Here is a 57,329-nt window from a genome sequence, read left to right on the forward strand (position 1 = left end):
AACCACGCTCTTGTGAATCCCCTCACGATTCAAATCAGCTTAAAACCGCTCTAGCACGATGAGCGTGCTGCCTTCCCAGGTTGGACTTGCGTTAGCCTCAGGCGACCGCAGCCTCGACCACCTCATCCGGCTCGCGCAGCACGTAGCCGCGGCCCCACACGGTCTCGATGTAATTTTCGCCGTCGGTCGCCAGGCTGAGCTTCTTGCGCAACTTGCAGATAAAGACGTCGATGATCTTGAGTTCGGGCTCGTCCATCCCGCCATAAAGGTGGTTGAGGAACATTTCCTTGGTCAGCGTCGTGCCCTTGCGGAGCGACAGCAGTTCCAGCATCGCATATTCCTTGCCGGTCAGGTGAACGCGGGAGCCTTCGACTTCGACGGTCTTGGCGTCCAGATTTACCGCCAGCTTGCCGGTCTTGATTACCGACTGAGAATGGCCCTTTGAGCGGCGGACGACGGCGTGGATGCGCGCGGTGAGTTCCTCGCGGTGGAACGGCTTGGTGACGTAATCGTCGGCGCCAAAGCCGAAGCTCCTGACCTTGCTGTCCATCTCGTTGATGCCCGACAGGATCAGCACCGGGGTCTGGATACGCGCGACGCGCAGTTTCTTCAGCACATCGTACCCGTGCATGTCGGGCAGGTTCAGGTCGAGCAGGATGATGTCATAGTCGTAGAGCTTTCCCAGGTCCAAGCCCTCTTCGCCCAGGTCGGTGGTGTAGACGTTGAAACCCTCGGTCGTCAGCATGAGCTCGATCGCCTTGGCAGTCGTCGGCTCGTCCTCGATCAGCAGCACGCGCATCGGCCGTGTTCCCCGTTATTCGGCGTTCGAAGCCCCCTGCGGCCCCGACTTGCCCCGCACAAACCATTAACCTGATCGGTGATGAAGGCAAAAGGTTAATTTGGCATTAATCGGCCTAAATCCACGAGTCGCGGGTGGAGTAGGCGCTTGCCGGCGTCAGGTTTCGGTGTCGCACAGGTGGCGGAAGCGCTCCGTGAGGAAGGCGATCAGCGCCTCGACGCGCGCGGGACGCAGGTTGCTCGGCGGGGTCATCAGGTGGAGCGCCAGCGGCGCGCCGCGCCACTCGGCCATGATCGCCTCCAGCGTGCCGCTCGCCAGGTCGGGCCCGACGATGAAGTCGGGCAGCACGCCGATGCCGAGCCCGGCGCGCAACGCCGGCAGGATCGCGTCGCCGCTGTTCGAACGCAGCGGCCCCTCGGGCCTGACCGTCGCCTCCGTGCCTCCGGGCCCGGAGAAGCGCCACGGCCCGGTGACGTTGGTATAGGCGAAGCACGGATGCTCGCCGAGCTGCGCGGGATGCGTCGGGCGGCCATGCGCCGCGAGATAGGCGGGTGCCGCGACGACGTGCATCGCGATCGCGCCCAGGCGGCGCGCGCGCAGCGAGCTGTCGGGGAGATCGGCGATGCGCAGCGCGACGTCGAAGCCCTCGGCGACGATGTCGACCCTGGCATCGGACAGATGCAGGTCGATCTGGATGCCGGGGTGCGCCGCCAGGAATTCGGCGATCGCGGGCGCGATCCGGGCGAGCCCCAGCGTCGTCGGCGCGGTCAGGCGGATCAGGCCGGCGGGGGCGGTCGCGGCATCGTGCGCGGCTTCCTCGGCGGCGGTCGCCTCGGCGAGGATGCGCGCGGCGTGCGCGGCAAGCGCCTTGCCGTTCTCGGTCAGCGTCAGGCGGCGCGAGGTGCGGTGGAACAGCGCCTGGCCGAGATGCGCCTCAAGCCGGGTGATCGCCTTGGAGACCGTCGCCTTCGACACGCCGATCGCGTCGGCCGCGCCACTGAACGAGCGGTGCTCGACCACGCAGGCGAAGATCGCCCAGGCTTCCAGGTCCGGCAGGCGCATGTCGATCCTTCCTCGCGCGGCGAAGGAAGCTTAACCAGTGAAACGATCGGTTTCCAGCGTTTCCATTTACGGCGTGATCTTCACGCCTATCTTGGCGGCGAGACAGGAGACCCGCGATGATCGAGAAGAGATCGTTCGAAAGCCTCGGCCATGCCGATCACGGCTGGCTCAACGCCCGCCACCATTTTTCCTTCGCCGATTATCAGGATCCCGCCCGCATGGGCTGGGGCGCGATCCGGGTGTGGAACGATGACGAGATCGGCGCGCAGTCCGGCTTCCCGCCGCACCCGCACCGCGACATGGAGATCGTCACCTATGTCCGGACGGGCGCGATCACGCACAAGGATTCGCTCGGCAACGAGGGCCGCACCGGCGCAGGCGACGTGCAGGTGATGAGCGCGGGCAGCGGCGTGCGCCATGCCGAATATAATCTGGAAGGCGAGACGACGACGCTCTTCCAGATCTGGATCGAGCCGGCGCGCACCGGCGGCAGCCCGAGCTGGGGCGCAAAGCCGTTCCCGAAGGACGACCGTTCGGGCCGGTTCGTGACGCTCGCGAGCGGATTCGCCGAGGACCAGACGGGCGCCGGCGGCGCGCTGCCGATCCGCGCCGATGCGCGCGTACTCGCGGCGATGGTGCGCGCGGGCGAGACGATCAGCCACGCGGTCGGCAGCGGGCGGCACGCCTATCTGGTGCCGGCGACGGGTGCGATCGAGATCGACGGCGTCGCGCTGAAGGCGCGCGACGGCGCGGCGCTGTCCGGCGGGCAGACGGTGACGATCACCGCACTCGAGGACGCCGAACTCGTGCTGGTGGACGCGGCGTAAACACCCCTCCCGCGAGCGGGAGGAGAACCAAGCAGGAAGGAATATCCCATGACCAAGGTGCTCGTGCTCTATTACTCGTCCTACGGCCATATCGAGAAGATGGCCGATGCCGTCGCCGAGGGCGCGCGCTCGGCCGGTGCCGAGGTCGACATCCGCCGCGTCGCCGAGACCGCGCCGAAGGAGGTCGTCGAGGCGGCGCATTTCAAGACCGATACCGCGCATGCCGTGATCGAGGGCCCCGATGCGCTCGCAAATTATGATGCGATCATTGTCGGCGCGCCGACCCGTTTCGGGCGCATGCCGAGCCAGATGGCGGCGTTCTGGGACACGACCGGCGGATTGTGGTTCACCGGCAAGCTGATCGGCAAGGTCGGCGCCGCCTTCACCTCGACCGCCAGCCAGCATGGCGGGCAGGAAATGACCTTGTTCTCGATCATCACCAACCTGCTGCACCAGGGGATGACGATCGTCGGACTGGATTACGGCTATGCGGCGCAGATGGGCGTCAAGGAAGTCGTGGGCGGCTCGCCTTATGGCGCGACGACGATCGCCGATGGCGACGGCAGCCGCCAGCCGAGCGAGGCCGACCTGGGCGGTGCGCGCTATCAGGGGAAGCGGGTAGCGGAACTGGCAGCGAAGCTGGCAGCCTGATCGGGGTCATTGCCCTGGGTCCGGTGTCTTGGCCGGCACCGGACCCGTTGGCGTCGCCTCGACCAGGGAGTCGCCGCCCAGCGTGCGGTACAGCGTAACGAGGTTGCCCGCACGCGTCAGTTGCGTCGTGATCAGCGTGCGCTCGGCGGCGTAAAGCGACCGTTGCGCGTCCAGGCTTTCGAGAAAGCTGGTCACGCCGCCGCGATAGCGCAGGTCCGCCAGCCGGAAATTATCCGCCGCGGCGTCGCGAAACGCGCGCGTCGCGGCGAGCTGGTCGGTGATCGTCCCACGCCGGGCCAGCGCATCGGACACTTCGCGAAAGGCGGTCTGGATCGCCCGTTCATAGGTAGCGGTCGCCAGCTCGCGCTGCGCCCTGGTGACGTCGACATTGGCCCGGCCCGCACCGGCGCGGAAGATGGGATAGCCGATGGTGCCGCCGGCCGAATAATTGAACGCCCCGCCACTGAACAGGCCGGTCAGCGCGGAACTGGCCAAGCCGATCAGTCCGGTCAGGCTGATGCGGGGAAACAGCTCGGCCCGGGCCGCGCCGATCTCGGCATTGGCGGCGCGGAGGGAATATTCGGCCTCCACCACGTCCGGCCGGCGCAACAGCACCGACGAATCGAGCCCCGCAGGCAGTTCCGCAAGCGTAGCTCCCGCTTCGTCGATCGATGACGGCAGCAAGGCGGGGTCGACGGGCGCGCCGACCAGCAATTGCAGCGCATTGACGTCCTGCGCCAGCGCGGTGCGCTGCTCGGCGATGTTGATCCGCGCGGTATCAAGCGTCAGTTCGGCCTGGCGCAGATCGGTGCGCGGCGCGATGCCGCCGTCGAGCCGCTTCCTGGTCAGCGTTACCGATCGTTGCGCGCTGGCGGCGGTCTGTTCGGCGACGCGCATCAGGCTGCGGTCGGCGGCATAGGTCAGCCAGGCGTCGGCGATGTCGCCGATCAGCGTCAGCCGCACCGTTCGCGCCGCCGCCTCGGTCGCGAAATACCGGTCCTGCGCGGCGGTCGTCAGCGACCGGATGCGCCCGAACAGGTCGACCTCGAACGAGGTTATGCCGATATCGGCCGAAAAGGCACTGCGTCCGCCGCCGCCCGTCGCCGCGCCCCCCGTGATGCCCCCCGTCGTCGTGCCGCCGGTGCCGCTGTCGCGATAGGTGTAGCCGGCCGACGCGTCGACTTCCGGCAGCAATTCGGCGCGCTGGATGCGGTATTGGCCGCGCGCGACGGCGATGTTGGCGGCGGCGATGCGCAGGTCGCGATTGTTGGCGATCGCCTGGCCGATAATCACCTGCAGCCGCGGGTCGCGGAAGATGTCGCCGTAACGCACCGTCGGCAGCACCGCCTCGCGGGTCCTGAGATATGCGTCACCGACTGGCCAGGAGGGCGGCACCGGCGGCGCGGGGCGCCGGTAAGGCGGCGCCAGCGAGCAGCCGGCAAGCGACGTGAGCGCCAGCATGGCGGGCAGCTTGCGGATCATGCCGGCTCCGGCTCGGGCGGGGTGGGGGACGCGGATTGTTCGTGACGCAGCCGCTTGAGCGCGCCGCGTGCGCCCCGGCGCACCAGCACGAAGAATAACGGAATGTAGAACACTGCCAGGATCGTCGCGGTCAGCATCCCGCCGATCACCGCGGTGCCGATGGCGATGCGGCTGTTGGCGCCCGCGCCGCTGGAGATTGCCAGCGGCAGCACCCCGAAGATGAACGCGAAACTGGTCATCAGGATCGGCCGCAACCGGATCTTCGCCGCCGTCAGCGCCGCGTCGATGATGCGCTTGCCCTTCTTCTCCTCCTGCTCGGCGAACTCGATCATCAGGATCGCGTTCTTGGCCGCCAGGCCCATCGTCGTCAGCAACCCGATCTGGAGATACACGTCGTTCTGCAACCCGCGCAGCGTTACCGCGAAGATCGCGCCGACCAGCCCCAGCGGGATGATCAGCAGCACCGCGACCGGGATGGTCCAGCTTTCGTAAAGCGCCGCCAGGCACAGGAACACGACCAGGATCGACAGGCCGTACAGGATCGGCGCCTGCCCCGACGACAGCCGTTCCTGATAGGAAACGCCGCTCAGCGACACCGATATACCGGGTATCCTGGCGACCAGTTCCTCCATGCGGGTCAGCGCGTCGCCCGAACTCCTGCCGGGCGCCGCCTGGCCGGAGATCTCGTAGGAAGAGATGCCGTTGAAGCGGCTGAGCGAGCTGGGAGCGTTGCCCCAGCTGACCGTCGCGAAGGACGAGAACGGCGCCATCTGCCCGGTCGATCCGCGGACATACCATTTGGCGATATCCTCGGGACTGGCGCGAAAGGGCGCGTCGCCCTGGACATATACGCGCTTGACGCGGCCGCGATCGTTGAAGTCGTTGACGTAGCGGCCGCCCCAGGCGGTCGACAAGGTGGCGTTGACGTCGGCCTGGGTAAGCCCCAGCACCGCCAGCTTCTGTGCATCGATCTCAACCTTCAGCGTGGGCTGGTCGGGCAGGTCGCTTGGCCTGACCGTGGCGAGCAGGGGATCCTCACGTGCGGCGGCCAGGATCTGGTCGCGCGCGCCACGGAACGCATCGCGGCTGAGCCCGCCGGTATTCTGGACCTCGATCGTGAACCCGGCCGACTGGCCCAGCCCGCGCACCGCGGCGGGAACGGTCGCGTAGAATTCGAGGTCGCGCAGCCCGCTCAGCGCCTTGGTCGCGCGGCGGGTGATGGCGTCGGCGGCATTGTCGCTGCCCTTGCGGTCCTTCCAGTCCTTGAGCGCGACGAAGCCGCGGCCGGCATTTTGCCCGCCGCCGCCCCCGCCGCCGCTCGCGCCGGCGACGATCAGCATGGCGGCGGTGTTCTTGCTTTCGGTGCCCAGGAAGTATTTCTCGATCTGGCGCTGGGCGACCTGGGTGCGGTTGATCGTGGCGCCGGCGGGCAGGTTGAACTGGATCTGGGCAAACCCCTGGTCCTCGGTCGGCAGGAACCCGGTCGGCAGGCGGACGAACAGGATCACCAGCAACGCCATCACCGCGGCATAGATCAGCAGGAACAGCCATTTGCGGTCGACCACGCGCTCGACACGATGGGTGTACCGGTCGACCATGCGGTCGAAATTGCGATTGAACCAGTCGCGCGCACCCTGGGTCTTGCGATAGACCCAGGTGCCGTGATTTTCGTCCTGCTTGCGCTTCAGCAGGGTCGCGGTCAGCGCCGGCGTCAGGATCAGCGCGACGATCACCGACAACACCATTGCCGACACGATCGTCAGCGAGAATTGGCGATAGATCACGCCGGTCGATCCGCCGAAGAACGCCATCGGCAGGAACACCGCCGATAGCACCAGCGCGATCGCGATCAGCGCGATCTGGATTTCGCCCATCGACTGGATGGTCGCGTCACGCGGCGACATTTCCGGATTTTGCTCCATCACGCGCTCGACATTCTCGACCACGACGATCGCGTCGTCGACCAGAAGGCCGATCGCCAGCACCAGGCCGAACAGGGTGAGCGTGTTGATCGAGAAGCCGGCGACGGCGAACACCGCGAACGTGCCGAGCAGCACCACCGGCACCGCAATCGTCGGGATCAACGTCGCGCGCCAGCTTTGCAGGAAGACGAACATGACGATCACGACCAGCACGATCGCCTCGATCAGCGTCTTCACCACATCCTCGATCGACAGCTTGATGAACGTCGTCGAATCGTTGGGGAAGCTGTAGGCATAGCCGGTCGGGAACGTCTTCGACTTGTCCTCGATCGCCTTCTTGACCAGCTCGGCAGTGGTCAGCGCGTCCGATCCCGGCGCCAGGCTGACCGCCAGGCCCGCACCGGGATGACCGTTGACCCGGCTGATCACGCCATAGCTCTCCGCGCCCAGCTCGATCCGTGCGACGTCGGACAGGTGGACGGTCGACCCGTCCGGCTGCGTCTTGATCACGATGGCGGCGAATTGCGCCGGGGTCGACAGCCGCGACTGCGCGGTGACGGTGGCATTGAGCATCTGGTCGGGTCCGCTCGGCACGCCACCGATCTCGCCCGCCGCGACCTCGGCATTCTGCGCGGTGATCGCGGTGACCACGTCGCCGGGAACCAGGCTGTAGCTCGCCAGCTTGTCCGGGTTGAGCCAGACGCGCATGCCGTATTGCGATCCGAACACCGTGGTGTCGCCGACCCCCTTGATGCGGCCGATTGTGTCCTGGAGGCTGGACACCATATAGTCCGACACGTCGATATTGGTCTGCTGGTCGGTGGTGTCGTAGATCGCGGCGATCAGCAGGAAGTCGGGATTCGACTTGGTGACGGTCAGCCCCTGTTGCTGCACCTGCTGCGGCAGGCGGCTGATCGCCTGCTGCACCTTGTTCTGGACCTGGACCTGGGCAATGTCGGGGTCGACGCCCTTGTCGAACGTCACGTTGATCGTCACCTGGCCGCGCGACGAGGAATTGGCGCTGAAATACAGCAGCCCGTCAATGCCGGTAAGCTGCTGCTCGATCACCTGGGTGACGCTGGTTTCCAGGGTGTCCGCCGACGCGCCGGGATAGGTCGCGCGGATGTTGACGGTCGGGGGCGCGATGTCGGGGAACTGCTCGATCGGCAGCGAGACGATGCCGCCGACGCCGAGCAGCATGATGATGATCGCGATGACCCATGCAAAGATCGGCCGATCGATGAAGATGCGCGACATCTAGGCGCGCGCGACCGGGACGGGGCGGCCGGAATCGATCACGATCCCCCCTTGCCCGACTTGTCCTTGCCGCCGGCAGGCGCAGGGCGGTCGGGCGCGGATGCGGGTATGGGCTTGACGATCGCATTGGGCTTCAGCCGCCCGATACCCTGGGTGATCACCTTGTCGCCGGGTTTCAGACCCGCGGTGACGACCCAATTGGCGCCGTCCACCCGCGTGGTGGTCACCGCGCGGGTAATCGCCTTGTTGCCGGGCCCGACGATATATACCTGGGCGTTGCCTTTGGGATCGCGCGAGACCGCCTGTTGCGGCACCAGGAACGCACGGGGATCACTGGCCTGGGCGAACATCGCGCGCACGAACATGCCGGGCAGCAGCAGCCCCTGGGGATTGGGAAAGCGCGCGCGCAGCGTCACCGTGCCGGTGGCGGTATCGACCGTCGCCTCCGAGAATTCCACGGTGCCGGCGGCGCCAAAGTCGCTGCCGTCCTCGAGCTTCAGCCGGACGGAGGCGGTCACCGGGACCGCGCCGCCGCCCGCCAGACGGCGCCGCAGCGTCAAGAGGTCGGCAGAACTCTGCTGGATATCGACATAGATCGGATCGAGCCGCGAGATAACCGCCAGCGGCTCGGTCTGGTTGGTGGTGACCAGCGCGCCTTCGGTGAACAGCGACCGGCCGATCCGCCCGGTGATCGGCGCCGGCACGGTCGTGAAGCGCAGGTTGATCCGCGCGGTGTCAAGCTGCGCGCGATTCTGGTCGACGGCGGCGCGTGCCTGGCTCGCGGTGGCTGCGGCATCGGTATAATCCTGCGCCGCGACCGCCTGTTCGTCGGCCAGGGGCTTGTAACGCGCCGCCTTTACCCGCGCGGCTTCGGCGGTGGCGCGCGCCGCCGCCAGATTGGCGGCGGCTTCGTTGGCGGCGGCTCGATAGATGCTGGGATCGACCTGATAGAGTGGCTGGCCCTTCTTGACGAGCGATCCTTCGGTGAAGAACCGCTTGCGGATGATGCCCGCGACCTGCGGCCTGACCTCGGCCGTCTGATAGGCGTTGGTCCGTCCGGCAATCTCGGTGGTCAGCGGCACGCTGGTCGGCTGGACGACGATATAGCCGACCTGTGCCGGCCCAATACTGCCGCGCTTGCCGTCGGCTTGCCCGGCGCCGCCGCCACATCCGCCGGCCATCAGCAACAGGATGGCGGGCACAAGGAAGACGGTCGAGTGCGCATCGCTGCGCCGGCGAAATGTCGGGAGCATGGCGGGCTGATGAAGCCCGGCGAACCCGCTGTCAAACATCGGTTTGTCGCAAAGTCTGCCGGCATTGCGGCCTCGCCGCACCAGCGAGCCCAGGGCCGTCAGCTGCCGGCGATCAATACCGTCAGCTTGTCGGACGTCGCACCCGACAGTTGCAAGCCATAGGTGCCGGCGGCCAGGTCGAAATCGACGATCTTCCTGATGCCGCTGCACGCCGGGCCTTCGCCATGGGCGACCGACGTCAACGGGCGACCGCCGCTGATCACGTCGATCCACGCTCCCCCGCCCAGCGCGATCCGATAGCGGCCGGCGCGCGCGATGGTGAAGCCGGTGGCGATGCCATAGCTGCCCGGCTTCGGCGTCCGCGCCGGTGCCGTAGGAAAGGCGATCGCGGAAACCGGCGTCAGCGGGACGATCGCGGCGCTGCCCACGGGCATCGTGGCGTTGGCCACGGGCAGCGGGTTGCTCCATGCCACCAGATCCGCCGGCGGCGCCGGGGCGACGCAGGTTGCCGGGGTCGGGATGGCAGCGGGGAGGGCGGCGGGCGCGGCTTGCGGCGCGGCGACCAGGAACAGGGCAAAAGGCGCAAGCGAGATCATCGGGATAGGTCTCCTCAATGGCGCCGGTCGTGCGCGCGTCGCGGCGTCAAGGCAAGCGATTAGGGTCAGGCAAGCTCCTTCAGCGGCACCCCGGCATCCGCGATCCGCGCCGCATCGGGCGCGGCGCCCGTCATCACCAGCGCTCGGCCCTGGACATAGTCCTTGGTCGCATTGACGCAATCGAGTGCGATCACCCGGCCATTCCTCATGTAGACGACCGAAAAGCTCCGCGTCCCGGGATCGCCGCGGACCAGCGCCTGGTCGAACCCGATCGACAACCCGACCGTCTGCAGCTTCAGGTCGTACTGGTTCGACCAGAACCATGGCACCGCATGATAGCTGGTCGGCGTGCCGGTGATGTTCCGGACCGCGACGCCGGCCTGGTCGTTGGCGTTCTGTACCGACTCCAGGCGGATCGCTGCGCCCTCGGCAAAGTCGTTGGCGTGGAGCGCGCAATCGCCGATCGCGTAGATGTCGGGGAGCGTCGTGCGGCACATCGCGTCGACCTGCACGCCGTTGCCGCCTACGGCACCCGCTTCGAGCAACGGGCCGACCGCGGGGATGATGCCGATGCCGATGATCGCCATCTCGCACGCCAATACCTCGCCGTCGTGCAGGCGGACGCCCGATACGCGCTCCTGCTCACCGACCAGGCTGTCGACCTGCACGCCCAGCCGGATGTCGACGCCGTGCGCGCGGTGCTCGGCCTCGTAGAAGCGTGACAGCGGTTCGCCGGCGACGCGTGCCAATACGCGGTCGAGCGCCTCCAGCACGACCACCTGCTTGCCGAACTTGGCGAGCACCGCCGCCGCCTCCAGCCCGATATAGCCGCCACCGATCACCACCACGCGCCGGGTCGCGGCGAGTTCGCCGCTCAGCCGGTCGACGTCGGCGCGAGTCCGTACCGTATGTACGCCGGCCAGGTCGTGCCCGGCACAGGACAGCCGCCGCGCATTGCCGCCGGTCGCCCAGATCATCGTGCCATAGGCGATGATGTCGCCGGCATCGTCGGTCACCTGATGCGCGTCGGGATCGACCGCGACGATCCGCCGCCCGGTCAGCATCGTTATCCCGCGATCGGCCCAGAACGTCGCCGGACGGATCATGATGCGCTCGAAAGACCGCTCGCCAGACAGATAATCCTTTGATAGCGGCGGCCGTTCATAAGGGAATTCCGGTTCGTCGCCGACGATCGCGATGGATCCGGCGAACTTTGCCTGGCGGAGCGCGATTGCCGCCTGCGCGCCGCCATGGCCCGCGCCCACGATCAGGACATCGAACTGCATCGGTTTGCCTTCTCCTCGCGGCTTGCTCTAGGCATCGCGCTGCTTGGGGTAAAGGCGCCGGAGGACGGCCAATCGGCTTCGTTCCGCCCGCGAGCCATTGAACTGCGGCGCGTGCCTGCCAAACATGGCGGCATGTCGAGTCTGTCCTGCCCCAATTGTCATCGATTGCTCGCCTCCGATTCCGTCGATTGCCGCGGGTGCGGGCGGCGCGTGGGATTTGAGCCCGGCTGCGGGCATTTCCACGCGCTCGATCCCGACGGCGATTGGTATGGGCCCCATGGAAGGGCGTTGCCCCTCAAGCCCTGCGGCAATGCCTGGCTTGGGGTCTGCAATTGGCTGGTCGCCGACGACGGGCCGATGTGCGCCGGATGCAAGTATAACCGCGTGATCCCCGATCTCACGATTGCCGGCACGCTGCGTCGCTGGACCGCGATCGAGATCGCCAAGAAGCAGACGATCCATGCGCTGATCCGGTTGGGCATACCCCCGCTGACCAGGGCGCAGGACCCGCGCGGGCTGGTGTTCGATTTCCTCTATGATCCCGCCGCGGAGCAAGGTCTCGCGCCGTCGCTGACCACGGGACATCAGTCCGGGCTGGTTACTGTCAACCTGATTGAAGCGGACGGCGTGGCCCGCGAGCGCGCGCGACGTGACCTGGGCGAGCCCTATCGCACGCTGGTCGGCCATTTCCGCCACGAGCTTGGTCATTATTACTGGCACCGGCTGGTCGAATTCACCAATGACCTGCTCCCGTTCCGTGCGCTTTTCGGCGATGAACGTGTCGATTACGCCGCTGCCCAACGGTCGTTCTACGCACAACCCGGGTCCTCGCATTCGCAAGACGACTTCGTCTCACGTTATGCGACGATGCATCCGTGGGAGGATTTCGCCGAGACCTTCGCGCATTACCTGCATATCGTCGACACGCTCGACACGATCGGCGCGCTGGGGGTGTCGATCGACTTCACGGCTGGCGCATCGACCCAGAGCGCATGCGTGGCGTTCGATCCATTCACCGCCGATACGGCGACGCTCATCGAGGCATGGGTGCCGCTGTCGTCGGCGGTCAACGCGATCAATCGCAGCATGGGCCAGCCCGACCTCTACCCGTTCCGGATAACGCCGCAGGTCGCGCTTAAGATCGATTTCGTCAATCGCTTGCTTGCTTTCGGCGCCGGGCGCTGGTCACCGGGGGTGTTGGAGCAAGCCGACCTGAAGGCGATGATCGCGACGCTTGGCCATCGGGTGGAGCTGCATGGCTGATGGTTGATGCGGACCATCCCGCAGCGATCGTCAGAGCCCCGCCGGGCGACGCAGGTCCAGCGTCATCGGAAACTCGCCCGGCATCTCCGCGGGCGGTATATCGATCCGGCCAGGGGTATGGCCGTGGTCCTGAAACCGCGCGCGGCGTCGCGCTTCGGCTTCATAGCCGTTGATCGGCACGTCGTCGTAATTGCGCCCGCCGGGATGCGCGACGTGATAGATGCAGCCACCCAGCGAGCGTTCGCTCCACAGGTCGACGACGTCGAACGTCAGCGGCGCGTTCACGGCAAGACGCGGGTGGAGGCAGTCGGCCGGCGCCCATGCCTTGTATCGCACGCCGCCCACGCCTTCGCCGGGGACGCCGGTCGGCGCCATCGGCACCCGCCTGCCGTTACAGGTGACCAGGTGCCGCCCGGCGACCAGCCCGCTCGCGCGCACCTGCAACCGCTCGGTCGAGCTGTCGACATAGCGCACCGTGCCGCCGATCGCGCCGGTCTCGCCCAAGACCGGCCAGGGTTCAAGCGCGTGGGCGATCTCCAACTGGACGCCGCCGGCGGTGACGCTGCCGTGCACCGGGAAGCGGAACTGGCGCTGCGCCTCGAACCAATTGGCGTCGAAGTCATAGCCGGCGCCGCGCAGATCGGCGAGCACATCGACGAAGTCCGACCAGACGAAATGCGGCAGCATGAAACGGTCATGGAGCTGCGTGCCCCAGCGCACCAAATTGCCGCGCTGGGGCTCGCGCCAGAACCAGGCGGCCATCGCGCGCAGCAGCAATTGCTGGACCAGGCTCATCCGCGCCTCGGGCGGCATCTCGAACCCGCGAAACTCGACCAGCCCCAACCGCCCGGTCGGACCGTCTGGCGAGAACATCTTGTCGATGCAGATTTCCGTGCGATGGGTGTTGCCGGTCACGTCGACCAGGAGGTTGCGGAACAGCCGGTCCACCAGCCAGGGCGGCGGCGCCTCGCCCTCATGCGGCGCGGGCACCTGCGCCAGCGCGACCTCCAGCTCGAACAGCCCGTCATGGCGCGCTTCGTCGATCCGCGGCGCCTGGCTGGTGGGGCCGATGAACAGGCCCGAGAAGAGGTAGCTGAGCGATGGATGCCGCTGCCAATACAGGACGAAGCTCTTGAGCAGGTCGGCGCGGCGGATGAACGGACTGTCGGCGAGCGAGCGCCCGCCGAGCACCAGGTGGTTGCCGCCGCCTGTCCCGATGCTGCGCCCGTCGACCATGAACTTGTCGGCGGTCAGCCCGATGCGGCGCGCCATGTCGTACAAGGCGGTGGTCAGTTCGACGGTTTCAGCCCAGCTCGATACCGGCTGGACGTTGACCTCTATCACGCCCGGGTCGGGGGTGACCTTGAGCACCTTCAGCCGCGGGTCAGGTGGAGGGGCATAGCCCTCGATCCTGACCTCGACCCGCTGCGCGGCGGCCGCCGCCTCCACCCCGGCGACGAGTTCCAGATAATCTTCCAGCGCCTTGACCGGGGGCAGGAACACCGAGAGGTAATGATCGCGCGGTTCGACGGTGACGGCGGTGCGCACCGCGCCCTCGATCAGTTGTTGTTCGTTGCGGGCCTGCGGGGCCACGCCGGACACCTCCAGCCCAGGCAGCGTTCGCGGCTCCGGCGCTGCCATGACGTCACCGCTCGCCACCGGATGATCCAGATGAAAATCACCCAGAGCCTCGCGCTGCACGGCGGGGTCGAGCGGATGGACATAGGGGAAGTCGGCCGGCGGCACATAGGGCAGCGAGCCGAGCGGCAGGCGATAGCCCAGCGCACTGTCGCCGGGCACCGCATACAGCTTGCCGCGCCGGACTTGCCACGCCTCGCTCATCCAGGATCCGTGGTTGGCCGCCTGCCAGCGCTGGACGGGGAGCGCGAAGCCCGTCGGCTGGTCCAGCCCGCGGGTGAAGGTGCGGACCATGCGGTCGCGTGCCTCCGGATCGGCGATCTTGGGATCGAGCGGATCGGCGTTGACGGGAAGGTCGGCTTCCTTCGCCGTCCACGCTTCCTCATCCTCGTAAACCGCGACGACATGATCGCCGGGAACATGCAGTCCGGCGGCGATCGCCCTCAGCAAGGCCTCGGCCATCGCCGACGTGGCGGGCGGCTTGCCCGCGCCATCCTCGCGGGCGATCAGGCCGGCGTCGCGCCATACCGGCACCCCGTCCTCGCGCCAGTAGATCGCATAGGCCCAGCGCGGCAGCGTCTCGCCCGGATACCATTTGCCCTGGCCGTGATGCATCATCCCGCTTGGCGCGAACCGGTCGCGCAGCGCGCGGACCAGCTTGTCGGCATAGCCCTGCTTGGTCGGGCCGACCGCGCCGGCATTCCATTCGTCGGCATCGCCGCCGTCGGCCGCGACGAAGGTCGGCTCGCCGCCGGTGGTCAGCCGCACGTCCTGCCGCGCCAAATCGGCATCGACACGCTCGCCCAGCGCCTCGACCGCGGCCCAGCGGGCATCGGTGAACGGCTTGGTGATGCGCACCGCCTCGGCGATCCGCGTCACGCTCATCGCAAAGTCGAAATCGACCTCGGCGGGTTCGGCCAGGCCGGAGATCGGCGCCGCCGAACGGTAATGCGGGGTCGCGCACAGCGGAATATGGCCTTCGCCGGCGAACATTCCCGATGTCGCATCCAGCCCGATCCAGCCGGCGCCGGGCACATAGGCCTCGGCCCAGGCATGCAGGTCGACGATGTCCTGCGACACGCCCCGGGCGCCCTCGACCGGTTCGATATCGGCGACCAGCTGGACCGAATAGCCCGACACGAAGCGCGCCGCGAAGCCCAGCCGCCGGAGCAGCTGGACCAGCAGCCACGCGCTGTCGCGGCACGATCCGGTGCCGACCGCCAGCGTCTCTTCGGCCGCCTGGATGCCCGCCTCCATGCGGATGACATAGCCGATCCGCTGTTGCAGCCGCGCGTTGATGTCGACCAGGAAGTCGACCGTACGCCCTTCATGCCCGGCATGCTCGGCGACCAGCGCCTCGAACAGCGGCCCGGATGCTTCGATGTCGTAATAGGCGGCAAGGTCGGCGGCGAGCATCTCGTCATAGGCGAACGGATAATGCTCGGCATAGGGCTCGATGAAGAAGTCGAAGGGATTGATCGTCTCGATCGCGGCGAGCAGGTCGACGGTCACCCCGAAGTGATCGATCGGATCGGGGAAGACGACCCGCGCCAGCCAGTTGCCGTGCGGATCCTGCTGCCAATTGGTAAAATGGTCCGCCGGCTCGATCTTCAGCGCATAATTGGGAATGCGCGTGCGGCTGTGCGGCGCCGGCCTGAGGCGAATCGTCTGCGGCCCTAGACGGATTGGCCGGTCATAGCGGTACGATGTGCGGTGGTGCAGTGCAGCGCTAAGCATTCCGGTGATAGAAGGCGAGTATGCACCGTATTGCAAGGGCGAGCGTGAGGGAAAGCAGGATGGTCGATCAATGGACGATCGATCCGGCGGCCCTGTCATGGGCCCGCTTCGACAGGGCGCTGCCGATCGCCTTTGTCGATCTCGGCCGGGTGGATGCGGACGATCCTTTTGGACATCACCTGCCGCCCTTTCCAATTGTCGGCCTGGGCGACCGCCATCACCCTGCCGGGACGCGGCTGGATGCGGTGGTGGAGCATCCCGTGACCGCGGCGGCATTGGCGAGGAGCGTTGCCGCCCATCCCCGCGCGGCGGCGGTGACAGTGCAGTTGCTCCGCAGCATCGAGGGGGTGCCGGTCGACGCGGCGCTGACGATCGAATCACTATGTTACGGAATGCTTCAGGGCAGTGAAGAGCATCACACTTGGCGGGATGCGCGAAAGCCCGGGACGCCGCCGCCCGGCCGCATCGTCGTCGCGCGCGACGCGGGGACGCTGACGGTCCTCATCGATCGTCCGAAGACAAGAAACGCGATCGATCGCGCTATCCGCGATGGTCTATACGATGCCTTTTCGGTCGCCGCCTGCGATCCCGGCATCCGGCGGACGGTCGTGCGCTCGGTCGGTCCGGCGTTCAGCGTCGGCGCCGACCTCGACGAATTCGGCACCACGCGCGATCCCGCCACCGCCCATCTGATCCGCGCCGAGACGCTGCCGGCCATCCCGCTGGCACGATGCGCAGCGAAGGTCGAAATCCACATCCAGGGCGCCTGTATCGGCGCGGGGCTGGAAATCGCCGCTTTTGCCCGGCGCGTGACCGCTGCGCCATCGGCCTGGTTCCAGCTTCCCGAGCTGGCGATGGGGCTAATCCCCGGCGCTGGCGGCTGCGTGTCGATAGCGCGCCGCATCGGGCGCCAGCGCACGGCGCTGATGATCCTGTCGGGCCGGCGGATCGGCGCGGCGACGGCGTTACGCTGGGGGCTGATCGACGCGATCGAAGACTTGCCGCCCATCGATCCAGCAACGCTGGACGACGACTGACGCCAGATCCCCACGCGCGCGCTGCCAGCCGCGATCGAGCAGGCACAAATCGGCGGGTTCGCCAACCGCGACGCGCCGGCGCCGGTCGAGTGCCACCGGATCGCGAAGGTAGAGGTCGAGCGCTTGTTCGGGCGACAGCGCCTCGTCGGGGCCGATCGTCGCCCCGGACCGCGTGTGCCTCGCCATCGCCGCCGCCATCGCCGCCCAGGGATCGATGCCCCCGAACGGCGCGTCGCTGCCCCCCGCCAAGGGCACGCCGGCCGCGAGGAAGGCCCGGAGCCGGTAGAGCAGCGGCTGGTCCGGCGCGGCGACGTCGACGCGATAGGCGTCGCCGCGCTCCGCGATGAAATGCGGCTGACTGACCACCGCCAGCTTGAGGCGGGCGATCTCGGCGACAGCGGTGTCCGGGGCGATCGAGGCATGCTCGATGCGATCGCCGGGCGCGGCAGCGCCCTCGTCCAGCGCAGCGAGGGCGAACACCAGCTCGACCTCGGTCGCGCAGTGGATGGCGACGGCCCGACCGCGATCATGCGCCGCGCGGATCAGCGCGACCGCTTCGTCGAACAAGGGCAAATCGGCGTCATGGAGATGGAGCTTGACCGGCCCCAGCCGAACGCCATCGGCCATGTCGGCGGCGGCCAGGTCCAGCCGTCCCGCCAGCAGGACCTTCTGCGGCAGGCGGCGGCTTGCCCGTTCGGCGATGAAATGGCGGGCGATCGCGGCGTCGTTGGCGGGCGAGATTTCGGTCAGTCCGGTCACCCCCGCCCGCGCCAGCATCGCCCCGACCGCCCCAAATCCTGGAGGCACGTCGGCGAGCGCGGTCTTCAGCCAGCTATCTTCGTCGAACAGCCGCCCGGTGAAACGACCGCCTCGCCGCTCCATCCCCGGCGGCGACGCGCGGCCGGTCAGCAGCGTGTCGAGCGCGGCCGAGTTTAGAAACCACATTCGCCCGCCGCGGTGCTGGACGCGGATCGGCCGGGTCGGGGCGATGCGGTCGAGCGTGGCGGCATCGAGCATCCCGGCGACGCTTTCGTGGTAGCCCACCCCGCGCAGCCATCCCGCGCCCGGCACCCCCAGCACCGCCGCCAGCCGCGCCGCGTCGTTGACGTCGGGCGGCCCGCACCGCACCGACGCCAGCGCCGCTGCGGTGGCCGCGACATGGATGTGGTGGTCGTGCAGCCCCGGCAGCAGCAAGCCGCCATGCGCGGCGGTGACCGTTTCTCCGGCAATTGGCGGCAGCATGCCGATGGCGGCGATCCGGCCGCGCTCGATCCGGACGTCGGCGCGGCGCCCGTCTTCAAGCTCGGCATCGCGGATCAGCATGGCGCCAGCGCCGCCAGACGCGTGCCGTTGTCCGCACCCAATGGCCGAGCGGAAGCCGCCGCCCGCCGCCCGACCGTCGGGAACGGCGCGCCGACGGCAGCGCCCCACGCCGCCAGCGCGCCGGCCAGCGCCGCCGGATCGTCATGACGCGCCTGGGCCAGTGCCGCTGCCGCCACGCCGCGCATCGACAGTCCGAAACGGCCTCCGGTGCCTTTCATCCAGGCGTCCCAGGCGATTGCCGCCGCGCGGATGCCGGTAAGCGGATCGGCGATCGCGTCGCCGACAAACCCCATTATGCCGCTTGCCCGGTACAAAGCGGCGCTCAGGCCCGCCGCGACGCCGCAATCGTCCCCCAGGCCGATCCAGTTCGCCGCCTCGCCCTCGGCGCCATGGCCGGTTATCGTCAACCAAACGAGCCCCGGCGTGGCGCGGACCAGCGCATCGGCGTCGATGCCCAGCTGGCGCAGCGCGCGGGGCCGCGCCGCCTCGACCACGATGTCGGCGCCCGCAATCAGCGCGAGCAATGCGCGGCGGTCGTCCCGGCTGGCCAGATCCAGGACGATGCTCGCTTTGCCCTGGTTGAGCAACGCGAAGAAATCGGTATCGCCGTTGCGCATCGCGTCGGGCCGTGCGGTGCTCTCGATTTTGCTCACTTCGGCGCCGGCAAGCCACAGAAGGTGCGCGGCGAGCGGCCCCGCCCACAGTGCCGACAGGTCGAGCACGCGCGGCGGCCGGCGCCGGTCATCGACGACCGGCAGCGCGGCGGCAAGCATCGTCCAGGCCGGGTAGGGGGCTGCCTCCTCCTCCCCGGCGGCGATCGCCAGCCCCATTGATCGGCCGCGATCGACCAGCGCCCGGGCGCCGGACCGACCCACCAACGCCGCGATCGTGGCGTCGTCAGCGACCTCGCTCTCGAACAAGGCTGGCAGCAGCGCGCGGTCGTCCGGCCGCGCCAGGTTGAGCGCGATTGTCCCGTCCGCGGCATCGTACAATCGGCAGCCGCCCCCGGCGGAGACCCGTTCCGTGACCCGAAATCCGCTGAGCATGGCGCGCTCGCCGAGCAGGGTCGCGCCGCCGACCGCCGCCAGAGCTTCGGTGCCCGTCGCGCGCGCCAATTGCCCCAGCCAGGCGTCGGCGATGCCGGCCAGGGGGATGGCGGGGGGCGTTACGCCTGATCGTGGAAGAGTTTGCGTACTTCGCGCCTCAGCAATTTGCCCATCTCGTTATAGGGCAGCGACTCGACGAAGACTACGCGCTCGGGCATCCGCGACGAGCGTAACCGGTCGCGGATCAGCGTCGCCAGTTCGTCCTCGCCTGGCTGGTCGTGGCCGGGGCGGCAAGCGACGGCGATGCCGACCGCCTCGCCCCATTCCGGCGAGATGACCGCGACGGCGGCGGCATCGGCGACGGCGGCGTGGGTCAGTAATACGTCCTCGATCTCGCTGGGCGAGATATTCTCGCCGCCACGCACGATCACATCATCGGCGCGGCCGGCGAGGAACAGGTAACCCTCGGCATCGATCCAGCCGGCATCGCGGGTCGGAAACCAGCCGTCAGCGTCCAAGGCGCTGCGTTCCTTATACTCACCGGAAACCTGGTCGCCACGGACGTAGATTTCCCCGCGCTCGCCCGCGGCCAGGGGCCTGCCGTCATCGTCGCGGATTTCGAGCTCGACCGTCGGCAGCGGCCGGCCGACCGATCCCAGTCGCGCGCGGGTATCGGCGTCGTCCGATCCGTGCGCGGCGCGATGCTCGTCGGGGCCGAGCAACGCGACGGTCGAACTGGTCTCGGTCAGGCCGTAGGCGTTGGTAAAGCCGGTCTCGGGAAACAGGTCGAGCGCACGGTGAATCAACTCCAGCGGCATCCGGCCGCCGCCATAGGCGACCGACTTCAGCGAGGAGATTTCGGCGGTGTTGCCCGCGTCGATCGCGGCGACGATCCGCGACAGCATCGTGGGGACTACGAACGCGTTGGTCGCGCGCTCGACCTCGACCAGCGCCAGCCACGCATCGGGCTCGAAATGGGGGAGCAGCAATAGACGGCGCATCGCGTAGATCGAACTGAGCAAGGCGGCAATGCCAGCGATGTGATAGGGCGGTACGCTGACCAGCGCGGCCTGTTCCTCCGGCGCGGAGGCGAACTCGACCGTGCCCAGAATGTACGACAGCAGATTGCCGTGGCGCAGCACCGCAGCCTTCGGCGCCGCCGTCGTGCCACTGGTGAACAATTGTACCGCGATCGGCTCTTCGCTCTCGTCCAGGTCGGGGCCGTGCGCCTTGGCCTCCGCTTCGGCAACGAAGTCGCCGCGCGTCCAGGCATCGTGCCCGACCTCCGGGCTGAGCCGCCAAATCCGTTCGACATCGCCGATGACGAAGGCCGGCGCGATCCGCCCCAGCAATGCGGCGAGATCGGTATCGGCAAGCCGGTAGTTGAGCGGTACGTACGGTATGCCCGCAATCGCCGCGCCGAACAGGGCGATCGCCGCCGCCTCGCTGCTTTCGTCGAGCAGCGCGATGTGCGTCGCACCGCTGGCGCGCATCGACCGCGCCGCACCGACCGCCGCCTGCAGTAACGAACCGTAGGACCAACGCCGGCCATCGCAGACCAGAGCGATCCGGTCGGGCTCGGCTTCGGCGGCCATCTGCAGGAGCAGCGAGATGTTCATGGGCCTCGGTCCTCAGGCGAATGCTGCCGGCCCGCTGTCGTTCGACAGCGACGCTCGGCGCCCACCCCTTCCCGGCCTTCCTATTGGCAGGTTGGCGGGCATCAAGCGTTGTGGAGGGATTTGCCGCTAGGCATCGCGAGCACGATGCGATTTGCAGCTTAAGATGGCCCGCGGCTGGTCTATGGCGACAGCGCCATCGAATCGGAGCAGAAGATGACCAGGATTGTCGCGATCACCGGCGCCGCCGGTGCGTTGGGCAGCAAGACCGCGGCGACGCTGTCGGAGGCCGGCTGGCAGGTTGTCGGCATCGACCTGGCCGCCATCGGGAGCGGCGGCCTGGCGCTGGCGCTCGGCGGGGTCGACCTGACCGACGAATCGGCGATGGCCGGCGCCGCCGACCGGATCAGCGAGCAATTCGGCCGGCTTGACGGGCTCGTCAACATCGCCGGCGGCTTTCGCTGGGAGACGGTTACCGACGGCGCGGTCGCGACCTGGGACAGGATGCATGCGATGAACGTCAAGACCGCCTTGGTCTCGTCGCGGGCGCTGCTGCCGATGCTGCGCGCCGCCCGCGGGGCGATCGTCAACATCGGCGCGGCGGGCGCGGTCAAGGCGGGGATGGGGATGGGCGCCTATGCCGCGTCGAAGGCCGGCGTCGCGCGGCTGACGGAGGCGCTGGCCGAAGAGCTGAAGGATGACGGAATAAGGGTCAATGCCGTGCTTCCCAGCATCATCGACACCGACATCAACCGCGCCGACATGCCCGATGCCGAGTTCGACCGCTGGGTCACGCCCGAGCAATTGGCCAACGTGATCGCCTTCCTGCTGTCGGACAAGGCGTCGGCGGTCACCGGCGCGCTGGTGCCGGTCACCGGCCGGATGTGACGCCGCCGGCGGGCCGGATGCGGTTCAGCGGGGCTGAACCAGGTCGGTGCCGGTTCCACGAACATGGATCAGCCACGCGTCGGCCGGCAGTCACCCCATCGTCGGGATGATGAAGCTCTGGTCCATCACCGCGCCGCCGCTCGGCCAGCGTTGCGTCACCTTCTTGGTGCGGGTGTAGAAGCGGATGCCGTCCAGGCCGTATTGATCGAGATCGCCGAAGCCCGATCGCTTCCACCCGCCGAAGCTGTGATAGGCGACCGGCACGGGGATCGGCACGTTGATCCCGACCATCCCGACCTCGACACTGGCGGCGAACTTGCGCGCGAAGTCGCCGTTGCGGGTGAAGAGTGCGACGCCGTTGCCGTATTGATGGTCGGTCGGATACGACACCGCTTCCTCGAAGGTTCTGGCGCGCATCATCTGCAGGACGGGGCCGAAAATTTCTTCCTGATAGCTTTTCATCTCGGGCGTCACCCGGTCGAGCAGCGTCGGTCCAAGGAAATAGCCGTCTTCATGGCCCTGCAACGACAGGCCGCGGCCGTCGACGACCAGTTCGGCGCCCTCGTCGACCGCCATCTGGATGTAATTCTCGATCCGCGCCTTGTGCTGGGCGCTGACCACCGGGCCGTAATGCGCATCCGCGTCGGTCGGAATGCCGACGCGAAGGTCGGCGATCGCCGTCACCAGCTTGTCGCGCAGCCGGTCGGCGGTTTCCTCGCCCACCGGCACCACCACCGGCAGCGCCATGCAGCGTTCGCCGGCCGAGCCATAAGCGGCGCCGATGATGTCGGCGACTGCCTGGTCCATGTCGGCGTCGGGCAGGATGATGCCATGGTTCTTGGCGCCGCCCATGCATTGCATGCGCTTGCCGTTCGCCGCGCCCCGGCCATAGACATATTGCGCGATGTCGGACGACCCGACGAAGCTCACCGCCTTGATGTCGGCATGGTCGAGGATCGCGTCGACCATCTCCTTGTCGCCGTGGACGACGTTGAGAATGCCCCGGGGCAGGCCCGCCTCAAGCGCCAGTTCGGCGAGGCGGACGGGCACCGACGGATCGCGCTCCGACGGCTTGATGATGAAGGCGTTGCCGCAGGCGATGGCCGGCGCGCACATCCACAGCGGGATCATCGCCGGAAAGTTGAACGGGGTGATCCCGGCGGCGATGCCGATCGGCTGGCGCAGCGAATAGACGTCGATCCCCGGGCCGGCACCCTCGGTATGCTCGCCCTTGAGGAGGTGCGGGATGCCGCAGACGAACTCGACGACCTCCAGGCCGCGCTGGATGTCGCCCTTTGAATCGGCGACAACCTTGCCGTGCTCGCGCGATAGAAGTTCGGCAAGTTCGTCCATGTGGGACTCGATAAGTTCCTTGAAGCGGAACATCACGCGCGCGCGCCGCTGCGGGTTCATCGCCGCCCAGCAGGGCTGCGCCGCCTTGGCATTGGCCACCGCCTCGTCGAGCAACGCCGCGTCGCCCAACGCGACCTGCGCCTGAACCGCACCGATCGCCGGATCGAACACGTTGCCGGTACGCGTCGGCGTGACGGTCGAATGCGCACCGTCGATGAAATGCTGGATCAGTCGCATCGAAATTTTCTCCTAATCGAAGGCGGCAGCGGTGTCCGGCATGCATGCCGTATCCGCCCGCCGCCGAGGCCATGTCACGGCGGTGCGCCTGGAAGTCGCCATCAAGCAGGCGGGCTCAGATCGGACGCCTGGGCCCGACCGGTCGGCTCATCAGGAAGGGCAAGGTCGGCGAGCCGATCGACGACGTACGGCCGTTGCCATGGATGACCGTCACCCGGCCAAGCCCGGGCGAGACGACCACCCCGGTCATGTCGTCGATCCATTGGTGCAGGACGCCGCGTGCCCATGCCAGTTCGTCGCCCTCGACAACGGCAATGCCAGAGGCTTCGACCTCCTCCTCCAACTCCACCACGCGGCCGGCGGCGGCCTGGGTGGCATTGCCCTTCTCGTTGTCCATGGCGCGGTCCTTACGGTCGGATGATATCCCAACCGCCGATCCACGGAAGGGTTGCGCGGAGGGCGAAACGATCCGCCGGGCCCGAGCGCGTCCGGCACCGGCGGATGATCATGTTCGGGTCAGAACGGCAGGTTGTACAGCTTCACCGCATTGTCCTGCAGCACCTTCTTCTTGGTCGCATAGTCATAGCCGCCAAGCGTGTTGAGAATGTGCGCCTGGACGCCCGGATAGAGCGACGTCGGGTGCGGGAAGTCGGTTTCGAACAGGACGTTGTCGACGCCGATGGTTTCCAGCAGCAGCTTGGGGCCGACGCTTTCGAACCAGAAGGTACAAAAGAAATGGTCCCGGAAATATTGCCAGGGACGACGCGACAGGTTTTGCCGCTTGCCGGCGAGCATCTCGTCGAACTGATGCTCGAGCGCCTCCACGGCGAACGGCACCCAGCCCATGCCGCTCTCGATCAGGCCGATCTTGAGTTTCGGATGGCGATCGAGCCGGCCCGATACCATCCAATTGCCCAGCGTCGCGGCGTTGCCGATCGAGAACATCGTCGCCACGACCGACAGCGTCTGTTCGAAGGCAAAGCCTTCCCAGGTCAGCATGTTGGGATCGATGGCGGCGTTGAGGTGGAAGTTGATCGGCGCGCCGTAATGCTCGCACATTTCGAGAAACGGCGTCCAGTAATCGCTCAGGAAGCTGGGCACGCCCACGCGCTCGGGCGTATCGGGCAGGACGAAGCCCTTAATGCCCATGTCCAGACAGCGGCGCGCCTCCTTTTCCAGCTCCGCTTTATCCCAGAAGGGGAGGTGGCCCATGTTGAAGACGCGCTGGTTCGACTGTTCCTGAAAGTCGCGGGTCGCGTCGTTGTACATCTGGATGATCGACAGCGCGAGCGCGGGATCGCCGAGCGCCATCAGTGACCCGGCCTGGGTCACGCCCGAATTCTGGTAGCAGATCTGGGCATAGACACCCATGTCATCCATCGCCTGGAGCCGCTCCTTGAGCAGATGGCCGCCGGGATGCCCTTCCTCCAGCGTGGGAAAGGCCAGGCGCCCGAGCAGCTTGTTGTTGTCCTTGCCGATCACGTTGCCGCCCAGCGTGCCGAAATCGCGGTCGCCGACGAACCACCGGTCGGTATTGTCGACCCGTTCGACACGAGGCACCTTGTCCTTCAGCGCGGCAGGCGCGCGCGAGGTGAAGAGATCGGGGGCTTCGGTGATGTGGGTGTCGCAATCGACGATCTTGATGCCTTCCAGCGAGGAGTCGAGCCCCCCCGACTGCGACGCATAATCGACCTCGCGGATCACCCCGCCAGGCTTGTAGCCGTCGGCCGCCCAATATTTACGGGCATTCTCGGCAACTTCCGCAGTTTCGTTATCCGCCATGGCTTCCTCCATCGATCCGGCATCAAAGTGTCGGCAATCCACCTGCATGGTCGCGGCACCTATACGCTTGCATCGGACAATACGTCCTTTTTGGTGCGTATATCCATCCCCGTACGACGAGCCGCAGTTATTTTCGCCAGGGCGATGCACGGCGTTGTCGATCCCGGACCGCCCGCGGCGATCTGGGAGTCCGGTTGAAAATTCGCGGACGCGCGAATTTTTCAAATAGCCTTCAGGCGATCAGGCCGGCCAGCCGGTCGCGGATGATCGCCTCCGCCTCGCGCATGATGCGGTCGACCAGGTCACGGCAGGTGGGGATGTCGTGGATCAGGCCCTGCACCTGCCCCGCCCAGATCAGCCCGGCATCGACATCGCCGGTCTCCAGCGCGACCCGCCCCCTGGCGCCCGACACCAGCGGCTGGACATGGGCGAACTCGGCGCCGGGCCTGCCGCCGATCTCGACGACCCGGTCGGACACCGAATTGCGGGCGACCCGGCCGGTATTCTTGAACCCGCGAAAGATCAGGTTGGTCGCGCGTTCGTCGTTGGCGACGAGCAGCTGCTTGATGTTGTCGTGGATCGGCGCCTCGACCGTCGCGCAGAACCGCGTGCCCATGTTGATGCCTTCCGCGCCCAGCGCCAGCGCCGCGGCCAGCCCGCGGCCGTCGCCAAACCCGCCGCTGGCGATCATCGGGATGGTCACCTGGTCGGCGGCGGCGGGAATCAGGATCAGGCCGGGAATGTCGTCTTCCCCCGGATGCCCCGCGCATTCGAAGCCGTCGATCGAGATCGCATCGACCCCCATCCGCTCGGCCGACAGCGCATGGCGCACGGCGGTGCATTTGTGGATCACCTTGATCCCGTGTGCCTTGAAATCGTCGACATGCTCCTGCGGCCGGTGGCCGGCGGTCTCGACAATGCCGATCCCGGCATCGATGATCGCGCGGCGGTAGTCGGCATAAGGCGGCGGATTGACCGATGGCAGGATCGTCAGGTTCACGCCGAACGGCTTGTCGGTCATCGTGCGGCACCGCTCGATCTCGCCGCGCAGGGCGTCGGGCGTCGGCTGGGTCAGGGCGGTGAGGATGCCCAGTCCCCCGGCGTTGGAGACGGCCGCCGCCAGTTCCGCCCGGCCCACCCACATCATGCCGCCCTGGACGATCGGATGCTCGATGCCCGCCAGTTCGGTGAAGCGTGTGCGCAGCGCCATGTCGTGGTTCTCCGTTCAGTACGCCCGCGACTGCTTGGCCGCGCCGTCGTTTGTCAATGGTTCAGCGCGGCGCGAGGCCGGTGATGAGCAGGTCGACCATCCGCTCCGCCACCATATCCGCGCTCAGCTCACCATCGGCCCGGTGCCAGCGGGCGGTCCAGTTGAGCGCGCCGGCCAAAGCGAAGGCGGTCAATCGCACATCGGGGGTGACGATCGATCCGTCCGCCAGTCCGTTGCGGATCAGATCGCGCATCGCCTGGTCGATTTCCCGCTTGAGCGCGCGCAGCCGGGCCGCGCTGTCGGGTGCCAGCGCCTCGTCGGCGGTGCGGATCAGGCATCGTCCGAAATCGTCAATCATCACGCCGACATAGCGTCGCAGGAAGTCACGCAGCCGGTCCAGCCCCGTACCGGGCGCCTGGCGCGCGCCGTCCGCCGCGGCGCGCAGCTGCTCGATGCCGCGCGTCACGCACTCGAACAACACCTGATCCTTGTTGCCGAAATAATGATAGATGGTGGGCTTGCTGACCCCCAACGTCGCCGCGACATCGTCCAGCGAGCTGGCATGGAAGCCGTGTGTGTTGAAGCGCCGCACCGCGGCGCGCAGGACCGCCTCGCGCTTTTCCTCGCGATCAGCCCTGCGCTCATCGGCGGTGCGAAATGGCGAGGTCTGCATTCGTCTCCACCTCATTTGCGCTGCGCCGCAACATATTGACTTAAGGGCCAAAGGAGCACTATACCCATCGGTACATTCTAGACCAGTGGGTTTTCATGCTCCTTGACGAAACGCAAACGGCCATTCGCGACGCTGTGCGCCTCTTCGCGCAGGAACAGGTGCGGCCACGGGCGGTCGAGTTCGAGGCTGCGGGCGGCTATCCGGCGGGGTTGTTCGAGGAAGTCGCCGCGCTGGGCCTGATGGGCATGACCGTGCCCGAGGAGTTTGGCGGCGCCGGCACTGATACGGTGTCCTACGCCCTGGCGCTGATCGAGATTGCGGCGGGGGACGGCGCCCTGTCGACGATCGTGTCGATCCAGAACAGCCTGATCGTTGCCGCGCTGCTGCGGCTGGGAACGCCCCTGCAGCGCGAGCGATACCTGGCCGACCTGATCGCCGGGCGGGTGATCGGGGCCTTCGCGCTGACCGAGGCCGATGCCGGTTCCGACGCCGCCGCGCTGCGGACGCGGGCCATGCGCATCGAGGGCGGCTGGAAGCTGAACGGCGCCAAGCAGTTCATCACGTCGGGCCGGACCGCCGGCGTTGCGATCGTGTTTGCCGTCACCGATCCGGCGGCCGGCAAGAGGGGCATATCGGCGTTCCTGGTGCCGACCGACCGCCCCGGTTATTTGGTCGACAAGGTCGAGCACAAGCTGGGCCAGGCCGCATCCGACACGTGCGCGATCCGGTTCGACGATCTGTTCGTCGAGGACGCGCTGATGCTTGGGCAGGAGGGCGAGGGCTATCGCATCGCGCTGTCGAACCTGGAGGCTGGCCGTATCGGCATCGCCGCGCAATGCGTCGGCATGGCGCAGGCGGCGCTGGATATCGCGATCGGCTATGCCAAGGATCGCCAGAGCTTCGGCAAGGCGATCATCGAGCACCAGGCGGTCGGCTTTCGCCTCGCCGATCTCGCCACCAGGCTGGAGGCGGCGCGCCAGATGGTCTTTGCCGCCGCGGCGATGAAGGATGCCGGCGCGGCTTGCCTGACCCAGGCGTCGATGGCCAAGCTGTTCGCCTCGGAAACCGCCGAAGCCGTGGTGTCGGGGGCCATTCAAACTTTGGGTGGCTATGGTTATTTAGAGGAGTATGGGCTCGCCAAGATCTATCGCGATGTCCGCGTCTGCCAGATTTACGAGGGCACGTCCGATATCCAGCGGATGGTCATCGCCCGCGCGCTTTGAAGGAGAACAGCATTGTCCGACGATCCCGTTGTCATTGCCAGCTATGCCCGGACGCCGATGGGCGGGTTCCAGGGCGATCTGGCCGGGCTGAAGGCGACCGAGCTCGGCGCCGCCGCGGTCAAGGCCGCGGTCGAGCGCGCGGGTATCTCGCCGGAATCGGTTCAGCAGATCTATATGGGGTGCGTGCTGCCCGCCGGGCTGGGCCAGGCGCCCGCGCGGCAGGCGGCGCTGGGCGCGGGTCTGGCCCTGTCGACCAAGGCGACCACGGTGAACAAGATGTGCGGATCGGGGATGGAGGCCGCTATCCTGGCGCATGACGCGCTGCTCGCGGGCAGCGCCGACGTGATCGTCGCGGGCGGGATGGAGAGCATGTCGAACGCGCCTTACGCGCTGCCCAAGCATCGCGGCGGCGCGCGGATCGGCCACGACACCGTGATCGACACGATGATGATGGACGGGTTGGAGGACGCCTATACGCCCGGCAAGGCGATGGGCGCGTTTGCCGAGGATGCGGTGACACTGTACCAGTTCACCCGCGAGCAGCAGGACGCATATGCGCTGCGTTCGCTCAGCCGCGCCAACGCCGCGATCGGCAGCGGCGCGTTCGAACGCGAGATCGTCGCGATCCAGGTGCCGTCGCGGGGCGGCCCGGTGACGGTGTCGGTCGACGAGCAGCCCGGCAAGGCCAGGCCCGAGAAGATCCCGTCGCTCAAGCCCGCTTTCGTCAAGGACGGCACGATCACCGCCGCCAACGCCTCGTCGATCTCCGACGGCGCCGCCGCCTTGGTGATGACGCGCCGGAGCGTCGCCGAGAAGATGGGGATGAAGGTCATCGCCAGGGTCGTCGGCCACGAGGCGCATGCGCAGGAGCCGGGCCTGTTCACCACCGCGCCGGTCCCCGCCATCCAGCGGCTGATGGAACGCATCGGCTGGACAATCGACGATGTCGACCTGTTCGAGGTCAACGAGGCGTTCGCCGTCGTCGCGATGATCGCCGCGCGCGACCTCAACATCCCGGACGACAAGCTCAACGTGAACGGCGGTGCCACCGCGCTCGGCCATCCGATCGGCGCCAGCGGCGCACGGATCCTGGCGACGCTGCTGGGGGCGCTGGAGAATCGCGGGCTGAAGCGCGGGATCGCCAGCCTGTGTATCGGCGGCGGCGAGGCGACGGCGGTCGCGGTCGAGCTGGCCTGAACATGACGATCGTCCTGGGCGACGCCGCGCTGCTGCGCGGGCAATGCTATGTCGACGGCGCATGGGTGGGGGAAGGCAGCATCGCCGTCACCGATCCCGCGACTGGCGAGACGCTGGCGTCGGTCCCCGCCATCGACGCGGCCGGCACGCGCGCGTCGATCGCCGCGGCGCAGGCGGCGTTGCCGGCCTGGCGGGCAAAGACCGCGGGCGAGCGGGCGCGGATCATGCGCCGCTGGTTCGACCTGATGATGGACGCCCAGGACGATCTGGCGATGATCCTGACGCGCGAGCAGGGCAAGCCGCTGGCCGAGGCCAAGGGCGAGATCGCCTATGCCGCGGCGTTCATCGAATGGTTCGGCGAGGAGGCCAAGCGCGTCTATGGCGAGGTGATCCCCAGCCATCGCGCCGACAGCCGCATCGTCGTCATCAAGCAGCCCGTCGGCGTGGTCGCCGCGATCACGCCCTGGAACTTTCCGGCGGCGATGATCACCCGCAAGGCGGCGCCGGCACTGGCGGCGGGGTGCACGATGGTGCTGAAACCCGCGACGCAGACGCCGCTGAGCGCATTGGCGCTGGCGGTACTCGCGGAAAAAGCGGGCATTCCCAAGGGCGTGTTCAACGTGGTTACCGGATCGTCTCGGGTGATCGGTGCCGAGCTCACGGGCAATCCCGCGGTCCGCAAGCTGAGCTTCACCGGCTCGACCGAGGTCGGCAAGACGCTGATGGCGCAATGCGCGCCGACGATGAAGAAGCTGTCGATGGAATTGGGCGGCAACGCGCCCTTCATCGTCTTCGCCGACGCCGACCTGGATGCCGCGGTCGAGGGGGCGATGGCGTCGAAATACCGCAACAGCGGCCAGACGTGCGTCTGCGTCAACCGCATCCTCGTCCAGCGCGACGTCGCCGAGGCGTTCGAGGCCAAGCTGGCGGTCGCCGTCGCCGGGCTGAAGGTCGGCCCCGGCACCGAGACAGGCGTCGCGCAAGGGCCGCTGATCGACGACAATGCCGTCGTCAAGGTCGAGGAGCATATCGCCGACGCACTGGACAAGGGCGGCAGGGTGCTCGCCGGCGGCCATCGCCATGCGCTGGGCCACAGCTTCTTCGAGCCGACGATCATCGCCGGCTGCACGACCGAGATGCTGCTGGCCGGCGAGGAGACGTTCGGGCCGCTCGCGTCGATCTTCACGTTCGACAGCGAGAAGGAGGCGGTCGCGCTGGCCAATGACAGCGAGGTCGGGCTGGCGGGCTATTTCTACACCCGCGACCTGTCGCGCGCGTGGCGCGTGGGCGAGGCCCTGGAGGTCGGCATCGTCGGCATCAACACCGGACTGATCTCGACCGAGGTCGCGCCGTTCGGCGGGATCAAGGAATCGGGCATGGGGCGCGAGGGATCGCGCCATGGCATCGATGACTATGTCGAGATGAAATATCTCTGCATGGCCGGCATCTGATACGGCGGATCGACAAGAAAAAGGGCAATGACATGAAGTTGGACGGGGTTGCGGCGATCGTTACCGGCGGTGCCTCGGGGCTGGGCAACGCGACCGCGAAGATGCTCGCGGCGGCAGGCGCCAAGGTCACGATCTTCGACCTGAACGAGGAAGCCGGCAAGGTGAAGGCGGAGGAGATCGGCGGCCTGTTCCAGGCGGTGAACGTGGCGGACGAGGCCAGCGTCGCCGCGGGCCTGGACGCCGCCGAAGCGGCGCACGGCACGGCCCGCATCCTGGTCAATTGCGCCGGGATCGCGCCGGCGGTGAAGACCGTCGGCAAGGAGAACCAGCCGCACCCGCTGGACACCTTTGCCAAGACGATCACCGTCAATCTGATCGGCACGTTCAACGTCATATCCAAATTCGCCGCGCGGTGCGCCACAGCGGACGAGATCGAGGGCGAGCGCGGCGTGATCGTCAATACCGCTTCGGTCGCGGCCTATGACGGGCAGATCGGGCAGGCCGCCTATTCGGCGTCAAAAGGCGGCGTGGTCGGCATGACCCTGCCGGTCGCGCGCGACCTGGCGCAGCACAAGATCCGCGTGATGACGATCGCGCCGGGCATCTTCCTGACGCCGATGCTCGAAAGCTTTCCGCAGCACGTCCAGGACGCGCTTGGCGCGCAGGTGCCGCATCCCAGCCGCCTCGGCCGCCCCGCCGAATATGCGCAGCTGGTCGAATCGATTATCGCCAACCCGATGCTCAACGGCGAGGTGATCCGGCTGGACGGCGCGATCCGCATGGCGCCGCGGTGAGCGACGCCTCCTCCGGCATCAAGCTGGCGGTTGTCGACGGGATCGCGCGGATCACGCTGGACCGGCCGGAGGTCGGCAATGCCCTGGATCTGCCGATGGCGCGGGCGCTGCTCGACGCGGCGACGCGTTGCGCCACCGATGCGGCGATCCGCTGCGTGGTCCTGACCGGCAACGGCAAGCTGTTCTGCGCCGGCGGCGATGTCGGCCTGATGGGTTCGGCGGGCGAGCGACTGCCGGCGGTCCTGACCGAGTTGATCGCCGTGCATCATGCCGCGGTCGCCCGGCTCGCGCGCATGGCCAAGCCGCTGGTGACCCTGGTCAACGGTCCGGCGGCGGGGGCGGGGTTCAGCCTCGCCATGCTTGGCGACGTCGTGCTGTCGGCGCGCTCGGCGCATTATACCGCCGCATACGGTGCGATCGGGTTGACCGCCGATGGCGGGCTCAGCTGGCTGCTGCCGCGGCTGGTGGGGTTGCGTCGTGCGCAAGAGATCATCCTGACCAACCGCCGCATCAAGGCGGATGAGGCCAAGGCGATCGGCCTGGTCACCCGGATCGTCGATGACGAGACGCTGGCGGAGGAGGGCGCCACGCTTGCCGTCCGTCTCGTCGACGCACCCATGGCGGCCTACGGCGCCGCCCGGGCGCTGCTGCACGACAGTTTCGACACCGCGTTCGAAACGCAGCTCGACCGCGAGTTGCAGTCGATGGCGGCCGCCGCCGCGGGCGAGGCCCGGGAAGGCCTTGCCGCCCTGCTGGCCAAGCGCCTCCCCGATTTCACAGGAGCCTGAGCCATGGCCGAAGCCTATATCGTCGAGGCGCTGCGCACCCCGGGCGGCCGCGCGCGCAAGGGTGGGCTGATCGGCGTGCACCCCGCCGATCTGGGCGCCACGGTGCTCGATGCCCTGGTCGACCGCACCGGCATCGATCCCGCCGCGATCGAGGACGTGATCGTCGGCTGCGTCAGCCAGGCCGGCGAGCAGGCGTTCGCCTTTGGCCGCAACATCGTGCTCGCCTCCGGCCTGCCCGACAGCGTGCCGGCGGTGACGATCGATCGCCAGTGCGGATCGTCGCAACAGGCGCTGCACTTTGCGGCGCAGGCGATCATGTCGGGGACGCAGGACGTCGTCGTGGCGGCCGGCGTCGAGAGCATGACGCGCGTGCCGATGGGATCGAACTACCAACTGCACGCCGCCGCCGGAATCGGCAATGGGCCCTGGTCGAAGGCGATCCAGGACCGCTACGGAGTTGCCGAATTCAGCCAGTTCCACGGCGCGCAGGCGATCGCCGACAAATACGGCTTCAGCCGCGAGGACATGGATCGATACGCGCTGGACAGCCATCGCAAGGCGGCCGCCGCGATCGCGTCCGGCGCGTTCAAGGAAGAGATCGTGCCCGTCGCCACCCCCGATGGCGTGTTCGACACTGATGACGGTGTGCGCGCGGCCGGCACCATGGCGGCGATGGCGGCGGTGAAGACGCTGGCGGAAGGCGGAACGATCACCGCGGCCAATGCGAGCCAGACGACCGACGGCGCGAGCGGGGCGATGGTGGTCAGCGAGGCCGCGCTGAAGCGGTTCGGCCTGACGCCGATGGCGCGGATCGTTGCGCTCACGGTGACCGCCGGCGATCCGGTCATCATGCTTGAGGAGCCCATTCCGGCAACACGCAAGGCGCTGGCCCGCGCCGGCATGAAGCTGGACGATATCGACCTGTTCGAGGTCAACGAGGCGTTTGCGTCGATCCCGATGGCGTGGCTGAAGGCGCTGGGCGCGGACCCCGACAAGCTCAACGTCAACGGCGGCGCGATCGCGCTCGGCCATCCGCTGGGCGCGAGCGGCACCAAGCTGATGGCGACCCTGCTCCACGCGCTGAAGGCGCGAGGCGGCCGCTATGGCCTGCAGACGATGTGCGAAGGCGGCGGCATCGCCAATGTGACGATCGTCGAGCGCCTTTAGAACTACGTCGCCCGAGGCCAGGAGGGCGGAGCTAAGGTTGACAACAATAAGCAGCGTTATTAACGCAGGGCTTATGGATCAGAGCATTGCGGCATTGCTCTCGGATGTGTCCAGGCTGATGCGCCGTTCCTTCGATACGCGCTCTCGTGACGCTGGCGTTATCCGCCCGCAATGGCAGGTGTTATCCGCGTTACGCCGTCATGAGGGCATCAATCAGGGGCGGTTGGCCGATATCCTGGACATGGAGCCGATCACTGTCTGCCGGATGGTTGATCGCCTGCAGGAGACCGATCTGGTCGAGCGCCGCGCCGACCCTGCCGATCGTCGATCGTGGCGGCTGCACCTAACCAAGAAGGCCGACGTCCTGCTCAGGCAATTGCGCCCGCTGGCCGATAGGATGCTTGAGGAGGCGCTCGAGGGCATCGACGATGCCGAGCGCCGCGTGGTGATCGCCGCCCTTGATCGGATGCGCCGCAACCTCGCGCGCCGTGCGCCGGGACTGGCGCATGGCTGAAGGCGATCCGCAATTTTCCGATGCCCTGGCCGCTCCCGCGCCGCCGATCCGGCGGGGTGCGCGCCTGCGCAAGGCGGGGGCAATGCTCGCGGTGCCGCTAATCCTCGTCCTCGGTGCGGCTTATTATTACCACGCGACCGATCATTATGTCAGCACCGATAACGCCTATGTCCACCAGGACAAGGTTGTGATCAGCGGTGAGGTGACTGGCCGGATCGTCGAGGTCGCGGTGAGGGAGAATCAGCGGGTCAAGGCCGGCGACCTGCTCTTCCGGCTTGATCCCGAACCCTATCGCATCGCGCTGGCCCAGGCCGACGCGACGATCGCCAGCGCGCAGGTGAAGGTCGTCGGCATGGAAACCGACCTCAAGACCAAGAGCGTCGATATCGACAGCGCAACCGAGGCGGTACGTTTCTTTACCGAGGATTATCGCCGCCAGACCGAATTGATGAAGCGCGGCTTCACCACCGCCGCCCGGTTGCAGGCGGCCGAACACGCTTTGGCCGAGGCGCGCAGCCAGCTTGCCACTGCCCGGGCCGACGTCGCCAAGTCGCGCGCCGCGCTTGCCAACGCGCCGGCGGCGCCCGGCGTCAATCCGGCGATCCTCGCCGGTCAGGTGGAGAAACGTCGCGCCGCTTACGGCCTCAGCCGCACCGAGGTGCGCGCGCCGGTGAGCGGCGTGATCAGCCAGGCGGACCGGCTGATGGTCGGCCAGCTGATGATCCAGGGCCTGCCCGCCGTCAGTATCGTCGCCAGCGACCGCAGCTGGGTCGAGGCCAATTTCAAGGAAACCGACCTCGTCAAGATGCGCGTCGGCCAGCCCGCGGCTTTGTGGTTCGATGCCTTTCCGGACGTCAGGCTCAGCGGGCATGTCGCCAGCATCGGGGCGGGCACCGGCGCCGAATTCTCCGTCATCCCGGCGCAGAATGCCAGCGGCAATTGGGTCAAGGTGACACAGCGGGTGAAGGTCCGCATCGCCATCGACGGCACGCCGCCCCGCCCGTTGATCGCCGGCCTGTCGACCTATGTCCGCGTCGACACCAGCAGATAATATCGGCGCCATCGGTGCAGACGTCGCGACGCTGCCGTCGCGGCATACGGGGCTGCTGATGGTCGCGGTGATGGGCGTGTCGATCTGCCAGTTCCTTGATCTGACCATCGCCAATGTCGCGCTCCCGCACATGAAGACCAGCCTGGGCGCGTCGATCGATTCGATCAGCTGGGTGCTGACCAGCTTCATCATCGCCGGCGTGATCGTCCTGCCGCTGACCGGCTGGCTGTCCGACCGCATCGGATCGCGCACCCTGTTCCTGGGCGCTACCGCGCTGTTCGTGGTGTCGTCGATGCTGTGCGGGGCGGCGACCACGCTCGGCCAGATGGTGGTGTTCCGCGCGCTCCAGGGTGCGGCATCGGCCTTTATCGGGCCGCTCTCGCAGACCATCGTGGTCGACATCAACCGGCCCAGCAGGCAGGCCACGGCGATATCGCTATGGGGCATGGGGGTGATGATCGCGCCGATCAGCGGGCCGTTCATCGGCGGCTTCCTGACCGAGACGCTCAACTGGCGCTGGGTCTTTTACATCAACCTGCCGATCGGCCTTCCGGCGCTGGCGATCCTGTGGTGGCAATTGCCGTCGCGGCCACGCATCGGTCGGCGGCTCGACGTGTTCGGTGCGGTGGTGCTGGGACTGGGGCTGTGTACGTTGCAATTGATGCTCGACCGCGGCGAGCGTCACGACTGGTTCCAGTCGAAGGAAACCGTGTTCGAGCTGATCTTCGCGCTCAGCGCGTTCTGGATATTCTGGATCCACACGCGATCCGTCGCCAACCCGCTGTTCGACGGCAGCATGGTGCGCGACCGCAATTTCCGCGTGGCACTGGTGTTCATGGTCGTGCTGGGGGTCGCCAACATCGCCTTGGCCTCGGTGCTGCCGACCATGTTCCAGACGGTCTATGGCTATGGCGTGATGGATACCGGGCTGTTGCTGGCGCCGCGCGGGTGCGGCGTGTTCATCACCATGCTCCTGGCCAATCGGCTGATAAAGCGGGTCGACGTCCGCTTCCTCATCGCCGTCGGCTATCTGATCGCGGCCGGCTCGATGTGGACGATGACCGGATGGTCGCTCGACATGGGTCGCGACCAGATCATCCTGTCCGGTTTCGTCCAGGGGCTGGGAATGGGTCTGGTGTTCGTGCCGGTAAACCTGATCGCGCTTTCCACGCTGACCCCCCGGCTGAGGACGGACGGCATGACGTTGATGATGCTGTGCCGCAATCTGAGCAGCAGCGTCGGCATTTCGGTGATCGTGACGATCCTGTCGCACAATACCCGGACCAGCCACGCCGACATCGCTGCGACCATCACGTCGTTCAACTTGCCGATCGATCCCGCCTCGACCACGGCGATCCTGGGCGACATGGGCGGGGCGGCGCTGGCGATGGTCGATGGCGAGATCAGCCGCCAGGCGGCGATGATCGCCTATCTGGACGATTTCTACATGATGTTCTGGCTGGTGCTGTGCGTCGTCCCTTTGTCGTTCCTGCTCAGGCGACCGCGCCTTTCGGGAGGTCGACAACCTGTACAGACGGAATGACCGGCGACCAATTGCGCGGCCACGATGAGGCCCATGGACTTCCCCGGCGCCGCGTTCGTAGATAGGCGGTAACGGGGCAGCGGCCGGGATGATCGAGGATGGCGACGGACGGCGGCGGGACACAGGCGCAGAGAGGCGACACCTTCGGGCCGCTGCGCGAGCCGGTGTTTCGCCGCATCTGGTCGGCCAGCGTCCTGTCCAATTTCGGTCAGCTGATCCTAGGCGTCGGCGCAGCTTGGGAGATGACGCGGCTGACGTCGTCGGCCGGCATGGTCGCCTTGGTCCAGACGTCGCTGATGATTCCGCTGATGCTCGTCGCGGTTCCCGCAGGCGCCATTGCCGATATGTTCGACCGCCGCCGGATCGCCATGGCCGGCCTCGCATTTTCAGCATGTTGCGGAGCGCTGCTCACATTGCTTGGCTGGTTCGAGCTGACTTCCCCCTGGCTGCTGCTGGCATTCTGTTCGCTGATCGGCGTCGGCGTCGCGGTGTACAGCCCGTCTTGGCAGGCCTCGATCAGCGAGCAGGTGGCGCCCGCCCAATTGCCCGCCGCGATCGCGCTGGGATCGATCAGCTACAATTTCGCGCGCAGCTTCGGCCCGGCGGTGGGCGGCCTCATCGTGCTGGCGGCGGGCGCGAAGGCGGCGTTCGCGGTCAATGCCTTGTGCTATCTGCCGCTGCTGCTCGCCTTCTTCTGGTGGAAACGACGCCATGTGCCGTCGCGATTGCCGCCGGAGCGGATCGACCGCGCGATGGTGACCGGCGTGCGCTATGCGCTGCATTCCGGCGCGGTCAGGACGGTGCTGGTCCGCGTCTTCGCCTTCGGGCTGGCGGTGGCGGGCGCCGCGGCGCTGGCGCCGCTCATCGCCAGGGACCTGCTCGCCGGCAATGCCAGCACATACGGCATCCTGCTCGGGTCCATGGGGGTCGGCGCCATTCTTGCCGCGCTGATGACCAGCCGGATCCGTACGCTGTTCAGCAACGAGCAGGCGACATGCCTGATGGCCGCGATCGGCGGGCTGTCGCTGGTGCTCGTCGGATGCAGCCGCTCGCTGCCGCTGACCTGCCTGGGCCTGATGCTGGTCGGGGGCACCAACATCGTCACCATCTCGCTGTTCAACATCACGGTCCAGCTGACCGCGCCGCGATGGGTGACCGCACGGGCCTTGTCGCTCTTCTCGTCGGCGCTGACCGGTGGCGTCGCGATCGGCTCGATCCTGTGGGGGGCGGTGGCGAGCATCTGGTCGGTCGAGGCGGCGATCATCGCCTCGGGCGCCATGGTCCTGGCGACGATGTTGCTGGCCTTCGTCTTTCCGCTGCCCGGAACCGCCATATCGGGGGTGGAGCCGGTGGCTGTCGATTACAAGCCGGAAGTCGCGATGGCGCTCACCATGCGGTCGGGGCCGGTCGTCATCGAGGTCGATTACCGCGTCGATCCGGACCGGGCGCGCCCGTTCTACGATGCGATGCTCAAGGTTCAGCGGTCGCGCCTGCGCAATGGCGGGTTCAACTGGTCGATCTCGCGCGACATCGCCGACCCGGCATTATGGACCGAGCGCTACCAGTTTCCGACCTGGGGCGATTATCTGCGGACGCATGATCGCTTCACCCAGGCTGATCTGGAAGCGCAGCTGCGCGCCGATTCGTTCCTGATGGCAGGGGCGTCGCGGGGGATCAGGCGGCGGCTGGAGCGGCCGTTCGGATCGGTCCGCTGGCGCGCCGACTCCCCGGATCCGCATCAGGAGCCCGTCGGCTATCTGGGGCCATGAAACACGAGCGATCCCGCGCCGATATGGTGACCCCTACGGGGCTCGAACCCGTGTTTCAGCCGTGAAAGGGCCGCGTCCTAACCACTAGACGAAGGGGCCGCATCTGCGCGCGAGACCCGAGCGGTTACGGAAACCCCGGGCGATGGTCAAGGTGTCGCGCGGCCGGTTAGTCGGCCCAGGCCGCGTCGCACAAATGTAGCTCGGCGGCGGGGCGCGATGCCCAGTCGTCGACCCGGGGTTCGCCGGCCAGCCACAGTCGCCGGTCACGCGGCGCGCCGAGCAGCGCCTGGCCGAGATCGCTGTCGGCCTGGCGAAAGGCCATCGCCTTCAGGCTGCGGCCGTCGTCGCCGGCCATGATCGCGCGGACATGGCCGTTGCCGACGATGTCGACCTTGACCGCGCGAAACGGCCCGGCGACGATGCGCGGTGACGGCCAGCCCATGCCATAGGGGCCGCCCCCTGCCATCGCTTCGCACAGATCGGGCGTGACCCCGCCGGGCGCGAGCAACGCATCGACCAGCAGCGCGCGATCGGCATTGGCGCGGGCGATGGCGGGGGCCAGCCGATCGTCGACAAAGGCGGCAAACTCGGCCAGCCGGTCCGCCGCGATCGTCAGGCCGGCGGCCATGGCGTGCCCGCCGCCGGCGATCAGCAGCCCGGCCTCCCGGGCGGCGAGCACCGCCGCGCCCAGGTCCACGCCGGCGATCGACCGGCCCGATCCCTTGCCGATCCCCGCTTCGTCGATCGCGACGACGATCACCGGGCGGCCCAGCCGCTCCTTCAGGCGTCCGGCGACGATGCCGATCACGCCGGGATGCCAGCCGCGTCCGGCGATGACAGCGACGCCGGCGCCGTGCGGCTGGCGCTCGGCCTCGTCCTGCACCAGCGCCTCGATGGCGCGGCGTTCCTCGTTCAGGCGGTCGAGTTCGGCCGCCAGCATCCGCGCTTCGGCGGCATTGTCGGTGGTCAGCAGCCGGACGCCGAGGTCGGCGCGCCCGACCCGCCCGCCGGCATTGATCCTCGGCCCCAGCGCGAAGCCGAGGTCGCGGCAGGTCGGCGCGCGGGTCAGCCGCGATGCCTCGACCAGCGCGGCCAGGCCGATGTTGCGGCGCTGTGCCATGACCTTCAGGCCCTGGGCGACGAACGCGCGGTTGAGCCCGCGCAGCTGGGCGACGTCGGCGACGGTGCCCAAGGCGACCAGGTCGAGCAGGTCGAGCAGCCGCGGCTCGGCACGATCCGCGAAATACCCCCGCCCGCGCAGCGTCCGCAGCAGCGCCGCGCCGAGCAGGAAGGCGACGCCGACCGCCGCCAGATAGCCGTGCGCGGCGCCCGCGCCGGCGTCGAGCCGGTTGGGATTGACCAGCGCCACGGCGTGGGGAAGGGCGGCGGCGCATTGGTGATGGTCCACGACGATCACGTCGACCCCGGCATCGCGGGCCATGGCGAGCGCATCGAACGCCTGTGCCCCGCAATCGACCGTGACGATCAGGTCGGCACCGCCTCGCGCGATCCCGACCAATGCTTCGCCCGAGGGGCCATACCCTTCCATCAGCCGATCCGGAATATAGGCGCGCGGCGCGAGGCCGAGGTCCCGCAACAGGCGGATCATCAAGGCTGCCGAGGTCGCGCCATCGACGTCATAGTCACCGAACACCGTCACCGCCTCGCGCGCGATCACCGCATCGGCGAGGCGCTCCGCGGCGCGGTCCATGTCGCGAAGGATCGAGGGGTCGGGCATGAAGTCGCGGATGCTGGGCGCGCGGTGCGCCGCCAGATCCTCGCGCGGGCAGCCGCGCGCGAGCAGCAATTGCGCGACCAGATCGTCGGGGCGAAAGCCGGGGTCCCGCGCATCGGCGGCCAGCGCGCGCCAGCGCCACGCCCGGCCCAGGATCGAACTGGAAACGCCGACGACATTGTCCATCCCCGCGCCCTAGGACGCAAAGCCATGAATTGCGAGGGGAAGCGGGCCGGCACCGCAACGAAACTCGCTGTTTCGCGAGTTCCAAACGGACCCTCAGTAGCGGTCGATCCAATTGCCCTCGCGGAACCATTTGGTGACGATGTACTTGACGCCCTCGATCACCGGCATGCCTTCGTGCAGCGTCAGGGGGTTGGGACGGCCGTCCTCGCCCATGTTGTTCCAGGCGAATAACAGCCCACGGCGCGGGGCGACGCGCAGCCCCGCCTGGGGGAACCAGGTCGCGCCGCCTTCCGCGACGTCGTTGAGGAAGATCATCGCGGTCCAGGTCCGCTGGCCGCCGGTCGCCTTCATCTTCGGCCAATAGCCCTGCGTTTCATGGAAGAAATCATGGTGCGCGCGAAAATGCTGGCCGGGGGCGTAACGCTGGCCCTGCATCGTCTCGCCATGCCTGGGGTCGATGCCCAGCAATTCGGCGATCGACGTGTCGATCGGCGCGACGTCGGGTGAATAGCGGTCCATGTCGCAGCTTTCGCTGGTGCGAAAGCCGGGCTCTTCGCGCTCGGCGAGCAGCGTCGATGGGCGGCGGTTCGACTCGATCAGCGCGATGACATGGTCGCATTGATCGGGGGTCAGGAAGTCCTGGTGATAAAAGGCCTGTGCCGCGCCGACCATCGCGGGATGGACGCGCGGATTGGCCGCCAGCCGCGCCGCCACGTCGCGCCCGATCCGCGCGCGCTCCTTGGAGGCGCCTCCCGATTTCTGCCTGCTGCCGAACATCGCGCCTGTTTCGCGCGCCCGCCGCAAAAGGCAAGGGCCCGGATTTGACTCCGGACCCTTGGGACGAGCGGCTTACCAGAAGATGTCGTATACCACGTCGACGACTTCACCGGTTTCGATGTCGACCAGCAGCGCGTCATTATAGTAACGCACCCAGCGATAGGGGCCGTAAGCCGGCGGCAGGCGATAATCATAGGCATCGTCGAGCCAGTAGCTCTCGGCGAACAGCACCTGGTTCAGCAGCGACCCGATGCCGAAACGGCGATAGCCGTAGCTCCAGCCATAAGGCGCGTAATAGCGGGGCAGGCGATAGGCATTGCGGTTCGACGACCGATAACGCTGCCAATCATATTGGTTCGATCCGCGCCAGCCGCGATTCCACGCGCCGCGATCGTTGCCGCCGCCGCGCTGGTCATAGCCGCCCCCGCGCGGATTGTACCCGCCGCCGCGCTGGTCGAAGCCGCCGCCGCGCGGATTGTAGCCGCCGCCGCGTCGATCATACCCGCCGCCGCGCTGATCGTCGCGATAGGCCTGGGGCGTCGCACCGGGCTGGCCGCCATTGCCGCCGCCGCGATTGTCGATCCGGCCGGCGCCGCCGCCGTTGCCGCGATACCGTGCGCGTGCCTCGGCCTGCGCACGGGCCTGAGCCTGTGCCTGGGCGTCATAGCCCGGTGTTGGCGCGGGGGTATAGCCGCCGCCATTGCCGGCCTGGGCCTGGGGCCCCCCGCCCGGGCCGCCACGGCCGTCGCGATAGCGCAAGCCGGCCCGCGCCTGGTCGTCGCCCTGGGCGCGCGCCTGGGGCGCGGGGCTGGGCGCCGGCGTCGCCTGTGGCGTATAGCCGCCGCCATTGCCGGTGCCGCCGGTACGCTCGCCACGGCGGCCCGGCCCGCCGCCATTGCCGCCCCGCGGCTGGCCCGACGCCGAATCACCGCCGCGGCGACGTCCGCCGCGGTCGTCGTCCTGCGCCAAGGCCATGGCCGGCATCACTGCCGCGGCCGCCATCAGCGCGATGAGAATTGCCTTGCGCATCATCTACTCTCCACTTGCCGGCACACGATCCGGCCCATCGATAACGCGCTTGTCGCTGATTCGTGCTGAGCGATGGCTGAACTGTCCAGTCAGCAAAGCGAAAGCTTTCAGCCAAGCCAGAGCGTTGCCGTCATGGTTTCAGCGCCGGCACTGTCCTGGCGGCCTCGCCCCGGTCGATTCCCGGCCGGGGCCCGCCGGCCACCGCCTCGTCGCCGCGCTGGATGCGGGCAGCGCGCTGGATCGATTCGACCAGCCGCGGATAGATGCCGCACCGGCACAGATTGGTCACGGTGCGGCGGATCTGTTCTTCCGACGGCGCCGGCACCGCGCGCAGCAGGGCCGCCGCCGCCATTACCATGCCGGGAAGACAATAGCCGCATTGCGAGACGTTGTCGGCCAGGAAGGCGCTTTGCAGCGGGTGGCTGCGGTCGCGCGACAGGCCCTCGATCGTCGTGACGAAGCTGCCCTCGATCGCGCCGATCGCGACCATGCACGACCGCCGCGCGGCGCCGTCGATATCCACCGTGCAGGCGCCGCAATGCCCGGTGCCGCAGCCATATTTGGTGCCGGTCAGGTTGGAGGCATCGCGCAACGCCCACAACAGGGGGGTCGCCGGATCCATCAGATATTCGACCGGCTGGTTGTTGACGGTGAACTTGGTCACGCGCGTGTCATAGGTGAGACGGTGCCGGGATGAAACGGTGCGTTTGCCCCTGTCTCACGTGTTCTGTCCCCCGCGCCCCTGTCTCACGCCGGGCGGCGGGCGTTGTCGCCGGCGGAGGGTTGCGGCTAGGAAGGCATATGACCCCGACCCGTCCTTGCCGCAGCGCCTTGTTCCTGCCTGCCAGCAACCCCCGCGCGATCGCCAAGGCACATGACCTGCCCGCCGACGCGATCATCCTCGACCTGGAGGACGCCGTAGCACCCGATGCCAAGACCGCCGCGCGCGCAGCGGCGGTAGCCGCCGTCGAAAGCTTTGGCGACCGCGCGCTGGTAATACGCATCAACGCGCTCGACAGCGACTGGGGTGCCGGCGATCTGGCGGCGGTCGGCGATTGCGGTGCGACGGCGGTGCTGGCGCCGAAGGTGCGCGCCGCAAGCGACATCGCGCCCTATGCCGAGCGCCTGGGTGGCGAGACTCAATTGTGGGTGATGATCGAGACGTGCCAGGGCGTCGCCCGCGCCCAGGACATTGCGGACACCGCGCGCGACGGCCGCCTTGCCGGGTTCGTGCTCGGGGTCAACGACCTGGCGCTCGAACTCGGCGCGCGGCCGGGGGCGGCGCGGGCGTGGCTGGCGCCGATCCAGGCCGGCATGCTGGCCGCGGCGCGATCGCGCGGTCTGGTCGCGCTCGACGGTGTGTGCAACGATTTTACCGATGAGGCGCGCCTGGCGGACGAATGCGCGGCGGCGGCGGCAATGGGCTATGACGGCAAGTCACTGATCCACCCGCGCCAGATCGACGCGTGCAACCGGGCCTTCTCGCCCGATGCGAATGATATCGCCTGGGCGCGCAAGGTCCGCGCCGCCTTTGCCGCCGGCGGGGGCGGGGTGGTCCAGATCGACGGCAGGATGGTCGAGGCGCTGCACCTGGTTCAGGCCGAGCGGTTGCTGGCAATGGCGGGGAAATGATCGCTGGAATCGAGCTCGGCGGCACCAAATGCATCTGCATGCTCGCCACTTTCGAGGGCAAGATCGCCGAACGCGTTAGAATTGCGACCACCGATCCCGACACCACGCTGGCGGCGATCGAAGACACCGTCGCCGGGTGGTGCGGGATCGACGCCATCGGCATTGCGAGCTTCGGCCCGATCGCGATCGATCGCGCAAGCCCCGATTATGGCTGGATTACCGCGACGCCCAAGCCGGGCTGGGCCGGCACCGACGTCGCCGGCCGGATCGAGCGCCGCTTCGGGGTGCCTGTCGGGTTCCAGACCGACGTCGTCGGCGCCGCTTTGGCCGAGGGCGAATGGGGCGCGAGCAGGCAGCTGGCCGACCACGCTTATGTCACCATCGGCACCGGCGTCGGCGTCGGCCTGGTCGCCAGCGCGCGCCCGGTGGTCGGGCTGACGCATCAGGAGCTTGGTCACTTCCGTCCGGTGCGCAGGGAAGGGGACGACTGGCCGGGCAATTGCCCGTTCCATGGCGCCTGCTGCGAGGGGCTAGCGTCCGGCCCGGCGATCGCCGCGCGCACCGGGCGGCGGGCCGACGCTCTGCCGGCCGAATGGCCGGCCTGGGCGCTGGTCGCGCACCCGCTGGCGCAGCTGTGCCACCTGCTGGTCCTGACCGGGATACCGCGCCGGATCGTGTTCGGCGGGGGCGTGGCGCTGGGCGCGCTCGCCCTGCTGCCGCTGGTGCGGGAGATGCTCGACGCCAGCCTTGGCGATTATGGCGACCGGGCGCTGCTCGGCGATCTCGATGCGTTCATCGTTCCCGCCGAGCTGGGAGCGGATGCCGGACCGCTCGGCGCGATCCTGCTGGGGCGGCAGGCGCTCGCCGATGGCTGAGGCGAGCCGCGGGCGAACTGTTTCCCCCGGGCTTGCCCTAGCCATGCTTGCGGCGGTCATCGCTCCCGTGCCGGCGCGGGCCCAGACCGTGCCGCCCGATGCCGATCGCGGCGATATCGTCGTGCTCGGCCGCGGGCTCGACCTGCCACCCGGCACGCCGGCTTATGGCGCGACGGTGATCGACCGCGCGCGGCTTGCCAACGACGCGTCGGGCCGAGTCGAGGACGTGCTGGCCGATGTTGCCGGCTTTCAGCAATTTCGTCGGTCCGACAGCCGATCGGCCAATCCGTCGGCGCAAGGCGCGACATTGCGCGCGCTGGGCGGCAATGCCACCAGCCGGACGCTGGTGCTGCTCGACGGCGTGCCGATCGCCGATCCCTTCTTTGGCTATATTCCCTTCAACGCGCTGGCGCCCGACCGGCTGGCGGCGGTGCGCGTGACCCGTGGCGGCGGGGCGGGACCGTTCGGGTCGGGGGCGGTCGCCGGCACGATCGAGCTGGTCAGCGCCGGCCGCGCCGACCTGCCGCCGGCGGCGGGCGAGATATCCTATGGCAGCCGCGACGCGCAGAGCGTCTCGGCCAGCCTGTCGCCCACGCTGGGCAGCGGCTTTGCGACGCTGTCGGCGCGCTACGAGCGCGGCGACGGGTTTCAGACCACGGCCCCCGGCCAGCGCGTCGCGGCGACGGTGCCCGCGCGCTATCGAGACTGGTCGACCAGCGCGCGCGCGGTGATACCGGTCGGTCGCGATGTCGAGCTGCAAATGCGCATGCTGCTGTTCGGCGACGATCGTACGTTGCGTTTTCGCGGTGCCGATTCACGGTCGGAAGGGCAGGATGCCAGCGTCCGGCTGGTGGCGCGGGGACGTTGGCAGGTCGATGCGATCGCCTATCTCCAGGCGCGCAACTTCACCAACAAGGTGATCAGCGCGACGACCTTCCGGCTGACGCTGGATCAGCGCAACACCCCCGCGACCGGGATCGGCGGCAAGATCGAGCTGCGCCCGCCGGTCGGGGCGGGTCATGTCCTGCGGTTGGGTGGCGATCTGCGTCGCGCATCGGGCGAGCTCTTCGAGGATGCCTATGCTGCCTCGGGCGCGGTGACCGCGCGGCGCAACGCCGGCGGGCGGCAGGCCATGGTCGGCGCCTTCGTCGAGGACGACTGGACGCTGGGGCGTCTGGTACTGACCGGCGATGCACGGATCGATCGCTGGACGATCACCGGCGGGTTCTTCCGTGAGAGCAATGCGGCCGGCGCGCCGACCACGACCACGGGCTTTACCGATCGCTCGGGCAGCGAGGCGACCGGGCGGGCGGGCGCATTGCTGCGGCTGGGCGCCGCCGACCTGAGGGTGGCCGGCTATACCGGCTATCGCCTGCCGACGCTCAACGAACTCTACCGTCCGTTCACGGTCTTCCCGATCGTGACGCAGGCCAATGCCGCGCTGGCGCCCGAACGGCTGCAAGGGGTCGAGGGCGGTATCGACCTGAGGCCGGTCCGGGGCGTCACGCTGGCGCTGACCGCTTTTTACAACCGGCTCGGCGATGCGATCGCCAATGTCACGATCGGCGCCAACCTGCGGCGGCGCGACAATGTCCGCGCGATCGCGGCGCGCGGCATCGAGGCCGGCCTGACCTGGCGGCGCGGCAATGTCGAACTCGCCGGCTCCTATGCCCTGAGCGACAGCCGGGTCCGCGCGCCGGGCCAGCCGTTCGACGGCCTCCATCCCGCGCAGAGCCCGCGCCACGCGGCGAGCGCGACCCTGTCCTGGATGCCGCGAGCGGGCGCCCTGCTGTCGGCCACCGCGCGCTATGTCGGCGACCAATATGAGGATGACCTGCAGACCGATCTGCTACCCGCCGCGGCGACGATCGACCTCGTCGCCCGGCTGCCGGTCACGCGCGGCGTGGCGGTGGTCGCGCGCGCGGAAAACGTTCTGGGCGCGACCGTGGTCACCCGCAACCAGGGCGGATCGATCGATCTCGGCACGCCGCGCACCCTGTGGATCGGGCTGCGCATCGGCAGGTGAAGTACTACCCGGAATACCTACGCGGGGTCGCAGCTGCTGTCGAAACCGTCTTCAATGAAGCTGACAAGGTTCGTTCTGAACTTCGGAGCGCTGTCTAGATGAACCATAAGTCATTGATTTTGGTCGGGGAAAGAGGATTCGAACCTCCGGCCCCTGCCTCCCGAAGGCAGTGCTCTACCAGGCTGAGCTATTCCCCGACCGAGGCTGCGCCGGCTGGTCGCGAGCGACGCCACCGGGCTGGCAGGCGGCGGCTTATATCAGCAGATCGCGACACTTCAAGCGCTCAGGCGACCCCGCCTCGCGCCGCCAGCATCGCCTCGATCGCGGTGAATTTTTCGCGCGGCGCGCCGGTGCGCGCGGCGGCGATCTCGGCCGCCTCGATCCGTTGCCAGTCGCGGAAGGTGACGATTTGCACGCCGCGCGTACCTAGCAGCGCGTCAAGCCCGTGGCCGCCGGGCTTGCCGCTGGCGTCGATGGTGTCGGCGGCGATGTGCTCGGCGATCATGAAGCCGTCGGGGCGGTTGGTGCCGATCGTCCCCGTCGGTCCGCGCCGGGCCCAGCCGACCGCGTACAGCCCGCCGCCGACGCGCCCCTCGTCATTGGCGAAACGGCCCAGCCCGTGGTCATAGGGCACGCCGTCGATCGGCGGGGTGCGATAGCCGATGCAGCTGACGACGAGGGCGGCGGGAATCGCGTAGGTCCCTCCGGTGCCGCACACGCGCCCATCGGCATCGATGGCGGTGCGTTCGACGATGACGCGCTCGACCCGCCCGTCGCCCTCGACCGCGACTGGCATTGCAAAGAAATCGAAGTCAATGACGATCGGCCTATCCTGATGCGCCGCGGCGAAAGCGCGCAGATGGGCGACCGACTTGCGCAGCCCCGGATCGAGCCCGGCATCGTCGGCCTGGGGCGGCAGGTCGGCGGGATCCACGCGCGGCGCGGCGCGTGACAGATGACCCAGCTCGCCCAGTTCCTTGGGCGTCATCGCGATCTGGTGGGGTCCGCGCCGCGCCAGGATGGTGATAATCTCATGGCGTGCGGTGTCCAATGCGTCGAGCGCATGCCCGACAATGTCCGAGCCGACGAACTCCTCGCCGGTCTTTGCCAGGATGCGTGCGACGTCGAGCGCGACATTGCCCGCGCCGACCACGACCGCGCCGGGCCCGTCCAGCGCGGGACCGAGCGCGGCGAAGTCGGGATGGCCGTTATACCAGCCGACGAACGCCGCCGATCCGATCACGCCCGGCAGGTCGTCGCCGGGAATGCCGAGCGGCCGGTCGGCGGGCGCCCCGGTCGCCAGCACCACCGCGTCGTAGAGCAAGGTCAGTTCGGCGATCGTCACGTCCCGGCCGACCGTGACGTTGCCGACGAAACGGACATTCCCGCTGAGCGCGGTCGATTCGTAGCGGCGGCTGACCCCCTTGATCGATTGGTGATCGGGCGCGACCCCGGTGCGGATCAGCCCATAGGGGACCGGCAACCGGTCGATGATATCGATCCGGACGGCGTCGCCGATCTGCTTCTGGCACGCCTCCGCGGTATAATAGCCCGCCGGGCCCGAACCGATGATCGCGACGTGGCGCATGTCCCTCTCCGTTTGGCACAGCCTAGCTGCTTGGCGCGGCGGGGCAAGCGCGGCTAGGGGCGGGGGATGCCGTTGATCGAGATCGTCGCCGCCCTGCTCGGGGTCGCGTGTGTGGCGCTGGTGGTCGGGCGCAGTGTATGGAATTATCCGCTCGGCATCGCCTCGGTCGCGCTGTACGCTTATGTGTTCTTCGTCGCCAAGCTGTACAGCGACGCGCTGCTCCAGATCTTCTTCATCGTGGTCAATGCTTACGGCTGGCGTAACTGGCAGCGCAACAGGACGAAGACCGGCGCCGTTATGGTCGAGGCGATGACCATGCCTGAGGTGCTCCGCTGGCTGGCTGGCGGCACCGCGGCGATTGCCGGCTGGGGCTGGATGATGCACCATTATACCGACGCGTCCTATCCCTGGCCGGATGCGGCGATCGCCATCACCAGCATCATCGCGCAGGTGTTGATGGCACGCCGGAAATGGCAGAACTGGGTGTTGTGGATCGCGGTCGACGTTGCCTCGATCCCGCTCTACGCGCTCAAGTCTCTGGGACCGACGATCATCCTCTATTGCGTGTATCTCGTGCTGGCCGTGTGGGGCCTGGTCGCGTGGCGGCGCGTGCGCCGGGCGCAAGGGTCGGCGGTCGCATGACGCTGCGCACGATCTGCCTCCATGGCCCCGAAAGTACCGGCAAGTCGACGATGGCCGCGCGGCTGGGGAGACATTTCGGCACGCCAAGCGTCGCCGAGTTCGGCCGCACCTATACCGAAGCGTTCGGCACCGACTGGACGATGGCCGACCTGGTCGAGATTGCGCGCGGCCACGATGCCAAGAGCCGCGCGGCGCCGGCGCTGGGCGCGCTCCCGGTGATCCTTGATACCGATCCGCTGATGACGGCGGTATGGGCGGACATGCTGTTCGGCCGCCGCGATCCGTGGTTCGATCAGTGGAACAATGCCGCCGACTTCTATCTGCTGTTCGACATCGACCTGCCTTGGGAAGCCGACGGCACGCGGCAGTTCGGCACACCCGAATTGCGCCGTACCTTCTTTGAGCGCAGCAAGGCAGAGCTGGTACGCCGCCAGGTTCGATGGGCCATGGTCAAGGGGGCAGGATCGCGCCGCTATCTCAACGCCTTGGATGCGATTGAAGAGGCGCGGCGTGAAGGATAGGGTGGCTGGCCCCAGCCGGCAGCGGTCGGCCCCGATCCGCGTCGCGTTGCTTCTCGGTGTCGCCGCTATCTTGACCCCCTCCGGCTCGCCCGGTATAGGCCCGCCCGCTCCACAGGCATTGTCGCCTGCGGGGCAAGAGCTGAACGCTGCCGGAAGACACGGGTCCCGGGGGTCGCATGACACCCACGGACCCTTTTCGTTTTTCTCCCAAGGCTCCCGGCAAAGTAACCGCCAGGTCTCCTGGTAACATAAAGGTGAAGGGCTTCATGCCGACGATCAATCAGCTGGTCCGCAAGGGCCGCGACCCGCAGAAGGCCAAGTCGAAGGTCCCTGCGATGGAGCAGAACCCGCAGAAGCGCGGCGTCTGCACCCGGGTCTATACGACGACGCCCAAAAAGCCGAACTCGGCGCTGCGCAAGGTGGCCAAGGTTCGCCTGACCAACCAGCGCGAAGTCATCAGCTACATTCCCGGCGAAGGGCACAACCTCCAGGAGCATTCGGTGGTGTTGATCCGCGGCGGGCGCGTGCGCGACCTGCCCGGTGTGCGGTACCACGTGCTGCGCGGCGTGCTCGACACCCAAGGGGTCAAGGACCGCAAGCAGTCGCGTTCAAAGTACGGCGCCAAGCGTCCGAAGTAACCGTCGTCCCGGCCTCCGGGTCTCTGTTGTGATATGGCCGCATGCGGCCCCGGCTTCCGCCGGGGTGACGAAAATGGGGCTGGTTGACTGGAAGGAATGTGAGCCATGGCTCGTCGTCGTCGTCCCGATAAGCGGGAAATCCTGCCTGACCCTGTCTACGGGGACGAGGTGCTGTCGAAGTTCATGAATTCGGTAATGATGGACGGCAAGAAGTCCGTTGCCGAAGGCATCGTCTATACCGCGTTCGAAACCGTCGAGAGCCGGGCCAAGAAGGACCCGCTAGGCGTGTTCCACGACGCGCTCAACAACATCAAGCCGGGTATCGAAGTCCGCAGCCGCCGGGTCGGCGGCGCGACCTACCAGGTGCCGGTCGAGGTCCGCCCGGAGCGCGCGCAGGCGCTGGCGATCCGCTGGCTGATCTCGGCGGCGCGCGCGCGGTCGGAGAACACGATGGATGCGCGGCTGTCGGGCGAACTGCTCGACGCGTCGAACAACCGCGGCAATGCGGTGAAGAAGCGCGAAGACACGCACCGCATGGCCGAAGCCAACCGCGCCTTCTCGCATTATCGCTGGTAAGTGATATATAGCGATTGGAGGCAAGGCCATGGCGACGCAAACGCGAGAGAATTTCGACTTCGAGGAGCAGCGAGTTCGTATCTTGCGCGCTATCGAAGATTCCGAAAAGTTCACTGCGGAACAAAAGAAGCTGATGGCCGAGGAATCGAAGCTCCGGAAGGATACTAGTTTCGCGCCTTGGGTGGTTGCCTTTCAGGGCATGCTGGCCGGTGCTGCCCTGTTGGGCACGGGCATCGCATTCGCTAAGCTGTTTCTCAGCTAATAACCGTTGCCGCCAATTCAACTAAGTTCAAAGGACCAAGACATGGCCCGCAGCCATCCGCTCGACATGTATCGCAACATCGGCATCATGGCCCACATCGATGCCGGCAAGACGACCACGACCGAGCGAATCCTGTATTATACCGGCAAGTCCTACAAGATTGGCGAGGTCCATGAGGGCACCGCGACGATGGACTGGATGGAGCAGGAGCAGGAGCGCGGGATCACGATCACGTCGGCCGCGACGACCTGTTTCTGGAACGACCACCGCATCAACATCATCGACACGCCGGGCCATGTCGACTTCACGATCGAGGTCGAGCGGTCGCTGCGCGTGCTCGACGGCGCGGTCGCATGCTTCGACGGCGTCGCCGGCGTCGAGCCGCAGTCGGAGACGGTGTGGCGCCAGGCCGACAAGTACGGCGTGCCGCGGATGTGCTTCGTCAACAAGCTCGATCGCACCGGCGCGGACTTCTACTACTGCGTCACCTCGATCATCGAGCGTCTCGGCGCGCGGCCGGCGGTGCTGTACCTGCCGATCGGCATCGAGGGCGGATTCAAGGGGCTGGTCGACCTGGTCGAGAACCGGGCGGTCATCTGGCTCGAGGAGAGCCTCGGCGCCAAGTTCGAATATCAGGACATCCCGGCGGACATGACCGAGAAGGCCGCCAAGTATCGCAGCGAGCTGATCGAGATGGCCGTCGAGCTCGACGACGACCTGATGGAAGCGTATCTCGAGGGCAACGAGCCGAGCGTCGCCGACCTCAAGCAGCTGATCCGCAAGGGGACGCTCGCGATGGCGTTCGTGCCGATCGTCTGCGGCTCGGCGTTCAAGAACAAGGGCGTGCAGCCGCTGCTCGACGCCGTGGTCGACTATCTGCCGAGCCCGCTCGATGTGCCGGCGATCAAGGGCCTGAAGCTCGACGGCGTGACGCCTGACGAGCGGCCGTCGTCCGACGAGGCGCCGTTCAGCGCGCTGGCGTTCAAGATCATGAACGATCCCTTTGTCGGCACGCTGACCTTCGCGCGCATCTATTCGGGCAAGCTGGAAGCCGCATCGCAGGTTCAGAATTCGGTCAAGGACAAGAAGGAGAAGGTCGGCCGGATGCTCCTGATGCACGCCAACTCGCGCGAGGACATCACCGAGGCGTTCGCCGGCGACATCGTTGCGCTGGCCGGGCTGAAGGACACGACCACCGGCGACACGCTGTGCGCGCAGAACGCGCCGATCATCCTGGAGCGGATGGAGTTTCCGGACCCCGTCATCGAGCTGTCGGTCGAGCCCAAGACCAAGGCCGACCAGGAGAAGATGGGCGTCGCGCTCAACCGCCTGGCGCGCGAGGACCCGTCGTTCCGCGTGTCGTCGGACGCCGAGAGCGGCCAGACCATCATCAAGGGGATGGGCGAGCTCCACCTCGAGATCCTGGTCGACCGCATGAAGCGCGAGTTCAAGGTCGAGGCGAACGTCGGCGCGCCGCAGGTGGCGTATCGCGAGTATCTCGGCAAGAAGGTCGACATCGACTATACGCACAAGAAGCAGTCGGGCGGCTCGGGCCAGTTCGGCCGCGTCAAGGCCACCGTGGTTCCCGGCGAGCGTGGCTCGGGCTACCAGTTCTTCGACGAGATCAAGGGCGGCAATATTCCGCGTGAGTTTATCCCGTCGGTCGAGAAGGGATTCCGCGAGACTGCCGAGACTGGATCGCTGATCGGATTTCCGATCATCGACTTCGAGGTTCACCTGACCGACGGCGCGTATCACGATGTCGACTCCTCGGCACTGGCGTTCGAAATCTGCGCGCGCGGCGCGATGCGCGAGGCGGCGCAGAAGGCGGGCATCAAGCTGCTGGAGCCGATCATGAAGGTCGAGGTCGTCACCCCTGAGGATTATCTGGGCGACGTCATCGGCGACATGAACAGCCGCCGCGGCCAGATCCAGGGCACCGACAGCCGCGGCAACGCGCAGACGGTCGAGGCGATGGTGCCGCTGGCCAACATGTTCGGCTATGTCAACCAGCTACGCTCGTTCACCCAGGGGCGGGCGAGCTACTCGATGCAATTCTCGCATTATGACGAGGTTCCGGCGAATGTGGCGGACGAGGTAAAGGCCAAGCTGGCCTGACTGTAGCAAGGCGCGCAACACCATTGCGCGCCGGTGGCGCAAGGCACGCGAACGGCGGCCAGACTGCTGCCTTGTACGCCCGCTTTCACGATTGAAGGACTTTCGCATTGCCTCGCCAGCAAGTGATCGCCCTTCTTCGGGTACTTTTCGACATGCCGTTACTACGGTAATTTCCGCTCATGGACGCATCCACTCCCATCCTCACCAGCCCCCGCAAGCTGGGGTTGCGGGTGGAGGACTTCATGCTGCTCGATGATAACGGCGCATTTGACGACTATGGCAAGACCGAGCTGATCGACGGGGACATCTACGTCCTGAAGGCGCAGCATGGCCCCCATGCGCGCGCAAAGTCTCGTCTCGCATTTGCCCTGACGACGAGTCTTCGAGAGATTGGCAGCGACCTGGAGGTGATAATCGAGGTCGCGGTTTATCTGAATGGCGACACCATGCCCGAACCCGACATCGTCGTGACGCGCTGGCGGGGAAAGGGGGCTGTACCGGTCGAGTCGATCGCGTTGCTCGTCGAGGTCGCCGATACGACCTTGGACCGGGACACGGGCCGCAAGTTGGATCTCTACGCCGCCGCTGGCGTTCCGGAATATTGGGTGGTCGACGTTAATGAAGGACACGTGCTGATGCATGATCAGCCTCAGGGCAATGGATATCGTGAACGCCGGAAAGTGCCGCTCGCCGATACGCTGCTGTCGACGGCTGTAAACGGCTTGGTTGTAAATGGCGCCGAACTGGTCCGCTGACCCGCATTCATTGCGACCGCCCGTAAGCGCTTTCGATCAGGCGCATCGCGCCGGTCAACCATATTCGGTACGTAATTTACGGCAGCGCCGCAGGCCAACCTTCTCAATTACCCCTAGCGCCTTACCGAATCTTCCGCTATCGGCGCGCCTTCGCAAGCAACCGGGCGGCCTCGTCCGGCTTCTGGCGTATGGGGACGGCCCAGTTCCACCAACAGTTTCGATGAACCGCGGCCCGTCGGCACGTGGCGGCGCGCTCAAGAGGAAAGACAATGGCGAAGGCAAAATTCGAGCGGAACAAGCCGCACCTCAACATCGGCACCATCGGTCACGTCGACCATGGCAAGACGTCGCTGACGGCCGCGATCACGAAGGTTCTGGCCGATACCAGCGGCGGCGTCGCCGTAGATTTCGCCAACATCGACAAGGCGCCCGAAGAGCGCGAGCGCGGCATCACGATCTCGACCGCGCACGTCGAGTATGAGACGACGGCGCGCCATTATGCGCACGTCGATTGCCCGGGTCACGCCGACTATGTGAAGAACATGATCACCGGTGCTGCCCAGATGGACGGCGCGATCCTGGTCGTGTCGGCGACCGACGGGCCGATGCCGCAGACCCGCGAGCACATCCTGCTCGCGCGCCAGGTCGGCGTGCCGACGATGGTCGTGTTCATGAACAAGGTCGATCTGGTCGACGACGAGGAAATCCTTGAACTCGTCGAGCTGGAAATCCGCGAGCTGCTCTCGAAGTACGAGTTTGACGGCGACAACATCCCGATCATCCGTGGCTCGGCGACCGCCGCGCTCAGCGGGTCGGACGCCAAGCTCGGCCAGGAAGCCGTGCTCGAGTTGATGAAGGCGGTCGACGAATATCTGCCGCAGCCCGAGCGTCCGCTCGACAAGCCGTTCATGATGCCGATCGAGGACGTGTTCTCGATTTCGGGCCGCGGCACGGTCGTCACCGGGCGTGTCGAAACCGGAATTGTCAAGGTTGGCGAGGAAGTCGAGATCGTCGGCATCCACCCGACCGTCCGCAAGACCGTCGTCACCGGCGTCGAGATGTTCCGCAAGCTGCTTGACCAGGGTCAGGCCGGCGACAATATCGGCGCATTGATCCGCGGCGTGGGCCGTGAAGAAGTCGAGCGCGGCCAGGTGCTCTGCAAGCCCGGCTCGATCAAGCCGCACACCGACTTCGCATCGGAAGTGTACGTGCTGTCGAAGGACGAGGGTGGCCGTCACACGCCGTTCTTTGCCAATTATCGTCCGCAATTCTATTTTCGCACGACCGACGTGACCGGCACCGTCGAGCTGCCCGAGGGCACCGAGATGGTGATGCCCGGCGACAACATCGCGCTCGGCGTCAAGCTGATCGCGCCGATCGCCATGGACGTCGGCCAGCGCTTCACCATCCGCGAGGGTGGCCGCACGGTGGGTTCGGGGATCGTCTCGGGCATCACCAAGTAAGCTTCGGTTCAACGGACCGACCGGAAAGCCCGGCCTCGCGAGAGGTCGGGCTTTTCTGCTTTGTAGGGAGGGCGAGCGTTGCCAATCCTTCGTCACCCCGGGCTTGACCCGGGGTCCCGCTAGTCTTCCTATCGCCCGATGAGGCGCACCGGCGGCTGGGTTTACATCATGGCGGATCGCTATCGCGGCACGATGTATGTGGGCGTCACTTCGGACTTGCCATCGCGCATCTACCAGCACCGTAACGGCGATGGCTCGGATTTCTGCCGGCGCTATGGGTTGGATCGGCTGGTCTGGGCCGAGCATGCGCCGTCGATCACGGACGCGATCGCACATGAGAAGCGGGTCAAGCGCTGGCGTCGAGAGTGGAAATTTGCGTTGATCGAACGAGGTAATCCCGAGTGGCGCGATCTGTTCGACACGCTGGCTTAAGCACCGGAGAAGCGGGACCCCGGGTCAAGCCCGGGGTGACGGACCATTTCCTTGCCGGTTTGTCACTGGTCCCGCATGAAATTTTAACCCCAGCCATAGATATTTGGCCGATGGGGAAAGCATTTAAAATCATATTTGGCGCCGTCATTGTGCTGGGTGTGGCGTCAATCGGCCTCGCGTTCTTGGGTATGCATGACGTGAACCGATATGCCGCGCTGTCGCCGCAAGAGCGCAAGGCGGAGGAAGCCCAATACGCAGCTAAACAGGCGCTCGTCGCTCGTCAGCGAATGATCGACAACAAGGACGGCCAACTGTGCATAGATGGCTCCGGCGAAAACGCATCCACCGTTGAGCGGTTGAAAGAAACACTCCGCGAGCCGGATTCGTTTGCACATATCAGCACGCTGATTGGGCCGGTAAATTCCGATGGCACGCACAATCTCGTGATGCGCTATCGAGCGAAAAACGGCTTTGGCGGTATGTCGTTTGGAACAACGCGCGCTGTGATCTCAAACCTTGATTGCTCCGCCACGATCATCGCGACAGCCTGACGATAGGCAGTGCTATTAAAAAACTCGCGCGCAAGGGTTGATCTCCGGGTGCCGCCCCTGTAGTGGCGCGCCTTCAGTTTGAGTTTGAACCAGCAAGAGGTGGCCCCCGGAAGGGTTAACTGCCCCGCTCTTTCGCATTGGCAGGAACCATGGACAGCAACATCCGCATTCGCCTGAAGGCGTTCGATCACCGCGTGCTCGATCAGGCCGCCAGCGACATCGCCAGCACCGCCCGTCGCACCGGCGCGCTGATCCGTGGTCCTATCCCGTTGCCGACGCACATCGACAAGTTCACGGTCAACCGTGGCCCGCACATCGACAAGAAGTCGCGCGAGCAGTTCGAGACGCGCACCTACAAGCGCATGCTCGACATCGTGCAACCGACCCCGCAGACCGTCGACGCGTTGATGAAGCTCGACCTCGCCGCCGGCGTTGACGTCGAGATCAAGCTGGCGTAGCAGCCCACTTCCGAATCAGGCCCTGATGCCGCCCCGGCAAAGGCTGGGTCCGGTATCGAGGCGATCATGGTTGAGGACGGCGGTCATCCGCATGGTTCGCAACCGGGCCCCGGCCTTTGCCGGGGAAGTAAAAGATTAGGGATACCGCCAAGTCCGCTTGGGTCTGCGTCCCCCGACACGCTCCACCGCTGACGCGGGGAGCACCAGCCCGGGTCGGGGCCGCAATATGAAATCTATGGGCTGAGCACGCACGCTGCGGGATTGTCCGCAGCGTGCCTCTGGATGGGAGCCAAGGTCATGCGCACTGGCGTGATCGCGAAGAAACTGGGAATGACCCGCTTGTTCCAGGATGACGGCCGCCACGTGCCGGTCACCGTTCTGGTGCTCGAAGGCGTGCAGGTCGTTTCGGTGCGCGAAACCGATCGTGACGGCTATGCCGCCGTCCAGCTTGGCGCCGGCACTGCCAAGGCCAAGAACGTCGCCAAGCCGCAACGCGGCCATTTCGGCAAGGCCGAGGTCGAGCCCAAGGCCTATCTGGCCGAGTTCCGCGTCGCCGAGGATGCGCTCCTCGATGTCGGCGCCGAATTGTCGGCCGACCATTTCGTCGCCGGGCAGATGGTCGACATCCAG

51 protein-coding genes and 2 tRNA genes (1 of these 53 running past the window's edge) are annotated in these 57,329 nt (G+C 67.3%); 30 read left to right on the forward strand and 23 right to left on the reverse strand.

Annotated features, from left to right (window positions below; genetic code table 11):
* Positions 1-97: 97 nt before the first annotated feature.
* Positions 98-799 (reverse strand): response regulator transcription factor CtrA, encoded by a 702-nt coding sequence (gene ctrA / locus ACFE7K_RS10545; RefSeq protein ID WP_375398148.1) that lies wholly within the window; start codon positions 797-799, stop codon positions 98-100.
* A gap of 156 nt (positions 800-955) precedes the next feature.
* On the reverse strand, positions 956-1,861 hold the full coding sequence (locus ACFE7K_RS10550; protein ID WP_375398149.1) for a LysR substrate-binding domain-containing protein: 906 nt from the start codon (positions 1,859-1,861) through the stop codon (positions 956-958).
* Between the two features lie 116 nt (positions 1,862-1,977).
* Between ACFE7K_RS10550 and ACFE7K_RS10555 the strand changes: the two genes are divergently transcribed.
* On the forward strand, positions 1,978-2,688 hold the full coding sequence (locus ACFE7K_RS10555) for a pirin family protein (protein WP_375398150.1): 711 nt from the start codon (positions 1,978-1,980) through the stop codon (positions 2,686-2,688).
* A gap of 48 nt (positions 2,689-2,736) precedes the next feature.
* Entirely contained in the window at positions 2,737-3,339 is a 603-nt protein-coding gene (gene wrbA, locus ACFE7K_RS10560) for an NAD(P)H:quinone oxidoreductase (protein WP_375398151.1), read from the forward strand.
* A 6-nt stretch (positions 3,340-3,345) separates the two neighbouring features.
* Here wrbA and ACFE7K_RS10565 read toward each other — a convergent pair whose 3' ends face one another.
* The 5 genes from ACFE7K_RS10565 to ACFE7K_RS10585 all read right to left on the reverse strand — a co-directional run bounded on the left by ACFE7K_RS10565 (position 3,346) and on the right by ACFE7K_RS10585 (position 11,135).
* A complete protein-coding gene (locus tag ACFE7K_RS10565; protein WP_375398152.1) occupies positions 3,346-4,821 on the reverse strand; it encodes an efflux transporter outer membrane subunit in 1,476 nt (491 codons plus the stop codon).
* Entirely contained in the window at positions 4,818-8,000 is a 3,183-nt protein-coding gene (locus ACFE7K_RS10570; RefSeq protein WP_375398153.1) for an efflux RND transporter permease subunit, read from the reverse strand. The genes ACFE7K_RS10565 and ACFE7K_RS10570 overlap by 4 nt, the downstream gene beginning before the upstream one ends.
* 38 nt (positions 8,001-8,038) lie before the next feature.
* Positions 8,039-9,253 carry an efflux RND transporter periplasmic adaptor subunit gene (locus ACFE7K_RS10575; protein ID WP_375398154.1) on the reverse strand — a complete coding sequence of 405 codons (1,215 nt, stop codon included), beginning with the start codon at positions 9,251-9,253 and terminating at the stop codon, positions 8,039-8,041.
* A gap of 98 nt (positions 9,254-9,351) precedes the next feature.
* The gene (locus ACFE7K_RS10580) at positions 9,352-9,849 is read right to left on the reverse strand and encodes a hypothetical protein (RefSeq protein ID WP_375398155.1); all 498 of its coding nucleotides are present in this window, start codon (positions 9,847-9,849) and stop codon (positions 9,352-9,354) included.
* 65 nt (positions 9,850-9,914) lie between these two features.
* The gene (locus ACFE7K_RS10585) at positions 9,915-11,135 is read right to left on the reverse strand and encodes an NAD(P)/FAD-dependent oxidoreductase (protein ID WP_375398156.1); all 1,221 of its coding nucleotides are present in this window, start codon (positions 11,133-11,135) and stop codon (positions 9,915-9,917) included.
* Between the two features lie 132 nt (positions 11,136-11,267).
* Here ACFE7K_RS10585 and ACFE7K_RS10590 point away from each other — a divergent pair, with 132 nt between their 5' ends.
* The gene (locus tag ACFE7K_RS10590; RefSeq protein WP_375398157.1) at positions 11,268-12,398 is read left to right on the forward strand and encodes a putative zinc-binding metallopeptidase; all 1,131 of its coding nucleotides are present in this window, start codon (positions 11,268-11,270) and stop codon (positions 12,396-12,398) included.
* A 30-nt stretch (positions 12,399-12,428) separates the two neighbouring features.
* Here ACFE7K_RS10590 and ACFE7K_RS10595 read toward each other — a convergent pair whose 3' ends face one another.
* A complete protein-coding gene (locus tag ACFE7K_RS10595; protein WP_375398158.1) occupies positions 12,429-15,773 on the reverse strand; it encodes a DUF2126 domain-containing protein in 3,345 nt (1,114 codons plus the stop codon).
* A gap of 59 nt (positions 15,774-15,832) precedes the next feature.
* On the opposite strand from ACFE7K_RS10595, the gene ACFE7K_RS10600 reads away from it, so the two are divergent.
* Positions 15,833-16,810: an enoyl-CoA hydratase/isomerase family protein gene (locus ACFE7K_RS10600; RefSeq protein WP_375398159.1), complete on the forward strand. Its 978-nt coding sequence runs from the start codon at positions 15,833-15,835 to the stop codon at positions 16,808-16,810.
* Here the strand turns inward: ACFE7K_RS10600 and ACFE7K_RS10605 are convergent.
* Genes ACFE7K_RS10605 through ACFE7K_RS10615 form a run of 3 tightly spaced genes read right to left on the reverse strand, consistent with a single transcriptional unit; the run spans position 16,739 to position 20,798 of the window.
* Positions 16,739-18,133 carry an amidohydrolase family protein gene (locus ACFE7K_RS10605; RefSeq protein ID WP_375398160.1) on the reverse strand — a complete coding sequence of 465 codons (1,395 nt, stop codon included), beginning with the start codon at positions 18,131-18,133 and terminating at the stop codon, positions 16,739-16,741. The genes ACFE7K_RS10600 and ACFE7K_RS10605 overlap by 72 nt on opposite strands.
* Entirely contained in the window at positions 18,127-19,248 is a 1,122-nt protein-coding gene (locus tag ACFE7K_RS10610; protein WP_375398161.1) for a CoA transferase, read from the reverse strand. Before ACFE7K_RS10610 ends, ACFE7K_RS10605 begins: the two co-directional genes overlap by 7 nt.
* Positions 19,249-19,298: 50 nt before the next feature.
* Positions 19,299-20,798: a class I adenylate-forming enzyme family protein gene (locus ACFE7K_RS10615; RefSeq protein ID WP_375398162.1), complete on the reverse strand. Its 1,500-nt coding sequence runs from the start codon at positions 20,796-20,798 to the stop codon at positions 19,299-19,301.
* A 213-nt stretch (positions 20,799-21,011) separates the two neighbouring features.
* Between ACFE7K_RS10615 and ACFE7K_RS10620 the strand changes: the two genes are divergently transcribed.
* Positions 21,012-21,683 carry an SDR family oxidoreductase gene (locus ACFE7K_RS10620; protein WP_375398163.1) on the forward strand — a complete coding sequence of 224 codons (672 nt, stop codon included), beginning with the start codon at positions 21,012-21,014 and terminating at the stop codon, positions 21,681-21,683.
* A gap of 90 nt (positions 21,684-21,773) precedes the next feature.
* On the opposite strand, the gene ACFE7K_RS10625 is transcribed toward ACFE7K_RS10620, so the two are convergent.
* The 5 genes from ACFE7K_RS10625 to ACFE7K_RS10645 form a co-directional block, all read right to left on the reverse strand.
* Positions 21,774-23,273 (reverse strand): CoA-acylating methylmalonate-semialdehyde dehydrogenase, encoded by a 1,500-nt coding sequence (locus ACFE7K_RS10625; protein WP_375398164.1) that lies wholly within the window; start codon positions 23,271-23,273, stop codon positions 21,774-21,776.
* 115 nt (positions 23,274-23,388) lie between these two features.
* Positions 23,389-23,670, reverse strand: coding sequence for a hypothetical protein (locus ACFE7K_RS10630; protein ID WP_375398165.1), 282 nt, complete (start codon positions 23,668-23,670; stop codon positions 23,389-23,391).
* A 119-nt stretch (positions 23,671-23,789) separates the two neighbouring features.
* Positions 23,790-25,055: an amidohydrolase family protein gene (locus tag ACFE7K_RS10635; protein WP_375398166.1), complete on the reverse strand. Its 1,266-nt coding sequence runs from the start codon at positions 25,053-25,055 to the stop codon at positions 23,790-23,792.
* A 232-nt stretch (positions 25,056-25,287) separates the two neighbouring features.
* A complete protein-coding gene (locus ACFE7K_RS10640; protein WP_375398167.1) occupies positions 25,288-26,265 on the reverse strand; it encodes an NAD(P)H-dependent flavin oxidoreductase in 978 nt (325 codons plus the stop codon).
* Positions 26,266-26,326: 61 nt separating this feature from the next.
* The gene (locus ACFE7K_RS10645) at positions 26,327-26,953 is read right to left on the reverse strand and encodes a TetR/AcrR family transcriptional regulator (RefSeq protein ID WP_375398168.1); all 627 of its coding nucleotides are present in this window, start codon (positions 26,951-26,953) and stop codon (positions 26,327-26,329) included.
* A gap of 80 nt (positions 26,954-27,033) precedes the next feature.
* Between ACFE7K_RS10645 and ACFE7K_RS10650 the strand changes: the two genes are divergently transcribed.
* The 10 genes from ACFE7K_RS10650 to ACFE7K_RS10695 all read left to right on the forward strand — a co-directional run bounded on the left by ACFE7K_RS10650 (position 27,034) and on the right by ACFE7K_RS10695 (position 38,435).
* Positions 27,034-28,161 carry an acyl-CoA dehydrogenase family protein gene (locus tag ACFE7K_RS10650; RefSeq protein ID WP_375398169.1) on the forward strand — a complete coding sequence of 376 codons (1,128 nt, stop codon included), beginning with the start codon at positions 27,034-27,036 and terminating at the stop codon, positions 28,159-28,161.
* A 12-nt stretch (positions 28,162-28,173) separates the two neighbouring features.
* On the forward strand, positions 28,174-29,358 hold the full coding sequence (locus ACFE7K_RS10655) for an acetyl-CoA C-acyltransferase (protein ID WP_375398170.1): 1,185 nt from the start codon (positions 28,174-28,176) through the stop codon (positions 29,356-29,358).
* 2 nt (positions 29,359-29,360) lie between these two features.
* On the forward strand, positions 29,361-30,809 hold the full coding sequence (locus ACFE7K_RS10660) for an NAD-dependent succinate-semialdehyde dehydrogenase (protein WP_375398171.1): 1,449 nt from the start codon (positions 29,361-29,363) through the stop codon (positions 30,807-30,809).
* 32 nt (positions 30,810-30,841) lie between these two features.
* Entirely contained in the window at positions 30,842-31,603 is a 762-nt protein-coding gene (locus tag ACFE7K_RS10665; RefSeq protein ID WP_375398172.1) for an SDR family NAD(P)-dependent oxidoreductase, read from the forward strand.
* On the forward strand, positions 31,600-32,391 hold the full coding sequence (locus ACFE7K_RS10670) for an enoyl-CoA hydratase/isomerase family protein (RefSeq protein ID WP_375398173.1): 792 nt from the start codon (positions 31,600-31,602) through the stop codon (positions 32,389-32,391). Before ACFE7K_RS10665 ends, ACFE7K_RS10670 begins: the two co-directional genes overlap by 4 nt.
* Positions 32,392-32,394: 3 nt before the next feature.
* A complete protein-coding gene (locus tag ACFE7K_RS10675; RefSeq protein WP_375398174.1) occupies positions 32,395-33,558 on the forward strand; it encodes an acetyl-CoA C-acetyltransferase in 1,164 nt (387 codons plus the stop codon).
* A 37-nt stretch (positions 33,559-33,595) separates the two neighbouring features.
* A complete protein-coding gene (locus ACFE7K_RS10680) occupies positions 33,596-34,072 on the forward strand; it encodes a MarR family winged helix-turn-helix transcriptional regulator (protein ID WP_375398175.1) in 477 nt (158 codons plus the stop codon).
* The gene (locus ACFE7K_RS10685; protein ID WP_375398176.1) at positions 34,065-35,123 is read left to right on the forward strand and encodes an HlyD family secretion protein; all 1,059 of its coding nucleotides are present in this window, start codon (positions 34,065-34,067) and stop codon (positions 35,121-35,123) included. Before ACFE7K_RS10680 ends, ACFE7K_RS10685 begins: the two co-directional genes overlap by 8 nt.
* Positions 35,098-36,666 carry a DHA2 family efflux MFS transporter permease subunit gene (locus ACFE7K_RS10690; protein ID WP_375398177.1) on the forward strand — a complete coding sequence of 523 codons (1,569 nt, stop codon included), beginning with the start codon at positions 35,098-35,100 and terminating at the stop codon, positions 36,664-36,666. The genes ACFE7K_RS10685 and ACFE7K_RS10690 overlap by 26 nt, the downstream gene beginning before the upstream one ends.
* A 98-nt stretch (positions 36,667-36,764) precedes the next feature.
* Entirely contained in the window at positions 36,765-38,435 is a 1,671-nt protein-coding gene (locus ACFE7K_RS10695; RefSeq protein WP_375398178.1) for an MFS transporter, read from the forward strand.
* A 24-nt stretch (positions 38,436-38,459) separates the two neighbouring features.
* Here ACFE7K_RS10695 and ACFE7K_RS10700 read toward each other — a convergent pair.
* The 5 genes from ACFE7K_RS10700 to ACFE7K_RS10720 form a co-directional block, all read right to left on the reverse strand.
* A tRNA-Glu gene (locus ACFE7K_RS10700) sits at positions 38,460-38,534 on the reverse strand.
* A 67-nt stretch (positions 38,535-38,601) separates the two neighbouring features.
* The gene (recJ, locus tag ACFE7K_RS10705) at positions 38,602-40,356 is read right to left on the reverse strand and encodes a single-stranded-DNA-specific exonuclease RecJ (protein ID WP_375398179.1); all 1,755 of its coding nucleotides are present in this window, start codon (positions 40,354-40,356) and stop codon (positions 38,602-38,604) included.
* 93 nt (positions 40,357-40,449) lie between these two features.
* Positions 40,450-41,133 (reverse strand): prolyl hydroxylase family protein, encoded by a 684-nt coding sequence (locus ACFE7K_RS10710; protein WP_375398180.1) that lies wholly within the window; start codon positions 41,131-41,133, stop codon positions 40,450-40,452.
* 72 nt (positions 41,134-41,205) lie between these two features.
* Positions 41,206-42,165 (reverse strand): RcnB family protein, encoded by a 960-nt coding sequence (locus ACFE7K_RS10715; RefSeq protein WP_375398181.1) that lies wholly within the window; start codon positions 42,163-42,165, stop codon positions 41,206-41,208.
* Positions 42,166-42,292: 127 nt separating this feature from the next.
* The gene (locus ACFE7K_RS10720; protein ID WP_375398182.1) at positions 42,293-42,826 is read right to left on the reverse strand and encodes a (2Fe-2S)-binding protein; all 534 of its coding nucleotides are present in this window, start codon (positions 42,824-42,826) and stop codon (positions 42,293-42,295) included.
* A gap of 137 nt (positions 42,827-42,963) precedes the next feature.
* On the opposite strand from ACFE7K_RS10720, the gene ACFE7K_RS10725 reads away from it, so the two are divergent.
* The 3 genes from ACFE7K_RS10725 to ACFE7K_RS10735 are packed head-to-tail and all read left to right on the forward strand — an operon-like array spanning position 42,964 to position 46,695.
* Positions 42,964-43,794, forward strand: coding sequence for an HpcH/HpaI aldolase/citrate lyase family protein (locus tag ACFE7K_RS10725; protein WP_375398183.1), 831 nt, complete (start codon positions 42,964-42,966; stop codon positions 43,792-43,794).
* Entirely contained in the window at positions 43,791-44,669 is an 879-nt protein-coding gene (locus ACFE7K_RS10730; RefSeq protein WP_375398184.1) for an ROK family protein, read from the forward strand. The genes ACFE7K_RS10725 and ACFE7K_RS10730 overlap by 4 nt, the downstream gene beginning before the upstream one ends.
* A 43-nt stretch (positions 44,670-44,712) precedes the next feature.
* A complete protein-coding gene (locus ACFE7K_RS10735) occupies positions 44,713-46,695 on the forward strand; it encodes a TonB-dependent receptor (protein WP_375398185.1) in 1,983 nt (660 codons plus the stop codon).
* Positions 46,696-46,815: 120 nt separating this feature from the next.
* Here the strand turns inward: ACFE7K_RS10735 and ACFE7K_RS10740 are convergent.
* A tRNA-Pro gene (locus ACFE7K_RS10740) sits at positions 46,816-46,892 on the reverse strand.
* Between the two features lie 86 nt (positions 46,893-46,978).
* Complete coding sequence (locus ACFE7K_RS10745; protein WP_375398186.1) at positions 46,979-48,283, reverse strand: FAD-dependent oxidoreductase; 1,305 nt, start codon at positions 48,281-48,283, stop codon at positions 46,979-46,981.
* Between the two features lie 66 nt (positions 48,284-48,349).
* On the opposite strand from ACFE7K_RS10745, the gene pnuC reads away from it, so the two are divergent.
* From pnuC to rplC, 12 genes are all read left to right on the forward strand, one after another.
* Complete coding sequence (gene pnuC / locus ACFE7K_RS10750; RefSeq protein ID WP_375398187.1) at positions 48,350-48,925, forward strand: nicotinamide riboside transporter PnuC; 576 nt, start codon at positions 48,350-48,352, stop codon at positions 48,923-48,925.
* Entirely contained in the window at positions 48,922-49,446 is a 525-nt protein-coding gene (locus tag ACFE7K_RS10755; RefSeq protein WP_375398188.1) for an AAA family ATPase, read from the forward strand. Before pnuC ends, ACFE7K_RS10755 begins: the two co-directional genes overlap by 4 nt.
* Positions 49,447-49,712: 266 nt before the next feature.
* Positions 49,713-50,084, forward strand: coding sequence for a 30S ribosomal protein S12 (gene rpsL, locus ACFE7K_RS10760; protein ID WP_022691828.1), 372 nt, complete (start codon positions 49,713-49,715; stop codon positions 50,082-50,084).
* Positions 50,085-50,189: 105 nt separating this feature from the next.
* A complete protein-coding gene (rpsG, locus tag ACFE7K_RS10765; RefSeq protein WP_375398189.1) occupies positions 50,190-50,660 on the forward strand; it encodes a 30S ribosomal protein S7 in 471 nt (156 codons plus the stop codon).
* Between the two features lie 28 nt (positions 50,661-50,688).
* Positions 50,689-50,922, forward strand: a complete 234-nt coding sequence (locus tag ACFE7K_RS10770) for a hypothetical protein (protein ID WP_375398190.1) — start codon at positions 50,689-50,691, stop codon at positions 50,920-50,922.
* A 42-nt stretch (positions 50,923-50,964) separates the two neighbouring features.
* A complete protein-coding gene (gene fusA, locus ACFE7K_RS10775; protein ID WP_375398191.1) occupies positions 50,965-53,040 on the forward strand; it encodes an elongation factor G in 2,076 nt (691 codons plus the stop codon).
* Positions 53,041-53,219: 179 nt separating this feature from the next.
* Positions 53,220-53,795, forward strand: a complete 576-nt coding sequence (locus tag ACFE7K_RS10780; RefSeq protein ID WP_375398192.1) for a Uma2 family endonuclease — start codon at positions 53,220-53,222, stop codon at positions 53,793-53,795.
* A 269-nt stretch (positions 53,796-54,064) separates the two neighbouring features.
* The gene (gene tuf, locus ACFE7K_RS10785; protein WP_375398193.1) at positions 54,065-55,258 is read left to right on the forward strand and encodes an elongation factor Tu; all 1,194 of its coding nucleotides are present in this window, start codon (positions 54,065-54,067) and stop codon (positions 55,256-55,258) included.
* Positions 55,259-55,396: 138 nt separating this feature from the next.
* On the forward strand, positions 55,397-55,690 hold the full coding sequence (locus ACFE7K_RS10790) for a GIY-YIG nuclease family protein (protein ID WP_375398194.1): 294 nt from the start codon (positions 55,397-55,399) through the stop codon (positions 55,688-55,690).
* Positions 55,691-55,725: 35 nt separating this feature from the next.
* Complete coding sequence (locus ACFE7K_RS10795; protein WP_375398195.1) at positions 55,726-56,241, forward strand: hypothetical protein; 516 nt, start codon at positions 55,726-55,728, stop codon at positions 56,239-56,241.
* 149 nt (positions 56,242-56,390) lie between these two features.
* Positions 56,391-56,699 (forward strand): 30S ribosomal protein S10, encoded by a 309-nt coding sequence (rpsJ, locus tag ACFE7K_RS10800; protein ID WP_375398196.1) that lies wholly within the window; start codon positions 56,391-56,393, stop codon positions 56,697-56,699.
* Positions 56,700-56,996: 297 nt separating this feature from the next.
* Positions 56,997-57,329, forward strand: part of the annotated coding region (gene rplC, locus ACFE7K_RS10805; RefSeq protein WP_375398197.1) for a 50S ribosomal protein L3 (this coding region is incomplete at its 3' end). Its footprint extends 166 nt past the window's final position; 333 of its 499 annotated nt are in view.

The organism is uncultured Sphingomonas sp. (assembly GCF_964244265.1).
In the GTDB taxonomy this organism is placed as follows: Bacteria; Pseudomonadota; Alphaproteobacteria; order Sphingomonadales; family Sphingomonadaceae; genus Sphingomonas.

Coding starts and splice junctions, on each gene's coding strand:
- ctrA (WP_375398148.1), bottom strand. CDS start 799: ATGCGCGTGCTGCTGATCGAGGACGAGCCGACGACTGCCAAGGCGATC.
- ACFE7K_RS10550 (WP_375398149.1), bottom strand. CDS start 1,861: ATGCGCCTGCCGGACCTGGAAGCCTGGGCGATCTTCGCCTGCGTGGTC.
- ACFE7K_RS10555 (WP_375398150.1), top strand. CDS start 1,978: ATGATCGAGAAGAGATCGTTCGAAAGCCTCGGCCATGCCGATCACGGC.
- wrbA (WP_375398151.1), top strand. CDS start 2,737: ATGACCAAGGTGCTCGTGCTCTATTACTCGTCCTACGGCCATATCGAG.
- ACFE7K_RS10565 (WP_375398152.1), bottom strand. CDS start 4,821: ATGATCCGCAAGCTGCCCGCCATGCTGGCGCTCACGTCGCTTGCCGGC.
- ACFE7K_RS10570 (WP_375398153.1), bottom strand. CDS start 8,000: ATGTCGCGCATCTTCATCGATCGGCCGATCTTTGCATGGGTCATCGCG.
- ACFE7K_RS10575 (WP_375398154.1), bottom strand. CDS start 9,253: ATGCTCCCGACATTTCGCCGGCGCAGCGATGCGCACTCGACCGTCTTC.
- ACFE7K_RS10580 (WP_375398155.1), bottom strand. CDS start 9,849: ATGATCTCGCTTGCGCCTTTTGCCCTGTTCCTGGTCGCCGCGCCGCAA.
- ACFE7K_RS10585 (WP_375398156.1), bottom strand. CDS start 11,135: ATGCAGTTCGATGTCCTGATCGTGGGCGCGGGCCATGGCGGCGCGCAG.
- ACFE7K_RS10590 (WP_375398157.1), top strand. CDS start 11,268: ATGTCGAGTCTGTCCTGCCCCAATTGTCATCGATTGCTCGCCTCCGAT.
- ACFE7K_RS10595 (WP_375398158.1), bottom strand. CDS start 15,773: ATGCTTAGCGCTGCACTGCACCACCGCACATCGTACCGCTATGACCGG.
- ACFE7K_RS10600 (WP_375398159.1), top strand. CDS start 15,833: ATGGTCGATCAATGGACGATCGATCCGGCGGCCCTGTCATGGGCCCGC.
- ACFE7K_RS10605 (WP_375398160.1), bottom strand. CDS start 18,133: ATGCTGATCCGCGATGCCGAGCTTGAAGACGGGCGCCGCGCCGACGTC.
- ACFE7K_RS10615 (WP_375398162.1), bottom strand. CDS start 20,798: ATGAACATCTCGCTGCTCCTGCAGATGGCCGCCGAAGCCGAGCCCGAC.
- ACFE7K_RS10620 (WP_375398163.1), top strand. CDS start 21,012: ATGACCAGGATTGTCGCGATCACCGGCGCCGCCGGTGCGTTGGGCAGC.
- ACFE7K_RS10625 (WP_375398164.1), bottom strand. CDS start 23,273: ATGCGACTGATCCAGCATTTCATCGACGGTGCGCATTCGACCGTCACG.
- ACFE7K_RS10630 (WP_375398165.1), bottom strand. CDS start 23,670: ATGGACAACGAGAAGGGCAATGCCACCCAGGCCGCCGCCGGCCGCGTG.
- ACFE7K_RS10635 (WP_375398166.1), bottom strand. CDS start 25,055: ATGGCGGATAACGAAACTGCGGAAGTTGCCGAGAATGCCCGTAAATAT.
- ACFE7K_RS10640 (WP_375398167.1), bottom strand. CDS start 26,265: ATGGCGCTGCGCACACGCTTCACCGAACTGGCGGGCATCGAGCATCCG.
- ACFE7K_RS10645 (WP_375398168.1), bottom strand. CDS start 26,953: ATGAGGTGGAGACGAATGCAGACCTCGCCATTTCGCACCGCCGATGAG.
- ACFE7K_RS10650 (WP_375398169.1), top strand. CDS start 27,034: ATGCTCCTTGACGAAACGCAAACGGCCATTCGCGACGCTGTGCGCCTC.
- ACFE7K_RS10660 (WP_375398171.1), top strand. CDS start 29,361: ATGACGATCGTCCTGGGCGACGCCGCGCTGCTGCGCGGGCAATGCTAT.
- ACFE7K_RS10665 (WP_375398172.1), top strand. CDS start 30,842: ATGAAGTTGGACGGGGTTGCGGCGATCGTTACCGGCGGTGCCTCGGGG.
- ACFE7K_RS10675 (WP_375398174.1), top strand. CDS start 32,395: ATGGCCGAAGCCTATATCGTCGAGGCGCTGCGCACCCCGGGCGGCCGC.
- ACFE7K_RS10685 (WP_375398176.1), top strand. CDS start 34,065: ATGGCTGAAGGCGATCCGCAATTTTCCGATGCCCTGGCCGCTCCCGCG.
- ACFE7K_RS10690 (WP_375398177.1), top strand. CDS start 35,098: ATGTCCGCGTCGACACCAGCAGATAATATCGGCGCCATCGGTGCAGAC.
- ACFE7K_RS10695 (WP_375398178.1), top strand. CDS start 36,765: ATGGCGACGGACGGCGGCGGGACACAGGCGCAGAGAGGCGACACCTTC.
- recJ (WP_375398179.1), bottom strand. CDS start 40,356: ATGGACAATGTCGTCGGCGTTTCCAGTTCGATCCTGGGCCGGGCGTGG.
- ACFE7K_RS10710 (WP_375398180.1), bottom strand. CDS start 41,133: ATGTTCGGCAGCAGGCAGAAATCGGGAGGCGCCTCCAAGGAGCGCGCG.
- ACFE7K_RS10715 (WP_375398181.1), bottom strand. CDS start 42,165: ATGATGCGCAAGGCAATTCTCATCGCGCTGATGGCGGCCGCGGCAGTG.
- ACFE7K_RS10725 (WP_375398183.1), top strand. CDS start 42,964: ATGACCCCGACCCGTCCTTGCCGCAGCGCCTTGTTCCTGCCTGCCAGC.
- ACFE7K_RS10730 (WP_375398184.1), top strand. CDS start 43,791: ATGATCGCTGGAATCGAGCTCGGCGGCACCAAATGCATCTGCATGCTC.
- ACFE7K_RS10735 (WP_375398185.1), top strand. CDS start 44,713: ATGCTTGCGGCGGTCATCGCTCCCGTGCCGGCGCGGGCCCAGACCGTG.
- ACFE7K_RS10745 (WP_375398186.1), bottom strand. CDS start 48,283: ATGCGCCACGTCGCGATCATCGGTTCGGGCCCGGCGGGCTATTATACC.
- pnuC (WP_375398187.1), top strand. CDS start 48,350: ATGCCGTTGATCGAGATCGTCGCCGCCCTGCTCGGGGTCGCGTGTGTG.
- ACFE7K_RS10755 (WP_375398188.1), top strand. CDS start 48,922: ATGACGCTGCGCACGATCTGCCTCCATGGCCCCGAAAGTACCGGCAAG.
- rpsL (WP_022691828.1), top strand. CDS start 49,713: ATGCCGACGATCAATCAGCTGGTCCGCAAGGGCCGCGACCCGCAGAAG.
- rpsG (WP_375398189.1), top strand. CDS start 50,190: ATGGCTCGTCGTCGTCGTCCCGATAAGCGGGAAATCCTGCCTGACCCT.
- ACFE7K_RS10770 (WP_375398190.1), top strand. CDS start 50,689: ATGGCGACGCAAACGCGAGAGAATTTCGACTTCGAGGAGCAGCGAGTT.
- fusA (WP_375398191.1), top strand. CDS start 50,965: ATGGCCCGCAGCCATCCGCTCGACATGTATCGCAACATCGGCATCATG.
- ACFE7K_RS10780 (WP_375398192.1), top strand. CDS start 53,220: ATGGACGCATCCACTCCCATCCTCACCAGCCCCCGCAAGCTGGGGTTG.
- tuf (WP_375398193.1), top strand. CDS start 54,065: ATGGCGAAGGCAAAATTCGAGCGGAACAAGCCGCACCTCAACATCGGC.
- ACFE7K_RS10790 (WP_375398194.1), top strand. CDS start 55,397: ATGAGGCGCACCGGCGGCTGGGTTTACATCATGGCGGATCGCTATCGC.
- rpsJ (WP_375398196.1), top strand. CDS start 56,391: ATGGACAGCAACATCCGCATTCGCCTGAAGGCGTTCGATCACCGCGTG.